48 protein-coding genes and 1 pseudogene are annotated in these 41,960 nt (G+C 66.8%); 22 read left to right on the top strand and 27 right to left on the bottom strand.

Features of this window, described 5'->3' with window-relative positions:
* Positions 1–11 precede the first annotated feature (11 nt).
* Entirely contained in the window at positions 12–464 is a 453-nt protein-coding gene (locus SCH01S_RS10260; RefSeq protein ID WP_046348722.1) for a peptidylprolyl isomerase, read from the bottom strand.
* A 120-nt stretch (positions 465–584) separates the two neighbouring features.
* On the opposite strand from SCH01S_RS10260, the gene mgtE reads away from it, so the two are divergent.
* Together mgtE and SCH01S_RS10270 are read left to right on the top strand one after the other, a co-directional pair.
* Positions 585–1,988 (top strand): magnesium transporter, encoded by a 1,404-nt coding sequence (mgtE, locus tag SCH01S_RS10265; protein ID WP_046348723.1) that lies wholly within the window; start codon positions 585–587, stop codon positions 1,986–1,988.
* 31 nt (positions 1,989–2,019) lie between these two features.
* Positions 2,020–2,406: a DUF1489 family protein gene (locus SCH01S_RS10270; RefSeq protein ID WP_046348724.1), complete on the top strand. Its 387-nt coding sequence runs from the start codon at positions 2,020–2,022 to the stop codon at positions 2,404–2,406.
* A gap of 3 nt (positions 2,407–2,409) precedes the next feature.
* On the opposite strand, the gene SCH01S_RS10275 is transcribed toward SCH01S_RS10270, so the two are convergent.
* The 6 genes from SCH01S_RS10275 to SCH01S_RS10300 form a co-directional block, all read right to left on the bottom strand.
* Positions 2,410–3,051, bottom strand: a complete 642-nt coding sequence (locus SCH01S_RS10275) for a GIN domain-containing protein (RefSeq protein ID WP_046348725.1) — start codon at positions 3,049–3,051, stop codon at positions 2,410–2,412.
* A gap of 32 nt (positions 3,052–3,083) precedes the next feature.
* Positions 3,084–3,800 carry a head GIN domain-containing protein gene (locus tag SCH01S_RS10280; RefSeq protein WP_046348726.1) on the bottom strand — a complete coding sequence of 239 codons (717 nt, stop codon included), beginning with the start codon at positions 3,798–3,800 and terminating at the stop codon, positions 3,084–3,086.
* A 294-nt stretch (positions 3,801–4,094) separates the two neighbouring features.
* The gene (locus SCH01S_RS10285) at positions 4,095–4,637 is read right to left on the bottom strand and encodes a CarD family transcriptional regulator (protein ID WP_046348727.1); all 543 of its coding nucleotides are present in this window, start codon (positions 4,635–4,637) and stop codon (positions 4,095–4,097) included.
* 298 nt (positions 4,638–4,935) lie between these two features.
* Positions 4,936–5,274 carry a ferredoxin FdxA gene (gene fdxA / locus SCH01S_RS10290; RefSeq protein ID WP_046348728.1) on the bottom strand — a complete coding sequence of 113 codons (339 nt, stop codon included), beginning with the start codon at positions 5,272–5,274 and terminating at the stop codon, positions 4,936–4,938.
* A 35-nt stretch (positions 5,275–5,309) separates the two neighbouring features.
* Positions 5,310–5,603 carry an RNA-binding S4 domain-containing protein gene (locus tag SCH01S_RS10295; RefSeq protein WP_046348729.1) on the bottom strand — a complete coding sequence of 98 codons (294 nt, stop codon included), beginning with the start codon at positions 5,601–5,603 and terminating at the stop codon, positions 5,310–5,312.
* A 139-nt stretch (positions 5,604–5,742) separates the two neighbouring features.
* Complete coding sequence (locus SCH01S_RS10300) at positions 5,743–8,238, bottom strand: helicase-related protein (protein ID WP_046348730.1); 2,496 nt, start codon at positions 8,236–8,238, stop codon at positions 5,743–5,745.
* 184 nt (positions 8,239–8,422) lie between these two features.
* On the opposite strand from SCH01S_RS10300, the gene SCH01S_RS10305 reads away from it, so the two are divergent.
* On the top strand, positions 8,423–9,874 hold the full coding sequence (locus tag SCH01S_RS10305) for a M23 family metallopeptidase (RefSeq protein ID WP_052733897.1): 1,452 nt from the start codon (positions 8,423–8,425) through the stop codon (positions 9,872–9,874).
* On the opposite strand, the gene SCH01S_RS10310 is transcribed toward SCH01S_RS10305, so the two are convergent.
* Positions 9,875–10,474, bottom strand: coding sequence for a YdeI/OmpD-associated family protein (locus SCH01S_RS10310; RefSeq protein ID WP_046348732.1), 600 nt, complete (start codon positions 10,472–10,474; stop codon positions 9,875–9,877). It abuts the gene before it with no gap.
* 95 nt (positions 10,475–10,569) lie between these two features.
* On the opposite strand from SCH01S_RS10310, the gene SCH01S_RS10315 reads away from it, so the two are divergent.
* On the top strand, positions 10,570–11,046 hold the full coding sequence (locus SCH01S_RS10315) for a glycine zipper 2TM domain-containing protein (protein ID WP_046348733.1): 477 nt from the start codon (positions 10,570–10,572) through the stop codon (positions 11,044–11,046).
* A gap of 41 nt (positions 11,047–11,087) precedes the next feature.
* Here SCH01S_RS10315 and SCH01S_RS10320 read toward each other — a convergent pair whose 3' ends face one another.
* Together SCH01S_RS10320 and SCH01S_RS17425 are read right to left on the bottom strand one after the other, a co-directional pair.
* Positions 11,088–11,414, bottom strand: coding sequence for a DMT family protein (locus SCH01S_RS10320; protein ID WP_369385546.1), 327 nt, complete (start codon positions 11,412–11,414; stop codon positions 11,088–11,090).
* A pseudogene (locus tag SCH01S_RS17425) lies at positions 11,344–11,496 on the bottom strand (hypothetical protein); the annotation flags it as partial. The gene SCH01S_RS10320 and the pseudogene SCH01S_RS17425, both read right to left, overlap by 71 nt.
* A gap of 93 nt (positions 11,497–11,589) precedes the next feature.
* Here SCH01S_RS17425 and SCH01S_RS10325 point away from each other — a divergent pair.
* Positions 11,590–12,087 (top strand): hypothetical protein, encoded by a 498-nt coding sequence (locus SCH01S_RS10325; RefSeq protein WP_046348735.1) that lies wholly within the window; start codon positions 11,590–11,592, stop codon positions 12,085–12,087.
* 33 nt (positions 12,088–12,120) lie between these two features.
* Here the strand turns inward: SCH01S_RS10325 and SCH01S_RS10330 are convergent, their stop codons facing one another.
* The 7 genes from SCH01S_RS10330 to SCH01S_RS16480 form a co-directional block, all read right to left on the bottom strand.
* Positions 12,121–12,342 carry a hypothetical protein gene (locus tag SCH01S_RS10330; RefSeq protein WP_046348736.1) on the bottom strand — a complete coding sequence of 74 codons (222 nt, stop codon included), beginning with the start codon at positions 12,340–12,342 and terminating at the stop codon, positions 12,121–12,123.
* Positions 12,343–12,378: 36 nt separating this feature from the next.
* Positions 12,379–13,521: a GNAT family N-acetyltransferase gene (locus SCH01S_RS10335; protein ID WP_046348737.1), complete on the bottom strand. Its 1,143-nt coding sequence runs from the start codon at positions 13,519–13,521 to the stop codon at positions 12,379–12,381.
* Between the two features lie 74 nt (positions 13,522–13,595).
* A complete protein-coding gene (pdeM, locus tag SCH01S_RS10340) occupies positions 13,596–14,258 on the bottom strand; it encodes a ligase-associated DNA damage response endonuclease PdeM (RefSeq protein WP_046348738.1) in 663 nt (220 codons plus the stop codon).
* A 47-nt stretch (positions 14,259–14,305) separates the two neighbouring features.
* A complete protein-coding gene (locus SCH01S_RS10345; RefSeq protein WP_046348739.1) occupies positions 14,306–15,715 on the bottom strand; it encodes a M20/M25/M40 family metallo-hydrolase in 1,410 nt (469 codons plus the stop codon).
* Positions 15,716–15,797: 82 nt separating this feature from the next.
* Positions 15,798–16,712 (bottom strand): retropepsin-like aspartic protease, encoded by a 915-nt coding sequence (locus SCH01S_RS10350; RefSeq protein ID WP_046348740.1) that lies wholly within the window; start codon positions 16,710–16,712, stop codon positions 15,798–15,800.
* A gap of 47 nt (positions 16,713–16,759) precedes the next feature.
* Positions 16,760–19,168, bottom strand: coding sequence for a ligase-associated DNA damage response DEXH box helicase (locus tag SCH01S_RS10355; RefSeq protein WP_245612234.1), 2,409 nt, complete (start codon positions 19,166–19,168; stop codon positions 16,760–16,762).
* A 109-nt stretch (positions 19,169–19,277) separates the two neighbouring features.
* The gene (locus tag SCH01S_RS16480) at positions 19,278–19,469 is read right to left on the bottom strand and encodes a hypothetical protein (protein WP_169746386.1); all 192 of its coding nucleotides are present in this window, start codon (positions 19,467–19,469) and stop codon (positions 19,278–19,280) included.
* Positions 19,470–19,549: 80 nt separating this feature from the next.
* Between SCH01S_RS16480 and SCH01S_RS10360 the strand changes: the two genes are divergently transcribed.
* From SCH01S_RS10360 to SCH01S_RS10375, 4 genes are all read left to right on the top strand, one after another.
* Positions 19,550–19,987 carry a hypothetical protein gene (locus SCH01S_RS10360; RefSeq protein WP_046348742.1) on the top strand — a complete coding sequence of 146 codons (438 nt, stop codon included), beginning with the start codon at positions 19,550–19,552 and terminating at the stop codon, positions 19,985–19,987.
* Complete coding sequence (locus SCH01S_RS10365) at positions 19,984–20,982, top strand: ligase-associated DNA damage response exonuclease (protein WP_046348743.1); 999 nt, start codon at positions 19,984–19,986, stop codon at positions 20,980–20,982. The genes SCH01S_RS10360 and SCH01S_RS10365 overlap by 4 nt, the downstream gene beginning before the upstream one ends.
* A 98-nt stretch (positions 20,983–21,080) precedes the next feature.
* Positions 21,081–21,935: a thiamine-phosphate kinase gene (gene thiL / locus SCH01S_RS10370; protein WP_046348744.1), complete on the top strand. Its 855-nt coding sequence runs from the start codon at positions 21,081–21,083 to the stop codon at positions 21,933–21,935.
* 99 nt (positions 21,936–22,034) lie between these two features.
* A complete protein-coding gene (locus tag SCH01S_RS10375) occupies positions 22,035–24,191 on the top strand; it encodes a sodium-translocating pyrophosphatase (protein WP_046348745.1) in 2,157 nt (718 codons plus the stop codon).
* Positions 24,192–24,264: 73 nt separating this feature from the next.
* Here SCH01S_RS10375 and SCH01S_RS15880 read toward each other — a convergent pair whose 3' ends face one another.
* Positions 24,265–24,639: a PilZ domain-containing protein gene (locus tag SCH01S_RS15880; RefSeq protein ID WP_052733898.1), complete on the bottom strand. Its 375-nt coding sequence runs from the start codon at positions 24,637–24,639 to the stop codon at positions 24,265–24,267.
* A 137-nt stretch (positions 24,640–24,776) separates the two neighbouring features.
* Here SCH01S_RS15880 and infA point away from each other — a divergent pair, with 137 nt between their 5' ends.
* The 7 genes from infA (at position 24,777) to SCH01S_RS10415 (ending at position 29,957) form a co-directional block, all read left to right on the top strand.
* Positions 24,777–25,022, top strand: a complete 246-nt coding sequence (infA, locus tag SCH01S_RS10385) for a translation initiation factor IF-1 (protein ID WP_022685627.1) — start codon at positions 24,777–24,779, stop codon at positions 25,020–25,022.
* A 21-nt stretch (positions 25,023–25,043) separates the two neighbouring features.
* Positions 25,044–25,610, top strand: a complete 567-nt coding sequence (locus SCH01S_RS10390; protein WP_046348765.1) for a Maf family protein — start codon at positions 25,044–25,046, stop codon at positions 25,608–25,610.
* Complete coding sequence (locus SCH01S_RS10395; protein ID WP_046348746.1) at positions 25,603–26,553, top strand: Rne/Rng family ribonuclease; 951 nt, start codon at positions 25,603–25,605, stop codon at positions 26,551–26,553. Before SCH01S_RS10390 ends, SCH01S_RS10395 begins: the two co-directional genes overlap by 8 nt.
* 28 nt (positions 26,554–26,581) lie before the next feature.
* Positions 26,582–27,790, top strand: coding sequence for an LL-diaminopimelate aminotransferase (locus tag SCH01S_RS10400; protein WP_046348747.1), 1,209 nt, complete (start codon positions 26,582–26,584; stop codon positions 27,788–27,790).
* 24 nt (positions 27,791–27,814) lie between these two features.
* Positions 27,815–28,588, top strand: a complete 774-nt coding sequence (locus SCH01S_RS10405; RefSeq protein ID WP_046348748.1) for a sulfite exporter TauE/SafE family protein — start codon at positions 27,815–27,817, stop codon at positions 28,586–28,588.
* 96 nt (positions 28,589–28,684) lie between these two features.
* Positions 28,685–29,425 (top strand): class I SAM-dependent methyltransferase, encoded by a 741-nt coding sequence (locus tag SCH01S_RS10410; protein ID WP_046348749.1) that lies wholly within the window; start codon positions 28,685–28,687, stop codon positions 29,423–29,425.
* A gap of 46 nt (positions 29,426–29,471) precedes the next feature.
* Positions 29,472–29,957 carry a DUF2721 domain-containing protein gene (locus SCH01S_RS10415; protein ID WP_046348750.1) on the top strand — a complete coding sequence of 162 codons (486 nt, stop codon included), beginning with the start codon at positions 29,472–29,474 and terminating at the stop codon, positions 29,955–29,957.
* A 290-nt stretch (positions 29,958–30,247) separates the two neighbouring features.
* On the opposite strand, the gene SCH01S_RS16160 is transcribed toward SCH01S_RS10415, so the two are convergent.
* The 4 genes from SCH01S_RS16160 to uvrB form a co-directional block, all read right to left on the bottom strand.
* Positions 30,248–30,748: a hypothetical protein gene (locus SCH01S_RS16160; RefSeq protein WP_046348751.1), complete on the bottom strand. Its 501-nt coding sequence runs from the start codon at positions 30,746–30,748 to the stop codon at positions 30,248–30,250.
* Between the two features lie 139 nt (positions 30,749–30,887).
* Entirely contained in the window at positions 30,888–31,577 is a 690-nt protein-coding gene (locus SCH01S_RS10425; RefSeq protein WP_046348752.1) for a 2OG-Fe(II) oxygenase, read from the bottom strand.
* 62 nt (positions 31,578–31,639) lie between these two features.
* Positions 31,640–31,882 carry a type II toxin-antitoxin system HicB family antitoxin gene (locus SCH01S_RS10430; protein ID WP_046348753.1) on the bottom strand — a complete coding sequence of 81 codons (243 nt, stop codon included), beginning with the start codon at positions 31,880–31,882 and terminating at the stop codon, positions 31,640–31,642.
* 77 nt (positions 31,883–31,959) lie between these two features.
* Positions 31,960–34,146, bottom strand: a complete 2,187-nt coding sequence (gene uvrB, locus SCH01S_RS10435) for an excinuclease ABC subunit UvrB (RefSeq protein ID WP_046348754.1) — start codon at positions 34,144–34,146, stop codon at positions 31,960–31,962.
* A 62-nt stretch (positions 34,147–34,208) separates the two neighbouring features.
* Here uvrB and SCH01S_RS10440 point away from each other — a divergent pair, with 62 nt between their 5' ends.
* Positions 34,209–34,760 carry a DUF3617 domain-containing protein gene (locus SCH01S_RS10440; protein ID WP_169746387.1) on the top strand — a complete coding sequence of 184 codons (552 nt, stop codon included), beginning with the start codon at positions 34,209–34,211 and terminating at the stop codon, positions 34,758–34,760.
* A gap of 9 nt (positions 34,761–34,769) precedes the next feature.
* On the opposite strand, the gene SCH01S_RS10445 is transcribed toward SCH01S_RS10440, so the two are convergent.
* Complete coding sequence (locus SCH01S_RS10445; protein WP_052733900.1) at positions 34,770–35,762, bottom strand: serine hydrolase domain-containing protein; 993 nt, start codon at positions 35,760–35,762, stop codon at positions 34,770–34,772.
* Between the two features lie 143 nt (positions 35,763–35,905).
* Between SCH01S_RS10445 and SCH01S_RS10450 the strand changes: the two genes are divergently transcribed.
* A complete protein-coding gene (locus tag SCH01S_RS10450; RefSeq protein ID WP_046348757.1) occupies positions 35,906–36,253 on the top strand; it encodes a hypothetical protein in 348 nt (115 codons plus the stop codon).
* Between the two features lie 185 nt (positions 36,254–36,438).
* On the opposite strand, the gene mnmA is transcribed toward SCH01S_RS10450, so the two are convergent.
* Positions 36,439–37,548, bottom strand: coding sequence for a tRNA 2-thiouridine(34) synthase MnmA (gene mnmA / locus SCH01S_RS10455; RefSeq protein WP_046348758.1), 1,110 nt, complete (start codon positions 37,546–37,548; stop codon positions 36,439–36,441).
* 142 nt (positions 37,549–37,690) lie between these two features.
* Between mnmA and SCH01S_RS10460 the strand changes: the two genes are divergently transcribed.
* The 4 genes from SCH01S_RS10460 to SCH01S_RS10475 all read left to right on the top strand — a co-directional run bounded on the left by SCH01S_RS10460 (position 37,691) and on the right by SCH01S_RS10475 (position 39,478).
* On the top strand, positions 37,691–37,951 hold the full coding sequence (locus SCH01S_RS10460) for a hypothetical protein (protein WP_157032897.1): 261 nt from the start codon (positions 37,691–37,693) through the stop codon (positions 37,949–37,951).
* A 104-nt stretch (positions 37,952–38,055) separates the two neighbouring features.
* Entirely contained in the window at positions 38,056–38,355 is a 300-nt protein-coding gene (gene sciP / locus SCH01S_RS10465) for a CtrA inhibitor SciP (RefSeq protein WP_046348760.1), read from the top strand.
* A gap of 200 nt (positions 38,356–38,555) precedes the next feature.
* Positions 38,556–38,762 (top strand): 30S ribosomal protein S21, encoded by a 207-nt coding sequence (gene rpsU, locus SCH01S_RS10470; protein ID WP_046348761.1) that lies wholly within the window; start codon positions 38,556–38,558, stop codon positions 38,760–38,762.
* A gap of 131 nt (positions 38,763–38,893) precedes the next feature.
* Positions 38,894–39,478 (top strand): FKBP-type peptidyl-prolyl cis-trans isomerase, encoded by a 585-nt coding sequence (locus SCH01S_RS10475; protein ID WP_046348762.1) that lies wholly within the window; start codon positions 38,894–38,896, stop codon positions 39,476–39,478.
* Between the two features lie 132 nt (positions 39,479–39,610).
* Here the strand turns inward: SCH01S_RS10475 and SCH01S_RS10480 are convergent, their stop codons facing one another.
* From SCH01S_RS10480 to acpS, 3 genes are read right to left on the bottom strand one after another with little or no spacing between them, the layout of a single operon-like run.
* The gene (locus tag SCH01S_RS10480) at positions 39,611–40,630 is read right to left on the bottom strand and encodes an AI-2E family transporter (protein ID WP_046348766.1); all 1,020 of its coding nucleotides are present in this window, start codon (positions 40,628–40,630) and stop codon (positions 39,611–39,613) included.
* A 38-nt stretch (positions 40,631–40,668) separates the two neighbouring features.
* A complete protein-coding gene (gene lepB, locus SCH01S_RS10485) occupies positions 40,669–41,559 on the bottom strand; it encodes a signal peptidase I (protein WP_084689512.1) in 891 nt (296 codons plus the stop codon).
* Positions 41,556–41,957, bottom strand: coding sequence for a holo-ACP synthase (gene acpS / locus SCH01S_RS10490; protein WP_046348763.1), 402 nt, complete (start codon positions 41,955–41,957; stop codon positions 41,556–41,558). The genes lepB and acpS overlap by 4 nt, the downstream gene beginning before the upstream one ends.
* Positions 41,958–41,960 lie beyond the last annotated feature (3 nt).

Here is a 41,960-nt window from a genome sequence, read left to right on the forward strand (position 1 = left end):
GGGAGAGGGATTCAGGAAACCGTCGCCTTCAAAATCTTGCCCGGCTGGCGCGGCGGTTCGCCCTTGGGGAGCTTGTCGACGAACTCCATGCCGCTCTCGACATTGCCCCAGACCGTATATTGGCGATCCAGGAAGGTCGCGTCGTCCAGGCAGATGAAGAACTGCGAGTTCGCGCTGTTCGGGTCATTCGTGCGCGCCATCGAGCAGGCGCCGCGGACGTGCGGTTCGGCGTTGAACTCCTGTTTCAGGTTCGGCTTCTTCGAGCCGCCCGTGCCGGTGCCCGTCGGATCGCCGCCCTGGGCCATGAAGCCGTCGATCACGCGGTGGAACACGACGCCGTCATAGAATCCCTCGTTCGCCAGCTCGGTGATCCGCTCGACATGGCCGGGCGCGAGATCGGGGCGCAGGCGGATGACGACATCGCCGCCGGTATCGAGGGTGAGCGTGAGCGTGTCGCCGGCCATGTCCAAATCTCCTTATGCGTGAACCGGCCCATATAGAGACGGGAGCCGGGCATGGAAGGTTGCGTTTTCAGCATTGCCGGGCCTAAGCCCCGCCCGGGCACGCGAGAAAAGGAGGCGGCGATGAGCGAGACCGAACTCGACCAAACCGCCCGCGAACCCGAAACCCAGCTCGACGAGGATGACCGGCTGAAGCCGGAATTCGTCCGCGCGGTGATCGAGCGGCTCGAGGCCGACGATCCCGAAGGCGCGCGCGCGCTGGTCGAGCCGCTGCACCCGGCCGATATCGCCGACCTGTTTGAGATCGCGCCGGCGGAATGGCGCGCGCCGCTCGCCGCCGCGCTGAAGGACGTGCTCGACGCGGACGTGTTCGCGGAAATGAACGATTATGTCCGCGAGGACCTGATCGACGAGCTCGAACCGTCCCAGGTCGCGGACCTCGCCTCCGAGCTCGATACCGACGACGCGGTCGCGATCATCGAGGACATGGAGCCGGCCGAGCAGCGCGAAGTGCTGCGCGCGATGGAGCCCGACGATCGCGCGGCGATCGAGGAAGCGCTCGGCTATCCGGAGGAATCCGCGGGCCGGCTGATGCAGCGCGAGCTGATCGCGGTGCCCGAGCATTGGTGCGTCGGCGACGTGATCGACTATCTGCGCGGCAATGACGACCTGACCACCGATTTCTGGGAAATCTTCGTCGTCGATGCGGCGCATCATCCGGTCGGCACCTGCCAGCTGAGCTGGATCCTGCGCACGCCGCGCACGATTCCGGTCGCCGACGTGATGAAGCGCGAGCAGACGCTGATCCCGGTCGACATGGACCAGGAGGAAGTGGCGCTCCGCTTCCAGAAATACGCGCTGATCTCCGCCGCGGTGACCGATCAGTCGGGGCGGCTGGTCGGCATGATCACCGTCGACGATATCGTCCACATCATCCAGGAAGAGGCCGGCGAGGATATCCTGCGCCTGTCCGGCGCCGGCGACGGCGACATCAACCAGCCGATCCGGCTGACGATCCGCACCCGCCTGACCTGGCTGGTCGTGAACCTGGGCACGGCGATCCTGGCGGCATCGGTGGTCGGCCTGTTCCAGACGGAGATCGGCCGCTTCGCGCTGCTCGCGGTGCTGATGCCGATCGTGTCGGGCATGGGCGGCAATGCCGGCACGCAGACGCTGGCCGTCGCGGTCCGCGCGCTCGCGACCAACCAGCTGACCGAATCGAACACGCTCCGGATGTTCGGGCGCGAGTTGACCATCGCCAGCGCCAACGGCCTGGCGCTCGGCATCCTGATCGGCACGGCCGTCGGCGCAATCTACGCCTATCCGCTGCTGGGCCTGACGATCGCGCTGGCGATGCTGATCAACAACCTGGTCGCGGGCCTCGCCGGCATCGTCGTGCCGATCACGCTTGACCGGCTGCGGATCGACCCGGCGGTCTCGTCGGCGGTGTTCGTGACGACCGCGACCGACGTGATGGGCTTTTTCAGCTTCCTTGGGCTGGCGACGGTGTTCAACCTCGGCGGTTGAACCGGGGACGGCGGACCCCAATTCTCGGCTCATGCTTCATCTGTCGAAAGTCGCGGTCGGCTGCGCCACGGCCGAGGCGCTGCGCATACGCATCGCCGGCCGGGCCGAGGGCGGGATGGTGCGGGTCAATACGCGCTATCGCCCGACCCGCCATGCCGAGCTGATCGGCGGCTCGCTCTACTGGATCGTCAAGCACCGGCTGGTCGGCCGCCAGGAAATCCTGGGCTTTGCCGAAAGCGAGGACCGCCGCTGCCTGATCGAGCTCGATGCACGGCTGGTGACGGTGCAACCGCATGCGCGCCGCGCCCACCAGGGCTGGCGCTACCTGGAAGCACCGCCACCCGATTTCGGCGGCGGCGATGTCACCGACTTGCCACCAAAGCTGATGGAAGAACTGGCGGGATTAGCGCTGATCTAACCCTTATCTTCCGCAGCTCAGCGGTCCACCGCCGACCTTGCGCACCTCGCACGCGGCGGTGCCGCCGACGGTGATCGCGCCGATTCCGAGCGCATTGACCTTGGCGCTGCGGGCCGCCTGCATCGTGATGGCGCCGGCGCTTTCGCTGGTGAGCGTCAGGTCCAGGACGGCGAGGTCCGGCGCGCGGATCTCGGCCGTGCCGCGCGCGACCGCGGCGCCTTCCTTGGCCCGCCCGGCTGCCTCGATCGTGCCGGAGCCGGCGATCGCCAGGCTGGCGTTATCGGCGTCGATCGCGCGCACCGACAGGCGCCCTGAGCCCTCGACCGTCAGGATTACGCGCGGCGCCTTCATCCGGTCGACCGTCAGGCTGCCCGATCCGATCACGATCGCGGTGTCCAGCGCGGGCGTCGTGACCGCAATCGACGCCGCGCCCGGCTGCTGGCCCGGATAGCCGCCCCAGCCGGACAGGTTCGGGCGGATCAGCATCGTCTGCCCCTCCACCCGGACCGTCACACGCTCGAGCGCTTCTTCGCTGCCGACGGCCTTGGCCGACACTGCCTTGCCGGTCGAGACGGTCACCGCAAACGGCCCCTCGACGCGGATGCGATTGAAGCTGGTGACGCTATAGCCGCGCTCCGCCGCCACTGCGGGCGACGCGACGAGGATCAGCGCAAGGATCAGCCGCAGCGCACGTCTCCCGAGCCCATCTTGCTGACGTGGCAGCGTGGATTGCCGGCGATATCGACATCGCCCGATCCGATGATCGACACGTTCGCCTCGCCGCTGACCGCCGCGCGGACGTCACCCGAGCCGGCGATGCTGATCTTCGCGCGTTCCGATTTCAGCCCGCGCGCGTCGACATTGCCCGAGCCGGCGATCGACACGTCGATGCTCTTTGCCGAACCCGCGACCGAGGTATCGCCGGAACCGGCAACGTCCAGCGACGCGGAATCGGCCTGCAGCGTACCGATCGTCAGGTTGCCCGACCCGGCGACCGAGCCCTCGAACGTCGGCGTCTGGACATTGTCCACCTTCATGTCGCCAGAGCCTGCAATGGAGGCGGCGCGCAGCCGCGGGAGGGTGACGGTTATGACCGTCGGCTCATGATCGGACGACCAATTGAAGCCCCAATGCTTCTCGCGCCCGACGCGCAGCTCGCCGTCGACGACCTTGATCTCCAATTTGTCGAGCACCGCATTCGGGCCGGTCGCAGTCACCGATTCCGCGCCGCCGACCCGCACCACGACATTGTCCGACCCGCGCAGCGACACCCGGTCGAACCCATGCACGTCGAAGCTGCGGCTGCCCGATCCGCTGTCATGGCTTTCCGCATGCACCACGCCGCACCCGGCCAGCAGGGCCGCCGCTGCGGCGACAAACGTCATTCGAGGCATCAATGCTCTCCCAACTGTGTTGGACGCATAATACACTTAGGAGGCCGGCTGTCTAGCCCCATGCGCGGGTTTGTCGTCAGGGGAGGAGCTATCTAGCCCCTCTCCCTCGGGGAGAGGGCGACCCGCGCGCAGCGCGAGCGGGGTGAGGGGGCCAAAGCGAAGCGTAGCGAGCGTGAGAGCCGCAGACCCTCACCCTCCACCGCTTCGCGGCGGGCCAAATCGGACATCCCCCCGCCTAAGAAAAAGGGCGGCGCCCTTCGGCACCGCCCCTTTCATCAGGCCAAGGCCCGATGCTTATTCCGCCGCGGCGTCGGCCTTGGCTTTGTTGTAGATCGCGGCGGCCTTGTTCAGGATTTCGAGCAGCTTCTTCATCGCGCCCGGCTCGTCGATCTGTTCCATCGCAGCAAGCTCGCGGGCGAGGCGGCTGGCAGCCGCTTCGAAGATCTGGCGTTCGGAATAGCTCTGCTCCGGCTGGTCGTCGGCGCGGAACAGGTCGCGCACGACCTCCGCGATCGAGACGAGGTCGCCCGAGTTGATCTTGGCTTCATATTCCTGGGCGCGGCGCGACCACATGGTGCGCTTCACGCGGGGCTTGCCCTTCAGCGTGTCCATCGCCTCGCGCATCGTCTTGTCCGAAGACAATTTGCGCATGCCGACGCTCTCGGCCTTGTTGGTGGGAACGCGGAGCGTCATCCGCTCCTTTTCAAAGCGCAGGACGTAAAGTTCGAGGCTGGCGCCTGCGATTTCCTGCCGCTGGAGTTCCACGACGCGACCCACGCCATGCTTGGGATAGACAACGTAATCGCCAACATCGAAGCTGAGCGCCTTGGCAGCCATGAGTGACCTTTCTGTCTTCTTGGTCCTGACCCGACGCGCGCCCGAGCGTCCACGGGCGTAAAGCGACCTCGTCGGGAGCGGACGGTCAGAGGAGGAGTTGGACCTTTCGTTCAGATGTAAGTGACATCTGTGCCGAGCCAAGCCCGGTACTGATCCATTTAACAGATTTGTCACCACATTGCCAGCGGTGTCAGCGGCGCCCAGCCGGTTTGCGACCAACGGCCGCTGTGCGCGACCATCGTCCCGCGCCAGAAGCGGAGCAATTGTAGAGAGTGAAGCGGCGCGTCCGTTCAGATCGTCAGTCGCCCTGACCCGGCTCCGGCGAGAAATATTTGTCGTACTTGCCTTCCTCGCCCTTGTGCTCGTCGGCGTCGGCGGGGGCGCCGCGGCTGCGGGTGACGTTCGGCCATTGCGCGGAGAAGCTGTTGTTGAGCTCCAGCCATTTCTCGAGGCCGCTTTCGGTATCCGGCAGGATCGCCTCGGCCGGACATTCGGGCTCGCACACGCCGCAATCGATGCATTCGCTGGGATTGATGACCAGCATGTTCTCGCCTTCATAGAAGCAGTCGACCGGGCAGACCTCGACGCAGTCCATATATTTGCAGCGGATGCAGGCGTCGGTGACGACGTAGGTCATTGGTCTCGGGCCCCTAGAAGCAATCGTTCGCCTCGCTATGTCGCGGCGCGGGGCGCGTCAACAGGCGGCGAGAGGTCGCTGTAGCAAAGATGCGCTTCCGAGGCCGGTCCGCGCCTGGCCGGAAGCGCCTCGACCCGGATCACGCGCACGCGTCCGTGCAGCGGAAAGCTCAGCACGTCCCCGACGCGCACGGGGGCATGTGCCCGATCCACGACGCGGCCGCTGATCCGCATATGGCCTGCTTCGGCGACTTCCTGCGCAAAGCTACGCGTCTTCGCGAGCCGCGCGAACCAGAGGAATTTGTCGAGACGCAGGGTTTCAGCCGTCATCGACGCACGCCGGAGGCGGACCCACGCTCGGTTTGGCCTGAGACTGTCGAAGGCCTCCCTTGTCCTTTCAGAGCCTCCAAAAAGAAAGGGAGGGCTTCGACAAGCTCAGCCCAAACCACAACGAGAAGCCGCTTCCACATTACCGCCCCAGCCCTGCCAGCGCCGCGAACGGGCTGTTCGGATTGACGGGCGTGCGTTCCTCCTTGCGGCGTCGCCGGCCCTGCCAGCGCCAGGCGGGAAGGGCGCCGGCTTCGGCGGGCAGCGCACGGAAACCGAGCGACAGCATCAGCCGCGTGAGCGTCGCCGGCTCTAGCCCGATCGAGGTGGCGAGCGACGGATCGGGCACGAACGGGCGCTTGCCCTCGCGCGCCTCATGCGCCGCACGGGCGATCCGTTCGACCATGTCGATCCGCACCTGCTGACGGCCGATGCGGCGAAAGCCCGGCTGCGATGGTCCGCCGGGCAGAACCACGGCACCGGCGGGCGGAAGCGCCGGCATCGGCGCGCGCGTGCGCACCGCAAGCAGGACGGTGCGCCAGCGCAGCGGTTCCGGCTTCAGCAGCGCCGGCGCGAAGATGTCGAGCGCGCCGATTGTGAGCCCAAGCTTGCGCGCCTGGCCCCGATCCTCGCGCGTAAGATGGACCAGAACCGACTCCACCGCGCGCCGGTCGATGAAGCCGCCCGCCTCGACCAGCGGCGCGAGCAGTGCGCGCAGCGCGGGCGAGGTCGCGGGATCGGCGGCGGCTGCCGTCAGGCGCTCCAGCGGGTCGAGCAATTTCTCGGTGCGCTGCTCCAACCAGCGGTGCAAGCGGGCGAAGATGATATCGCGGCTGCTCTGGTCGAGCGCGGCGGCGGCGCGCTCAAGCGCCAGTCTGGGGCGCAGCAGCTCGCGGGTGGGTTCGAAGCGAGCGATCTCGCGGCCGTTCCACTGGATCGCGGGCGGTTTGCCGGCTTCGGTCGTAAGCGCGAACGCTGCGTCCTCGCTGGCCGTAAGCGCGCGGGCACGGGCCGTGCGCTCGCCCGCGAGGCGCCGATCTGCCGCGGCGATCAGGCGGCGCGCGTCGGCATGGCTGGCGCTCGCGTCCGGCGTGAAGGCAAAGCCGTCCAGCCGGCCGATATGCTCGTCGTCGACCGTGACCGTCCCGTCCTCGGCGATGGCGACGGGCAGCTGGTCGAGCCCCGCCCCGATCTCGCGCAACAGCACCGATGTGCGGCGGTCGACGAAGCGCTGGGTCAGCGCGGCGTGCAGCGCATCGGAGAGTTTTTCCTCGATCGCGCGGGTCCGCTCGGCCCAGTGTGTCGGGTTTTCCAGCCAGTCGGCGCGGTGCGCGATGTACGACCAGCTACGGATCGAGGCGATGCGGTCGGCGATCGTGTCGACGTCGCCGCCGGTCCGGTCCAGCCGCGCGATCTCCTCCGCGAACCAGGTGTGGGGGACGTGACCGTTCCCTTCGGAAAGATGCTGATAGACGCGACCGACGAAGCGCGCATGATGATCCGCGCCGGTCTTGCGGAAATCGGGAAGGCCGCACGCCGCCCAGAGCCGCTTCACCGCCTGCGGACTCCGCGTGCGGGCGCGCACCCAATCCTCGTCGGCAAGCCGCCTGAGCACGGCGAGGTCGATCGCCTGCGGGGCCGGGCGCAGGACTGGGCTGTCGGGCTTTTCCTCCAGCGACGCGATGAGCGCGTCGAGGCTCGCCATGTCCGGATCGCCGTCGCGCCAATAAAGGAAGTCAAGCGGCGCGAATTGGTGGTTCTCGATCGCCTCGATTTCTTCGGGCGCGAAGGCGCCGGGGCCGTCCAGGTGCAGCGAGCCGAATGTGCCGTCGCGCTGGTGCCGTCCGGCACGGCCGGCGATCTGCGCCATCTCGGCGACCGTCAGCCGTCGCGTGCGCCGCCCGTCGAACTTCTGCAGCGACGCGAACGCGACATGCGCCACGTCCATGTTAAGCCCCATGCCGATCGCGTCGGTGGCGACCAGGTAATCGACCTCGCCGGCCTGGAACATCGCGACCTGGGCGTTGCGGGTGCGGGGGGAAAGCGCCCCCATCACCACCGCTGCGCCGCCGCGCAAGCGCCGCAGCGTCTCGGCGACCGCATAGACTTCCTCGGCGGAGAAGGCGACGATCGCCGATCGCTTGGGCAGGCGCGACAGCTTCTTCGCGCCGGCAAAGCTCAGCGTCGAAAAGCGCGGACGGTTGACGATCTCGGTCTTGGGCAGCAGCGCCCTGATCATCGGTCGCAGCGCTTCGGAGCCGAGGATCAGCGTCTCCTCGCGACCGCGGGCGCGCAGCAGCCGGTCGGTGAAGACATGGCCGCGCTCCGGGTCCGCCCCCAATTGCGCCTCATCCAGCGCAACGAAGGCGACATCCCGGTCGAGCGGCATCGATTCCGCAGTGCATAGGAACCAGCGCGCGTGCGGCGGCACGATCTTTTCCTCGCCGGTGATCAGCGCGACCTGGTTCTCGCCCTTGATCGCGACCACCCGGTCATAGACTTCGCGCGCCAGCAGCCGCAGCGGAAAGCCGATCATCCCGCTCGAATGCGCGCACATCCGCTCGACCGCGAGGTGCGTCTTGCCGGTGTTGGTCGGCCCCAGCACCGCTGCCACGGGCGAAGACGCGAAACTGGACATCGATCGTATCTTGGTTGTTCCCGAGGCAATCACAAGGCGATGTGCGACTGAACGCGTCAAGGGTGCGTTTCGCCGCAGTAACGGCTTTTGCGCCAGCAACTTAGGTTGACGTTAACCTCGATTGTCCACAGTCCTCCCACCTCGCCGCTTCATTCTCGCGGCGTCCATGCCGGGGGGCAGCGTTTTGTATCAGCACGGCGATCAAGGATTCAGCCTCGGCGGCGGCAGCGCGGCCGTCGCGCTCGCGCCCGATTTCGGCCGCCGCGGCCTTGCCGGCGGACGCTTCGCCGATCTCGATCTGGTCGTCGATCTGGGGGCGCGCATCGGCTCGAAAGAGTGGTGGCGCGGTCTCGGAACGCTGGCGGCGCTCTGCGCGGCGGCGCTGACCCTTTCTCCCGGCCTGAACCGCCCGCTTCCCGGCGCCGTGCCGGCAGCCTCGACCGCCGACCAGTGGGACCAGGTGCGCGCCCAATCCATTTCGCCGCTTGCGTACGGCGCGGACAGCGGCCGGCACATGGCGGCCACCGATCTGGTCCGGCCGCTGGCGGAAGCACCCGAACGGCCGATGCTCGAGCTCACCGCCGCGATCGGCGAAGGCGACAGCTTCGCACGCGTGCTCGAACGCGCCGGCGTGGCCGATGCCGAAGCCGAGCAGGTCGCCGACATGATCGCGTCAGCGACGCCGCTCGACGACATCGCCGCCGGCACGCGGCTCGACATCCGCCTCGGCCGCCGTGCCAACAAGCACATCGCCCGGCCGCTCGACGCGCTTGCCCTGCGCGCGCGGTTCGACCTTCGGCTCGAACTGAAGCGCGTCGGCGGGGTGCTGCAGCTGACCCGGGTGCCGATCCGCGTCGACTATACGCCGCTGCGCGTCACCGGCGAGGTCGGCGACAGCCTGTACCGCGCTGCCCGCGCCGCCGGCGCCCCGGCCCGCGCGGTCGAAACCTATCTGCGGGCGATCGGCAGCAAGATGTCGGTCGGCGGGATCGGCTCCGATGCGCATTTCGACCTGATCGTCGAGCAGCGCCGTGCCGAGACCGGCGAGGTCGAGACCGGAAAATTGCTCTATGCCGGCCTGACGCAAGGCCGCCGCAAGCTGCAATTGCTGGAATGGACCGCGGACGGCCGCACCGAATGGTTCGATGCGGCGGGCGTCGGCGAAAAGCGGGCGGGACTGACGCGCCCCGTCACCGGCCATCTGACGTCCAGCTTCGGCATGCGCTTCCACCCGCTGCTCGGCTATAGCCGCCTGCACAAGGGCATGGACATTGGCGCCCCCACCGGCACGCCGATCTATGCGGTCACGGACGGCGTCGTGACATTCGCTGGCCGCCATGGCGGGCACGGCAATTTCGTCCAGCTGAAGCACGGCGGCAACATGGGCACCGGCTATGCGCATATGAGCCGCATCGCGGTGCGCCCCGGCCAGCATGTGCGGCAGGGCCAAGTGATCGGCTATGTCGGCTCGACCGGCCTGTCGACCGGTCCGCACCTGCACTTCGAGGTTTATCGCGGCGGCCAGGCGATCAATCCGAAATCGGTCAGCTTCGTCAGCACCTCGCTGCTGAGCGGGCAGGAACTCCGCGCCTTCCGGTCGAAACTCGCAGGACTGCTCGCGACGCCGGTCAGCTGATCAGCAAGTTTCGTACTTCCAGTTCCGCCGTTTCCCCTCGGCCATCCACTCGACGGCCTGGCCGATGCGTTTCATGCGGGTCTCGGGCCGCTTCGCCTCGGCGATCCATTCGAGATATTCGCGCTTCTGGCCCGGGGGAAAGCCGTCATAGGTCGCCTGCGCGGCCGGATTGGCGCCGAGCGCCACGCCCAGATCGCCGGGCATGTCGAGCGGCGGCTTGGGATGCTTCGGCGGGCGCGGCGCCTTGCTGCCCGAGTCGATCAGCGCCGCCGCTTTCCGGATGAGCGCGTCCAGAGCCGCATCGTCCGGCAAATCGGTCACGCTGGTGAGGCGGCCGAATTGCCCCATCGCCGATGCGGCTTCGGGCGTGCCGGTCACGTCGGTCGAGCGCCAGAAGCCGAAGGTTGCGTGTTCCTTGAATGCCGCCATTTGGCAGAGGATCTGCCCCTTGTAGCTGAACGAGGGCATGTTCCAGCGAAGCGTCTCCTCGGCGTCGGGACACGCGCGATGAACGGCCGCGCGGAGATGGCTGAGAATCGGCTGCGCAAAAGCGGCCGCCATGTCGACATATGCGTCTACGCGTGGGTCGGTCGTCGCCATGTCAGTCCCTCCGCGCATCAGGATTGCGCGATCCTCAGCCGCACGCAACCGGAACGCATCCGATCCGTTCAGGCGGCGACAAATGGAGGAAGGACATGCGGAAACTGCTTCTCGGATTGGTGATCGCGGCAGTGATGCCGACTGTGGCAGCCGACCCCGCTGCCGCACAGAATCGGCGGGAGATTCGGCGCGAATACCGGCAGGACCTCCGCGAGGCGCGTCGTGAACGGCGCCAGGCACTCAGGGATTGGCGTCAGTCGCGGCGCTACGACTGGAACCGGCTCGAGGCCGGCCAGCGCTACTATTACCCCGACCGCTATTATCGCGACGGCCGCTATTATCGCGAACGGGCGCTCAGCCGGAACGATCGCATCTATCGCGGCCGCGACGGCCGTTACTATTGCCGCCGCTCCGACGGCACCACGGGCCTGATCATCGGCGGCGCAGTCGGCGCGCTTCTCGGCAACGCGATCGACGGCGGCCGGTCGAGCCTGCTCGGCACGCTGATCGGCGGCGCGGCGGGCGCAGCGCTGGGCCGCGAAGTCGAACGCGGCCAGGTGCGCTGCCGCTAAGCTCTCTTTCGTCCCCTCCCCGAGCGGGAGGGGACGACGGATCATTTTCCCACGAACACGAACGCCACCGCGCCCATAAGGCAGATGAAGGCGCCCAGATGCCGCCAGTGCAGCGGCTCATGCAGATACAGCACCATGAATCCCGCGAACACGATCAACGTGATCGCCTCCTGTGCGATCTTCAGCTGGCCGCCGGTCCAGCCATGCGCATAGCCGATGCGATTGGCGGGCACCGCCAGGCAATATTCGATCAGCGCGATGCCCCAGCTGATCAGGATCACGATCGGCAGCGGCTTGTCCATGCCGCCCTTCAAATGCCAGTACCAGGCAGTGGTCATGAACATGTTGGAGGCGAACAGCAGCAGCAGGGTCGGCATTCGTGGCTTCCAGACCGGTGAGCACGGTCTCGCCACCCTGGGACAGGTTATGAACGGACGCCAGCCCGTTCATCGGGACTCCGAAGGAACCGCTGATCCAAGAACGCTTGACCGCAGCGTCACTCAAGCCTACTGTATTGCCTACATAATACACTAGGAGGTCCCGATGTCCGTCCGCCTCGCCCTACTGCTGCCGATCGCGCTGCTCGCCGCCTGCGAACGCAAGGGGCATGACGCCACGGTCGAGATCCAATCCGGCAACGGATCGACCCAGATCGCCGCCGAGCCCGGCAAGGAAGGCCGGCTGAAGATCGACACGCCGGGCGTGAAGGCGGACATCCAGGTGCCGTTCCTCGGCGCGCTGACCGACAAGATGGATATCGACGGCGTCAGGCTCTACCCAGGCAGCAAGATCGCCGGCGTGCATATCAATGCCGACGACTCCAAGGACGAAGGCCAGTTCGACATGCGCTTCGCGGCACCCGCCGGGCGCGACAAGGTCGCGGACTGGTTCCGCGAGCAATTCGAGGCCAACGGCTTCAAGATGACCGCGCAGGGGAGCCGTTTTGCCGGCACGAATGACGAAGGCAAGCCGGTCACGCTCGATTTGCGCGACGGGGCGAACGGCACGACGGAAGGCGAGATCAGGATCGCCGGCAAGTAACTGGCGGGCGCCTTTGCGCGCCCGCACTCGTGCCTAAAAGATACCGCCGCCCAGCATCAGCCGGATCACCGCCACGATCAGCACCGCCAGGTTCAGGTTGCGTCCCGCAGTTCCGCGCGACAGCACGCCGAAGAACAGGCCGAGCAATCCCCAGGGGATTACCAGCCAGTTGAGCGCGCCGATAAGCGGCAGGGCGGCCAGCAGCACCCACGGGATAGCGAGCACGCCGATCACTAGCGAGATCAAGTTGAACATGGCCCCATTATGGGGCCGGTGTGTTGCTAGAGCAAGTCAGCTCCGCTTGAACGGCGCCATCTCGCCCAGGAACTCGATTTCCCGTGCGACCGCGACGCGCTCCCGCTCCAGATAGTCGGCGATCGCGGCGCGGAAGCCGCGGTCCGGGATATAGTGCGCCGAGAAGGTCGGCACCGGCACATAGCCGCGGGCGAGCTTGTGCGAGCCTTGCGCGCCGGCCTCGACTGTCTTCAGCCCGCGCTCGATCGCCGCGTCGATCGCCTGGTAATAACACAGCTCGAAATGGAGGAACGGCACCTCCTCGACCGCGCCCCAATAGCGGCCGTAGAGCGTGTCGGCCCCGATCAGGTTCAGCGCGCCCGCGATTGGCCGGTGGTTTCTGTACGCGAGCATCAGCAGCACCTTGTCGGCAATGCGCTCGCCGAGCAGCGAGAAGAAGGCGCGGGTGAGATAGGGCCGCCCCCATTTGCGCGATCCGGTGTCCTGATAGAAGGTCCAGAACGCATCCCACGCGGCTTCCGTCAGGTCGCTGCCGGTCAGGTGGCGGATCTCCAGCCCCTGCACGGCCTCGTCGCGCTCACGCCGGATCGTCTTGCGCTTGCGTGACGAAAGCGCGGCCAGGAAATCGTCGAATGATCCATAACCGTGATTCTGCCAGTGGAATTGGCTGTCGGTGCGGATCAGCCATCCGGCGGCCTCGAACAGCGGGACCTGGTCCTGCGCGACGAAGGTGGCATGCGCGGAGGAGAGATTGTTCTGCACCGTCACGGCCTCGATCGCGGCGATCAGGTGCGACGCGGCGCTCTGGTCGCGGATCAGCAGCCGCGGCCCCGGCACGGGCGAGAAGGGCACCGCGATCTGGAGCTTCGGGTAATAGCGCCCTCCCGCCCGGCTGTACGCGTCGGCCCAGGCATGATCGAAGACATATTCGCCCTGGCTGTGACTCTTCGCATAGGCCGGCGCGACCGCGGTGAGGCGGCCATCGGCGCCATCGACCGCGATCGGCAGCGGCTGCCAGCCGGCGCGGGCGGTGGCGCTTCCGGACTCCTCCAGAATCGCCAGGAAGGCATGGCTGACGAACGGGTTGGCGCTGCCCGCGCAGGCATCCCATTGGCCGGGATCGAAGGACGCAACGCCGTTCCCGATCCGCGCGACGATTTCCTGGGAGGAGTCGGCCATTGCCGCTCAATTAGGGTGCTGGGCGGAGTCTTGGAAGTTCCGCTCCTCGAAACCTTCCGATTTGACGCCGCGATTCAAGCGACCAATGGGAATCGCAGCAGCCGGTCGGAGAGGGGAACCAGCGCTTCGGCGCGCGGGCCGACGGCGCGCACGATTTCCGGATGATGCGCGTCGAGCCCGCCGGTGAGCGCGCCGAACGCGGGCAGGATCAGCTTGGTCGCAGTAACGACGAAGCAGCGCCGCGCAACATTGCGGCCCCGCCGATTGATCCGCAACTTCGGATGAAAATGCCCCGACAGCTCCGGCCGCGCCTCCGCGGCTTCGGCTTCGTGCCGCAGCACCAGCCCGTCCACCTCCGCCTCGACCAAGATCGTCCCGCCGCAATGATCGACCAGGCCGGCATCGTGGTTGCCGGTGATCCAGACCCAGCGCAGCCGATGCGTCAGTTCCGTCAGCATGCGCCGGGCTTCGTCCGGCAGCCGCGCGCAGCCGTCGCGGTCGTGGAAGCTGTCGCCGAGGCACCAGAGTTCCTCCGCTCCGGTGCGGCGCACCAAAGCAGTCAGGTCTGTCAGCGTAGCGTGTGAATCATAGGGCGGCAGCATCTGTCCGCCCGCCGCGAACCAGCTCGCCTTTTCGAGGTGCAGGTCGGCGACGATCAGAGCCTTGCGCGCCGGCCAGAACAATGCGCCCTCGGCAAGCGCGGCCAGCTCATGCGCGGCGAACGAAAAGGGAACCATGCGAGCCGCTTAGGCCGGGCCGAAGCGACTCGCAATGATTCGCCTGCTCAGACCGCGTTCGCGTACAGCTTGACGAGATCGAACAGATAATCGCGGCCTTCGTAGAGCGAACGCACGCGAATATGCTCGTTGAGTCCGTGCGCGCCGTTCCCTTCCGCTTCGCCGAAGATGCCGGGCACGCCGTAGACCGGGATGCCGATCGCTTCGAGGAAGATGCCGTCGGTCGCGCCCGTGGACATGGTGGGCAGCAGCGGCACGCCGGGGAAATACTTTTGCGCGAGCTTCTCCGCGGGGCCCAGGATCTTCGGATCGAGAGGCGGCGGCACCGCGTGCGGGCGCACCGGCGGCACCAGCGTCAGGTTGACCTTGGGACTGTTGATCGCCTTGGCGAGCGCAGCCTGGGTCTGCTCGACCGTTTCGGTCGGGAAGATGCGGCAATTGATGTTGGCGCCCGCGCGCTGCGGCAGCGCATTGTTCGCGTGCCCGCCGTCCAGCAGCGTCGCGACGCAGGTCGTGCGCAGCATCGAATGGAAAGTCGGGTCCTTCGACACGATCGCGTTCGCAGCGGCGTCGTTCGGATTCGCGACCAGCGCCGTCATCGCCTGGCCCATTTCGCCGCCCATCAGCTTCGCGGTGCCGGCGAAGAAAGCCTTGGTGGTGTCGGTGAACTCGACCGGGAATTCGAGGCCCTGCACGGCCTTCAGCGCGTCGGCGAGCTCGTAGATCGCATTGTCCGGCACCGGCCGCGAGCTGTGGCCGCCCGGATTCGTGGTCTCGATCCGATAATTCTGCGCGGCTTTCTCGCCGACCTGCAGCGACAGAAACTCGCGCTTGCCTTGGGCATCGAGCCGGCCGCCGCCGCCTTCGTTCAGCGCGAACTCGGCTGCAATCAGCTCGGGGCGGTTCTTCGCCAGCCACTCGGCGCCGTTGAACGCGTAGGTCGTTTCTTCGCCACACGTCAGCGCCATCTTGATCGTGCGCTTCGGCTTGAACCCGTCCTTCTTGAAGCGGATCAACGAGTCCGTCCAGATCGAGGCCATCGACTTGTCGTCCGCTGCTCCGCGGGCATAGAAAAAGCCGTTCTCCTCGATCAGCTTGAACGGGTCGCGGGTCCAGTCCTCGCGCTTCGCCTCGACTACGTCCAGATGGGCGAGCAGCAGCATCGGCTTGGCCTTCGCATCGCTGCCTTTCAGCACCGCGACCAGGCCGCCGTCTTTCGGGTGCTCAGGGGTCGAGAAGAGCGTGATGTCCTGGTCGGTATATCCTGCCGCTTTCAGCCGCGCCGCCATCTTTTCGGCGGCCGCCGTGCAGCTGCCGACCGAGAGCGTCGTGTTGGTCTCGACAAGCTCCTGATACAATTCGCGGAACTGGGCCTGGTCCGGCCGAAGCGTCTGCGCGGCCAGCGGCTGCGCCAGCAACGCGGCGGCGCACGCGGCGCCGATCAGATATTTGTGCATTTCCCCTCCCGTTGCCCGGCGCGCGCCGGGACGTGCCTTGTTCTTCAGGCGATCGGAAAAGAAAAGAGGTGGAGGACGAACGTCAGCGCGATGCGACCAGCGTCCGGCTGTCGAGCGACGAACTGTCGGGCAGGATGAAGCGGACCTGCTTGTTCGCGAAATCGACCGACACCCGATCGAACAGCCGCAAGGCATCCATGCCCAGCAGCAGCGCCGGCTTGTTGGCAAGACCGAAGCGCTTGAACGGCTCGGCGTCGGCAAAGGCGACGGGCACATTGTTCATGTCGACGCCGCCGATCTGGATCTTGTCGATCTGCGCAAATTGGGCCGGCAGCGTCCCCCCCGTCACGCTGGTGACGGTGACCGGCACCAACGTCGGCAACTTCTTGTGCTGGGCAAGCTTCTTCAGCAGCGCGAGGTTGCCGATGCTGGTCTGTGCGCCGGTGTCGACGATGACCTGGATGCGCTCACCCATCAGCCTCGAATTGACCAGGATCAGCTGGCCGTAACGGTTGCGCGCGGTGACGACGATCGTGTCCGGATCGGTATCCTCGACATGGCGCGCGGCCGTGACCTTCATTTCGTTCTTTTTGAAATCCAGCGTGACGCGCCGGCTCTGCAGGCTGTCGAGGCCCAGCATGCCCGATGCCCCGATATGCGCCTGATCGAGCGCCGGCGCCTCGATCTCCTTCACACGGGTGCCGGACAGTTCGAGCGAGGGGACGATCACGGTGTTGACCTGGCCCGATCCCGTCACGGTGATCAGCTTCAGCACCGGCCCAGCGGCGAGGTTCAGCCGATCGGCGAGTTGGCGCGAAATGACGGTCCGCTCCGCACCGGTGTCGATGACGAACGGCATCGGCTCCGACGTCCCGATCTTCACCGGCACCGTCATGCGATCGGAACGGTCGGTGCCGAGCGCGACAGACGTGTTTTCGGCCGGCAACGTCTCCGGGACGGCGGGCGTTGAAGCCAGTGCCAGCAGCATCGCGAACATGATGAACCACTCCTTGTTGGGAAGGCTCTGCCTGTTTCAGGTGCGAGTCAATCGGTCGACATCGCTTCGGCGACGAGCGCTTCGGCTTCGATCAACAGCAAGTCGTCGACCGTGCCTTGCGCGACCCGCTCGCGGCCGATCAGCACCAGGACCGGCACCGCCAGCGGGCTGACCCGCGGTAGATCCACGTGCAGCATCGTGTCGTTCGCGCGGTCGAGCAGGTTCGCGAGGCGGCCGACATCGGTCATCTTCGCACGCGCATCGTCCCAGGCGGCACGCAGCAGCAGGTGGTCGGGCTCGTACCGGCGGAGCACGTCATAGATCAGGTCGGTCGAGAAGCTGACCTGCTTGCCCGTCTTGCGCTTGCCCGGATGCTGGCGCTCGACTAGCCCGCCGATCACCGCCACTTCCCGGAACGCCCGTTTCAACAACGAGGATTGCTGCACCCAATCGACGAATTCGTGCTCCAATATGTCGGGCGAAAACAGCGGGCGCGGATCGGTGACGGGCTCGAGGCTGTAGGTTGCGATCGCATAGTCGCTGGCGACGAAGCCCAGAGGTTTCAGCCCCATTGTCTCCATCCGCCGTGTGACCAGCATGCCCAGCGACTGGTGCGCGTTCCAGCCTTCGAAGCTGTACACGACCATGTAATGCCGCCCTTCGCGCGGGAAGGTCTCCACCAGCAATTGATCGGGACCGGGCAAGGCAGAGCGCCGCGCCTGCATCGCGAGCCATTCGCGTACATCGTCGGGAAAACGCGGCCATTCGTCGGGCGCCGCAAGGAACGCGCGGACCCGGTTCGCCAGGTGCGTGGATATCGGCATGCGCGCGCCGCCATAGGTCGGGATCCGCGCCGGCTTGGACGTCGCGCGCACGACGATGTCTTCGGTGTCGATTCGCTCCACCTCCAGCACGAGGCCCGCGAAGAAGAAGGTGTCGCGCGGGCTGAGCGTGGCCGCGAAGCTTTCCTCGACCTTGCCTACCGTGCGTCCGTTGCGGAAGCGGACGTTCAGCATCGTCGCTTCGACGATGATGCCGGCGTTCAGGCGATGCTGAAGCACGAACTTCGGATGGCTGACGCGCCAGCGCCCGTCGGGGTCGCGGGCCAGCCGCTTGAAGCGGTCATAGGCCTTCAGCGCATAACCGCCCGATTCGATATAGCCGAGCACCTGATGGAACAGCGCGTCCGACAGCGCCGAATAGGGCAAGGCGGCGCGCACCTCGTCCAGCAATTCCGCTTCCTCGAAAGGCGCCGCGCAGGCGCAGGCCATGATGTGCTGGGCGAGCACATCGAGCGCGCCGGGGCGGAAGATGTCGGTGTCGAGCTCGCCATCGGTCACGGCGTCCAGCGCAGCGCGAGCCTCGAGATATTCGAACCGATTGCCGGGCACGAGGATCGCTTCGGACGATTCGTCCAGCCGGTGATTGGCGCGGCCGACCCGCTGCACCAGCCGCGACGCGCCCTTCGGAGCGCCCATCTGGATCACGCAATCGACATCGCCCCAGTCCACGCCCAGGTCGAGCGACGCGGTGGCGACGAGCGCGCGAAGCCGCCCCTCGGCCATCGCCAGCTCGACCTTGCGCCGCGCTTCCCGGCTGAGGCTGCCGTGGTGGATTCCGATCGGCAGCTTGAGCTCGTTGACCGTCCAGAGATCCTGGAAGATCAGTTCGGCGAGAGAGCGGGTGTTGCAGAAAACGATCGTCGTCCGGTGCGTCTCGATTTCCGCCATCACCTGTGGGGCGGCATAGCGGCCGGAGTGGCCGGCCCAGGGAATGCGATCTTCCGGAATCAGGATCGAGATGTTGGGCTCGGCGCCCTGCTCGCCACGAACCAGCGTGACGGCGTCGATGTCGCCGTCGGGCGCCAGCCAAGCGCGATAGCCGTCCGGATCGGCCACCGTCGCCGACAGCGCCACGCGGCGAAGCTGTGACGCGATCCGTTGCAGCCGCGCCATCGATAAGGCCAGCAGGTCGCCGCGCTTGCCGGTCGCGAACGCGTGCACCTCGTCGACGACGATCGTCTTCAGGTTCGCGAACAGCGTGAAGCTGTCCGGATAGGAGAGCAGCAGGCTCAGCGACTCAGGCGTGGTGAGCAGCATTTGCGGCGGCCGCACCCGCTGCCGCGCCTTGCGGTCGGACGGCGTATCGCCGCTCCGCGTCTCGACGCGAATATCGAGGCCCATCTCCTCGATCGGCGTCAGCAGGTTGCGCTGCACGTCGACGGCGAGCGCCTTCAAGGGCGAGACGTAGAGGGTGTGCAGCGTATCGGTCGGCTCTTCGATCAGTTCGACCAGGCTCGGCAGGAAGCCTGCCAGCGTCTTTCCCGAGCCGGTCGGCGCGACCAGCAACGCATGCTCTCCGCGCCTGGCGGCGTCGAGCATTTCGAGCTGATGCCGGCGCGGCGCCCAGCCCTTAGCGGCAAACCAGTCGGTCAGAGGCGTTGGGAGAGAGTTCAAAAAGTCCTCGTCACCCCGGACTTGATCCGGGGTCCACCTTCTTCCTCTCCGAGCCATGAAAAAGGCAAGGCGGATGCCGGATCGAGTCCGGCATGACGGCCGGGAAGCCTTACCGCTCCACCCGATCCTCGCGCGCATGCTCTGCTGCGTCTTCCCTCTCGTAGAGCTGGTGAGTCCCGCGTTCGGTACGGGCCATGTCCGCAGGGGTGTCGCGCTTGCGATTGCGCACGATGCTGGAGACGAGAACGACGATGAACGCGATCACGCCAAGCAGCAGTAAGATCATCGAAACCCTGTTCACGTCTCGCTCCTCATCGCCGTGCGGTTCGTCAACGAAGCGGAACGGTTTGCGATCCGGAGCGGTTGCGCTAGCGAATAGCCATGAGCAGATTCCTCCCCCGCGCGATCGGTTTCGCGATCCTCTCCGTGCTGCTGATGGCGGTTGGCAGCGTCATCGTCCTGATCGTCCTCGTCGGTGCGCCGACCGCGGGCGGAGTCGCCGCGTTCCAGCATGAGGCCGCCAGCCGCGCGGAATCGGTCGACCTGATCGTCGGCACGCTCGTGATGCTGCTCACCGGCTGGCTGGCCGGCCGGCCGTTCGCGGGGCGGGACGCGATCTTTGCGGCCGGGCTGATGGCGGTCGTGTACATCGTGATCGATCTCGCGATCGTCTTCCTGTTCGGCGATCCGGCCCAGATCGCGGTCGGCACGACAGGCCGATCCTATGCGTTCAAGATCGTTGCCGCGCTGATCGGAGGCTGGCTCGCCAGTCGAACGCCGGCCTTCGAGCCGGAGCCGGTGCCGCTCGACGAGGAATGATGCCGCTCGGCGCCTGGATCGAGCCGCACCCCGAGGGCATCTATGTGCCCGCCGCCGACGTCTGGATCGATCCGTCGCAGCCGAAGCCGCGCGCGCTCGTCACGCACGGCCATAGCGACCATGCCCGCGGCGGCCATGGCGCCGTGTGGGCGACCCCGGAAACGCTGGCGATCATGGACGCGCGCTATGGCGCCCAGGCCGCGCATCCGGTGCGTTATGGCGAGAGCATGCGGATGGGCGACGTCGAGGTTTCGTTCGTGCCGGCCGGTCATGTGCTCGGCTCCGCGCAGATCGTGCTGGAGCATAGGGGCGAGCGCGTCGTGGTCTCGGGCGATTACAAGCGCCGGTCGGACCCGACCTGCGCGCCTTTCGAGCCGCAGGCCTGCGACATCTTCATCACCGAGGCGACCTTCGGCCTGCCGGTGTTCGTCCATCCGGAAACCGGCGACGAGATCGACAAATTGTTGGCAGCGCTGCGCGCCAACCCCGATCGGTGCGTGCTGGTCGGCGCCTATGCGCTGGGCAAGGCGCAGCGTGTGATCGCCGAGCTTCGGCAGCGCGGCCATGACGACCCGATCTATCTTCACGGTGCGATGCAGCGGCTCTGCGAGCTTTATGTCGAGCATGGCGTGGCGCTCGGCGATCTTCGCCTCGCGACAGGCGTCCCGAAGGCGGAGATCGCCGGCCATATCGTCCTGGCGCCCCCAGGCGCGCTCAACGATCGCTGGAGCCGGCGCCTGCCCGATCCGATCACCGCAATGGCCTCCGGCTGGATGCGCATCCGCCAGCGCGCCGTGCAGCGCAACGTCGAGCTGCCGCTGATCCTCAGCGACCACGCCGATTGGGACGAGCTGACCTCGACCATCCTCGAGATCGCACCGCAGGAAGTGTGGGTGACGCACGGTCGCGAGGACGCGCTGATCCACTGGTGCATGACCCGCCAGATCAAGGCGCGCGCGCTCGACCTCCGCGGCTATGAGGACGAGGACGATTGACTCCCGTCTCCGTTCGCTTCGAGCGAAGTCGAGAAGCGCTGGTGCGGAGCTGCCGTTTCTCGACTACGCTCGAAACGAACGGATTTGGTGGACGGCTCGTGGGTGAAACTGAGTTTCTTTTCGCGCTCCGGGCCCTCGCCGTCGATCCGGGGGCGCGGGGCTTCCTCGACGATGCGGCGGTGATGGGGGATCTGGTCCTGACCCACGACATGATTGTCGAGGGCGTGCACTTCCTCCCCGACGATCCGCCCGAGGACGTCGCCTGGAAGCTGGTGGCGGTGAATCTGTCCGACCTCGCCGCCAAGGGTGCGGAGCCGGTGGGATGCCTGCTCGGCTACACGCTCGGCTCCGCGGACTGGAACGCCCGCTTCATTGTGGGACTGCAGGACGTTCTCGCGACCTATGCGATGCCGCTGCTGGGCGGCGATACGGTGCGCGCGAACGGCACGCGCAGCTTCGGCCTGACGGCGATCGGCCGCGCTGACCGCGCGCCGTCGCGCACCGGCGCGGAGGCGGGCGATGCGCTCTACCTCACCGGCACGATCGGCCGTGCGGGCGTCGGCCTGAACCTCCTCCGCTCGGGCCAGACCGGCCCCGAGGTCGAAGCCTATCGCCGTCCCCGGCCCCGCCTCGCCGAAGGGCGCGCGCTTGCACCCTTGGTCCATGCGATGATGGACGTCTCCGACGGCCTGCTGATCGACGCGAAGCGCATGGCGGACGCCAGCGGCCTCGCCGTGACGATCGATCTCGCTGCCGTTCCCGCCGCCGGCAATACTCTCGAAGCGGCGACGGCGGGCGACGATTACGAACTCCTCGTTGCCGCCGCACCGGACACGGCGCTTCCGGTCCCCGCCGTCCGGATCGGCCAGTTCGCGCCGGGACAAGGCCTTAGGCTGGTCGAGGCCGGATCACCGGTGCCGTTGCCGCCCTCGCTGGGCTGGCTGCACGCCTGATCTGTTTCACTTGCCCTCCCCAGAATCCCGCTTCATACCTCCGCCCCGGATGAGCGGCCGGGGACAAGAGAGCCGCAGACAAAAGGGGAAAGGGTTCTGATGAACGTAGTTCTGATCGCCATCGCCTGCGGCCTTCTGGCGGTGGTCTATGGCTTCGTGACGAGCGCGCAGGTGCTCAAGCAATCCGCCGGCAACGAGCGCATGCAGGAAATCGCCGGCGCCATCCAGGAAGGTGCGCAGGCCTATCTCGGCCGCCAATACACGACGATCGCGATCGTAGGCGTCGTGGTGGCGGTGCTGGTCGCAGTCTTTCTCGGCCTGACCTCCGCGATCGGCTTCGTCGTCGGCTCGCTGCTGTCCGGCGCGGCCGGCTATATCGGCATGAACATCTCGGTGCGCGCCAACGTCCGCACGGCGGAGGCCGCGCGCGGCTCGCTGCAGGGCGGCCTGACCGTCGCGTTCCGCTCGGGCGCGATCACCGGCATGCTCGTGGCGGGCCTCGGCCTGCTCGCGATCTCTGCCTTTTTCTACGTGCTGACCAATCTGCGCGGCTATGCGCCGGATGACCGCACCGTCATCAATGCGCTGGTCGCGCTGTCCTTCGGCGCATCGCTGATCTCGATCTTTGCGCGTCTGGGCGGCGGCATCTTCACCAAGGCCGCGGACGTCGGCGCCGACCTCGTCGGCAAGGTCGAGGCCGGCATTCCCGAGGACGATCCCCGCAACCCAGCCGTCATCGCCGATAACGTCGGCGACAATGTCGGTGACTGCGCCGGCATGGCCGCCGACCTGTTCGAAACCTATGTCGTGACCCTGGGCGTGACGATGGTCTCGATCGCGCTCCTGATCCAGGCGAGCTCGGCCGAGCTGATGCAGCTGATGTCGCTGCCGCTGGTGATCGGCGGCGTCTGCATCATCGCATCGATCATCGGCACCTACATGGTCCGCCTCGGCGCCAAGCAGTCGATCATGGGCGCGCTCTACAAGGGCTTCTGGACGACGGCGATCCTGTCCGTCCCGCTGCTGTACTTCGCGACCAAATACACGCTCGGCGGCGACATGAATGCGCCGATCGGCGCGGCCGGCCAGTTCACCGAAGGGCCGGATCCGTTCGCGACCACGGCTGCGGTCAAGAGCTTCAACGGCATGGACCTGTTCTGGTGCATGATGATCGGCCTGGTGGTGACCGCCGCGATCGTCTGGATCACCGAATATTACACCGGCACCAATTACCGCCCGGTCAAGTCGATCGCGAAAGCATCGGAAACCGGCCACGGCACCAACGTGATCCAGGGCCTCGCCGTCTCATTGGAAGCGACGGCGCTGCCGACGCTGGTGATCGTGGTCGGCATCATCCTGGCCTATCAGCTGACCGGCAATGTGATCGGCATCGCCTTCGCGGCGACGTCGATGCTCGCGCTGGCCGGCATGGTGGTTGCGCTCGACGCCTATGGTCCGGTCACCGACAATGCCGGCGGCATTGCCGAGATGGCGGGGCTGGAGGGCGACGTCCGCAACCGCACCGACGCGCTCGACGCGGTCGGCAACACCACCAAGGCCGTCACGAAGGGCTATGCGATCGGCTCGGCGGGCCTTGCCGCGCTGGTGCTGTTCGGCGCCTACACGACCGACCTGAAAGAGTTCTTCCCGGACCTGACGGTCGATTTCTCGCTGTCCAACCCGTACGTGATCGTCGGCCTGCTGCTGGGGGCGCTGCTCCCCTATCTGTTCGGCGCGATGGGCATGACCGCGGTCGGCAGAGCTGCCGGCGCGGTGGTGGAGGAAGTGCGTGGCCAGTTCCGCGACAACAAGGGCATCATGGAAGGCACCAGCCGTCCGAACTACGCCCGCACCGTCGATCTGGTCACCAAGGCCGCGATCAAGGAAATGATCATCCCCAGCCTGTTGCCGGTGCTGGCGCCGCTGGTCGTGTTCTTCTTCATCACCGGTGTCGCCGGGCGCGAGCAGGGCTTCGCGGCGCTGGGCGCATTGCTGCTCGGCGTGATCGTCTCCGGCCTGTTCGTCGCCATTTCGATGACCTCGGGCGGCGGCGCCTGGGACAATGCGAAGAAGTACATCGAAGACGGCAATTACGGCGGCAAGGGCTCCGAAGCCCACAAGGCCGCGGTGACCGGCGACACGGTCGGCGATCCCTACAAGGACACCGCCGGCCCGGCCGTGAACCCGATGATCAAGATCACCAACATCGTGGCACTGCTGCTGCTCGCGGCACTGGCGAGCCACGCCGCCGGCTGATCATCGACTGGACTGAAGGCGAGCCCGTCCGGAGCGATCCGGGCGGGCTTCTTCTATTCCGGATCGGCCCGGATCAGCGCGCGGCCGCGCGGCCAGGGACCACCACCAGCTTTGCGAGTTCGGCCGCGTTGGCGCGCGTGCCGACCGATTTGACGGCCCGCTCCGGCTTGATCGGGCGATCGAAGCGAACGCCATACCAGTGGCTCCGGCGCCACACGATGCTCGCCTTCACACGGCCGATGCCCCGCATTTCGATGAACACTGTTTCGCCCCGCTTCATCGGCGTGACCGGGGCATCGTCCAGTTCGATCTTCAGGCCCTCCGCGGATAGGTCGCGGACACGCCCGGCATGCTGCTGGCCGGATTCGGAGCCGATCGTCGCCCGGATCATGAAGTTCTGGCGTCGCGACGCGCGCCTGGTGTCGTTCACGGCGATGGGCTTGATCATCGTCAGCTCCTTTGCCGCAAGCCTAGCCGCCAATGGTTTCCGTGGCGTTATCCTCCCCGCCGCGCTTCGCTTCCCTTTTTCCGCCCCGTTCGTTATGGCGGCGCGATTTTTCGAAACCCCGAACCAAAGGCAGCTGCTTGGCCAAGGAAGAACTTCTGGAAATGCGGGGGCAAGTCGTCGAACTGCTCCCGAACGCAATGTTCCGCGTGCGGCTCGAGAATGATCACGAGATCCTCGGCCACACCGCCGGCAAGATGCGCAAGAATCGCATCCGCGTGCTGGTCGGCGACGAAGTGCTCGTCGAACTGACGCCCTATGATCTGACCAAGGGCCGGATCACCTATCGCTTCATGCCCGGCCGCGGCGGCCCCGGGCCGTCCTGATTCGTGCCGGGCGACGCGCCCGTGCCGCTGATCTTGGCATCCGCGAGCCCCAGACGGCTCGATTTGCTGGCCCGCATCGGTGTCGCGCCTGACCGGATATGTCCCGCCGACATCGACGAGACGCCGCTGAAAGGTGAACTCCCCGCCCGCCATGCCGAACGGCTGGCGGCCGAGAAAGCGGCGGCGGTGGCCGAAGCCGGCGCGCTCACCCTGGCGGCAGATACCGTGGTCGCGGCCGGCCGGCGCATCCTGCCCAAGGCGGAGGACGAAGCGGTGGCGCGCCGATGCCTCGAGCTCTTGTCCGGTCGCCGCCACCGGGTGCACAGCGCAGTGACCTTGATCGATGCCGAGGGACACGCACGGCATCGCCTCTCGACCACCATCGTCACGTTCAAGCGGCTGACCCGCGAAGAGATCGACGCCTATCTCGCGACCGGCGAATGGCATGGCAAGGCGGGCGGCTACGCAATCCAGGGCCGCGCGGAAGCGTTCGTCCGTTTCCTGTCCGGCAGTCATTCCGGCGTTGTCGGGCTGCCCCTGTTCGAGACCCGCGCGCTGCTGGTCGCCGCCGGCTATCCGCTTGGCTGAATGGCTCTACGAAGCCGGGATCGGCGAGGCGCGCGCTGCGCTGGTCGAGAATGGCGCGATCACGGAGGTGCGGATCGATCGCACCGATGGCCGGCCCCGAGCCGGCGACATCCTCACCGCAAGACTGACGCGCAAGGCAGGGCTGGCCGGGCGCGGCGAAGTCGAGTTGGACGGCGGCACGGTCGCGCTGCTCGCGCCGATTCCGACAGGGCTCACGGAGGGCTCGACCGTCATGATCGAGATCGTGCGCGAGGCGATCCCGGAACGCGGCAATCCCAAGCTTCCGCTCGCGCGCCCCGCCGACGGCCCGCCGCGACCCGCTCCGGCCCTGCTGGATGCAATCGGCGCCGGCGGCGTTCCGGTCCGCACACTACTCCCGCATGGCCCCGATCTGCTGGAAGCGGCAGGCTGGTCGGAGGTGCTGGAGCAGGCCGAAACCGGTCTCGTGCCCTTTCCCGGCGGGCTGCTGCGCATCGCGCTCACTCCGGCAATGACAGTGATCGATGTGGACGGTGAGCTCGCGCCGGCCGAGCTCGCCGTCCGTGGCGCCGCCGCGGCGGGAAAGGCGATCCGCCTATTCGATATCGGCGGCTCGATCGGTCTCGACCTGCCGACATTGCCCGACAAGCGGGCACGGCAGGCTGCAGCGGAGGCGATCGAGGCCGCCCTGCCGCAGCCATTCGAGCGGACTGCGGTCAACGGCTTCGGCTTTCTCCAGATCGTTCGCCGTCGGGTGCGGCCGTCGCTCCTGGAGCTAATCCAGTCCGATCCCGTCCAGGCGGCCGCGCTCGCGCTGCTCCGCCGCCTCGAACGCGAGCCGCTGCCCGGTCCTGATCACGTGCTCGCACCTGCTCCGGTCGCACGGCTGATTAATCGCCGCGACGACTGGACCGCCGAATTGGCGCGGCGCCGAGGCCGGGCGATCCGCATCGAGCCTTCCTGATCAGCCGCCCAAAGGATAAAGGCGGGGCATGGACACCGATTTCTACCGCATCAAGCGGCTTCCGCCCTATGTCATCGCCGAAGTGAATGCGATGCGCGCGGCAGCACGCGCCGCGGGCGAGGACATCATCGACCTTGGCATGGGCAACCCGGACCTGCCGCCGCCGCCGCATGTGATCGAAAAGCTCTGCGAAGTCGCGAAGAAGCCGGATGCGCACGGCTATTCGGCGTCGAAGGGCATTCCGGGCCTGCGCCGCGCCCAGGCCGGCTATTACGCCCGCCGCTTCGGTGTCGAGCTCGATCCCGAACGCGAAGTGGTGGTGACGCTCGGCTCCAAGGAAGGGCTCGCCAATCTCGCCCAGGCGATCACTGCGCCGGGCGACGTGGTGCTGGCGCCCAACCCGTCCTATCCGATCCACACCTTCGGCTTCATCATCGCGGGAGCCACGATCCGTTCGGTCCCGACCACGCCCGACGAGCGCTATTTCGAGAGCCTGGAGCGCGCGGTGAAATTCACCGTCCCCAAGCCATCCGTGCTGGTGATGGGCTATCCGTCCAATCCCACCGCCGAAGTCGTCGACCTCGCCTTCTACGAACGCGTCGTCGCCTTCGCGAAGGAGCATGAGCTCTGGATCCTGTCGGACCTCGCTTATTCCGAAATCTATTTCGACGATTGCCCGACGCCCTCAATCCTGCAGGTCCCGGGCGCCAAGGACGTGGCGGTCGAGTTCACGTCGATGTCCAAAACCTATTCGATGGCGGGCTGGCGAATGGGCTTCGCGGTCGGCAATCCCACCCTGATCGCGGCGCTGACGCGCGTGAAGTCGTACCTCGACTATGGCGCGTTCACGCCGATTCAGGCGGCTGCGGTTGCGGCGATCAACGGGCCGCAGGACATCGTCGACGCCAATCGCCGGCTCTACAAGCACAGGCGCGATGTGCTGGTCGAAAGCTTCGGCCGCGCCGGCTGGGAAATCCCCGCGCCCCGCGCCTCGATGTTCGCCTGGGCGCCGCTGCCACCCGCTCTCGCCCATTTAGGCAGCCTTGAGTTCTCCAAACAATTGCTCACCCATGCCGGCGTCGCCGTCGCGCCCGGCGTGGGCTATGGCGAGGAAGGGGAGGGGTTCGTCCGGATCGCCATGGTGGAAAATGAACAACGCATCCGCCAGGCGGCGCGCAACGTGAAGCGGTACCTTGCCAGCATGGGCGTCAACACGCCCGCGCAGACCTCCGCCTGAGCGCCGCTGACGCCGCGCCCGCGCATGATCGAACCGCTCTATTCGATCGCGGGCGTGCTGGTCGGGCTACTCGTCGGGATGACCGGAGTCGGCGGCGGATCGCTGATGACGCCGATCCTGGTGCTCATATTCCGCTTCCACCCCGCGACCGCGGTCGGCACCGACCTGCTCTATGCGTCGGCCACCAAGCTGGCCGGAACCGGCGTCCATGGCTGGCGCGGCACGGTCGACTGGCGCGTCGTGCGACGGCTCGCGACGGGCAGCGTGCCGGCGACGCTGATCACACTCGGCGGCCTGAGCATCGCCAGGATGCGGGCGGAGGATATCGGCCGCGTCATCACCGACGTGCTGGGTGTAGCGCTGATCCTTACCGGGATTGCCACCTTGTACCGCAAACGCATCGTCGAAGCGCTGAGCGGCACATTCTCCGGCTATGACGAGCGCCGGATCATGTGGCTGACGATCGGCCTGGGTGTGGCGCTCGGCACGCTCGTCACGCTGACCTCGGTCGGCGCCGGCGCGCTTGGCATGACCGCGCTGCTGGTCCTCTACCCGCGCGCGCCCGCGGCGCGGCTCGTCGGATCGGATATCGCCCATGCCGTGCCGCTGACTCTGATCGCGGGGCTCGGCCATATGGCGATGGGCTCGGTCAATCTCGGGCTGCTGCTGTCGCTGCTGATCGGCTCGATCCCCGGCATTGTTGTCGGCAGCCTGATGGCCAGCCGACTGCCGGACCGCGTGCTGACCCCGATCCTGGCGGTCACGCTGGCCCTGGTCGGCGCCAAGCTGGTTCTTTAGGGTCTCGACCAACCGCCAAGCCGCATCGACGGGGGGGCTTGAGCCGAAACGAAAACAGGCAGAATGTCCGCGCTCCACTCTTCGGGGGACGAACTCATGCGCCTGTCTCTTCTCCTCGCCTCGATCGCGCTTTGCGCCGCCTCGGCTGCCGGTGCGAAGCCTGCCGACTATCAGCCCGCGGTCGATTTCAGCGGACGCCCGGCGGACGCGCGCGCGCTGGACGCAAGCCGCCACCCGGCCGAAGTGCTCGACTTCATGGGCCTGAAAAAGGGCATGCACGCGCTCGATGTGCTGACCGGCGCCGGCTATTATGCCGAGATCATGGCGCAGGCAGTCGGGCCGCAGGGCAGCGTCGTCGCCTATGAACCGCAAGGTTTCGCCGACCGCGCCAAGGACAAGCTCGACCCGCTGCTCGCGCGCGAATCCAATGTGAAGCTGGTCACCGACTTTCGGGCCGCGATGGCGCCGGACAGCTATGATTTCGCGATGATCCACCTGAATTATCACGACTTCTACTGGGAAAGCGAAAAATACCAGGTGCCGCGCGTCGACCCGAACCAGGTGCTCGCCACGCTCTACAAGGCGATGAAGCCGGGCGGGATCGTGGCGGTCGTCGACCATGTCGGCCCGGCGGGCGACACCCGCGCGATCGTCGACAAATTGCACCGGATCGATCCGGAGACGGTCAAGGCCGATTTCCAGCGCGCCGGCTTCGTGCTCGACGGGCAGAGCGACATGCTCCGCGTCAGCGCCGACGACCACACCAAGAACGTGTTCGACCCGGCCGTGCGCGGCAAGACGGATCGGTTCGTGTTCCGGTTCAAGAAGCCGAGCTAGCGCGCCGGCTTGACGTGCCAGCGGGCGAGGCGGCAATCCCTCGCCCGTGCACGACCTCCCCGCCATCTCGACCATCGCGCAGACGATCCAGCTCGCGATCGCGCCGGTTTTCCTGCTGGCCGGGATCGGATCGATCCTGAATGTGCTCGCCGGACGGCTCGCGCGCGTCGTCGATCGCTCGCGCGTGCTGGAAGAGCTGCACGCGAACAGCGAAGGCGAAGAGCATCAGCGCTATGTGCGCGAGCTCCGGATCGTCGATCGGCGGATGCGGCTGGCGAACACCGCGATCGCGCTGATCGTCGCCAGCGCGATCGTCGTCTGCGGCCTCGTCGCGCTGCTGTTCATCACGCAGCTGGCCGGGCTCGCCTTTCGGGTCGCCGTCGCCGTTGCGTTCGTGCTCGGGATGGCACTGCTCGTCGCCGGGCTGGTGTTGTTCCTGATCGAAATCAACCTGGCGCTCAGCTACCTCTATGTCCGTGAGGAGCTGCTGGAGCGCGAGGAGCGAAGCTGGCTTCGCAATCACCTTAAATGAAAAAGGTTGCCGGGCCTGTTCGACCCGGCAACCCCTTACATGGTCAGCGGCCGGAAGGCCGCCCGGAAGCCTATAGGCTGCAGCCCTTCAGGCGCGCAGCTCCCGAACGGACTTGACCGACCTCTCTGCTGAACCATGAGACATCGGATCACCTCCTTTCGCTGTTAAAGCCAATGTGCACCGGTTGGTGCACATCCGGAATGTGAATCGGGCCGACTCGGCGATCAAGTCTTGAAAAGAAAAATTATTTGCGCGAATCTGGTTGGGTTGCGCTGCTTCGGGGCGAAGCGTCAGCGGCAATCCTCGACCACGCGCGACACTTCCGGCCAGGCCGGCACGATCGCCGCCTGCCCGCCCGCCAGCAGCATGAACCGCCCGCGGCTGAACGCCATCTGGTCCAGCAGCGGATCGCGCGCAGCGATGTCCGCTTCCAGGCGCGTCCCGTTGCTCGCGACGGCGCGCGTGGCATCGCCATAGGTTGTGCGGATCGTCAGCGGCCCGGCGGCATCGGTCGTCCAGACGATCGCGACGCGTCCGGCCGCGCGTTCGCATCGGAGCACCAGCAGCGGCGGCTGGCCAGGTTGCGCAAACACCGCTTCAGTGCCGGTGTGCCGATAGCTCCAGTCTCCGGGGGTCAGCGGCCAGTCCCGCCACGCGTCGCCTTGCGGCAGCGGAGACGGCGTCGGCGTGGGTGTCGGAGCGGGAGGCGGCGGTACAGGCTTCGGCGCGGGGCGGCTGGGCGCCACGCACCCAGACAGCATCAGAAGTGATAGGCCGATCGCTCGCCGCATGCGCTCTCCTGCCCTCGCCAGCATGGGTCATGCGCATGGCGGCAGCCGCCGCAACATGCAACCCGGCCGCGCGGCGTAACGAGCGGCCCAGCCGACGAGCGCATGGCGAAGCCTCCCACGATCGCAGCAGGGAGCGACTTCAGCTCGCGTCGTGAAAGATGATCCCCAGCGTGAAGCGCAATCCGCCACGCACCCGGCTGACGCCGTGCCGCATCTGCACGCGATAGTCGCCGCGGCTGCCGCGGACCGGCCGCTCGCGCACCGGGAACACGACCGCGTCGCCTTGGCGCAGCGGCACGACCTCCGCGCGCGACTGCATCCGTGGCCGCTGCTCGGTCAGCACGAACTCGCCACCTTCGAAGTCCCGCGCTGGCTCCGACAGCAGCACCGCCACCTGCAACGGGAAGACGTGTTCGCCATACACGTCCTGGTGCAAGGCGTTCCAGTCGCCGGCTTCGTAGCGCAGGATCAACGGCGTCGGCCGAACCTGCCCTGCCGCATGGCATTCCTCCAGAAATGCGCCGTGCGTGCCCGGAAAGAGCCGCCCGGACCCCAACCGCCCCGCCCACCGGTTCGCGATCGCGGCGAGCGGCGGATAAAGCTGCTCGCGAAGGCCAGTGATCGGCTCCGGCAGCGGATAGGAGAAATACCGATACTCCCCCTGCCCGAACCCATGCCGCGCCATGTGGACGTGAGATCGGAAACGGGACGGATCGCTCCAAAGCGTCGCGATCTGCTCGCATATGTCCTCATCGAGGAGGTGCGGCAGCACCGCAGAGCCGCAAACGTCCAATCGAGATTCGGCAGTGGCCCAATCAATGTCAGTCATCGGCCGTCAGTGGCGCAACGCTGGACCGCATTCACTCCGCGACTTGCGTTCAAATCCGACAGTCAGGCAGCAGCGTAGATGGCTGGCCGATAGCGCGGCTCGGGGATGGGGAAACTCTTCTCGCGCGCCACCTGCAGCCAGCCCTCGATCGCGTCGCGCACATGTGCCAGCGCTTCCTCGCGCGTGACCCCATGGGCCGAACACGGCGGCAGATCGGGCACGTCCGCGATCCAGCAGCTATCCTCGTCCGACCAGAACAGGTTGATATGGCAATGCGGCTCGCCCACCGACTGTGTGTAAGCCATAGGTCTCGACGAGTTCAAGAAACTCGCGAATCTGGTACCGATTAGCCTCCTCACCGGTGCGATCGATTGCGGCATCGCTACCGCCGGCCGCCGAACTTCCGCTGGGTCTTGCCGTAGCGCATCTTGCGGGTGCCGGGTTTGCCCTCGTTGCTGCGGCCCATCATCGGTGCCTTGTGCTCCTCCGTGGGCAGGCCGAGTTCCTGTTGTTCGAGCTGGCGGATTTCGTCGCGGATGCGCGCGGCTTCTTCGAACTCGAGGTTCGCGGCGGCGTCGCGCATCTTCTTTTCCAGATCCTCGATGTAGGCGCGCAGATTGTGGCCGACCATGTGCGGCCGGTCCTCGTCGATTTCGACCAGCACGCTGTCCTTGGTCGCGACGTTCTGGATGATGTCGCCGACATTGCGCTTGATCGTGGTCGGCGTGATGCCGTGTTCGCGGTTGAACGCTTCTTGCTTCTCGCGGCGGCGCGAGGTCTCGCGCATCGCCCGTTCCATCGAGCCGGTGATCGTATCGGCGTAGAGGATCACCCGTCCATCGACGTTGCGGGCGGCGCGGCCGATCGTCTGGATCAGCGAGGTTTCGGAGCGCAGGAAGCCTTCCTTGTCGGCGTCAAGGATCGCGACCAGCCCGCATTCCGGGATGTCGAGCCCCTCGCGGAGCAGGTTGATGCCGACCAGCACGTCGAACACGCCGAGCCGCAGATCGCGGATCAGCTCGATGCGCTCCAGCGTCTCCGTGTCGGAGTGCATGTAGCGGACCTTCAGCCCCGCCTCGTGCAGATACTCGGTCAAATCTTCGGCCATGCGCTTGGTGAGGGTGGTGACCAGTGTGCGATAGCCATTCTTCGCGGTGATCCGGCATTCGTTGACGAGGTCGTCGACTTGATCCTCGATCGGCCGCACCTCGACCGGCGGGTCGATCAAACCGGTCGGACGGATCACCTGTTCGGAAAAGACGCCGCCGGTCTGCTCCATTTCCCAGCCGCCCGGCGTCGCCGAGACATAGACGGTCTGCGGCCGCATCACGTCCCATTCGTTGAAGCGCAGCGGGCGGTTGTCGATCGCTGATGGCAGGCGGAAGCCGTACTCCGCGAGCGTGAGCTTCCGCCGATGATCGCCCCGGCTCATGCCGTTGACCTGCCCGATCGTCACGTGGCTTTCGTCGACGAACAGCAGCGCGTTCTCGGGCAGATACTCGAACAGCGTCGGCGGCGGTTCGCCCGGCAGGCGGCCGGTCAGGAAGCGCGAGTAATTCTCGATGCCCGCGCACGATCCGGTCGCGGCGATCATCTCCAGATCGAAATTGGTGCGCTGCTCCAGCCGCTGCGCTTCGAGAAGCCGGCCTTCGGCGACCAGCTCCTTCAACCGCTCGGCGAGTTCGTGGCGGATCGCCTCGGTCGCCTGCTTCAGCGTCGGGCCCGGCGTTACATAGTGGCTGTTCGCATAGACGCGGACGTAGTCGAGGCTCGCCGCCTTTTTGCCGGTCAGCGGATCGAACTCGACGATCTCCTCTATCTCGTCGCCGAAGAAGCTGACGCGCCAGGCGCTGTCCTCATAATGGGACGGGAAAATCTCCAGATTGTCGCCGCGCACCCGGAAATTGCCGCGCGCGAAGGCCGCATCGTTGCGCTTGTACTGGAGCGCGACGAGCTTTCGGATGATCTCCGACTGATCGACGATCTGGCCCTTTTTCAGATCGAAGATCATCGCCGAATAGGTCTCGACCGAGCCGATGCCATAGAGGCACGAGACCGAGGCGACGATCAGCACGTCGTCGCGCTCGAGGAGCGCGCGGGTGGCCGAGTGGCGCATTCGGTCGATGGCCTCGTTCACCGAGCTTTCCTTCTCGATGTAGGTGTCGGACCGGGGGACATAGGCTTCCGGTTGGTAATAGTCGTAATAGCTGACGAAATATTCGACGGCGTTGTCGGGGAAGAAGTTCTTGAACTCCCCGTAGAGCTGCGCGGCGAGAATCTTGTTGGGCGCCAGCACCAGCGCCGGGCGCTGCAGCGTCTCGACGACCTTCGCCATCGTGAAGGTCTTGCCGGAGCCGGTAACGCCCAGCAGCACCTGGTCGCGCTCGCCCTGCAACGCCGCCTCGGTCAGCTCGGCGATCGCGCCCGGCTGGTCGCCGGCGGGTTCGTAATCGGAGACGAGCTTGAATCGCTTGCCGCCTTCCGACTTGGTCGGCCGGTTGGGCTTGTGCGGGACGAAGGAGTCGCCGGTCTCGGGTTCGGCCAGCGAGGTGCGGATTTGAATCGCCATCGCGTCAGGATATGGTCCCGCGATGCCGCCGTCGCAACGACGGGCGCCGAGAGGGGGAAGACATGAGGGTAACGATCGCGCTCGCGCTGCTGGTGCTCGCTGCGTGCAACAAGCAGCCGGACCTGAAGCTCAAGAACGCGACCGCGGAGGAGGTCGCGGCCAAGGCGAAGGCGGCGGGCGCGGGAGAGATGCGTCCGGACCCGGGCCAGTGGCAGGTCATGACCAGCATGAAGCTGCTGGACGTCGCGGGCGTTCCGGAAGCGGCTGCCGCGCAGATGAAGCGGGCGATGGCACGCACCACCACCAACATGCAGTGCCTGACCCCGGAGGACGTGCAGAAACCGAACCTCTTCGCCGGCCCCGAAAACAGCCGCTGCAAATATGACGACTTCAACATGAAGGGCGGCAAGATCAAGGCGACGATGCACTGCCCCGGCCAGGCGGGCGGCGAGATGGCGATGACGCTGGACGGGGCCTACACGCCCAAATCCTACCGGGTGCTGGCGACGATGGACATGCAGATGCCGAACGCGAGCCAGAAGATGAAGATGACGATGGAATCGATCGGCACGCGCATCGGCGAGTGCCCCGCCAAGGCCGCCGCCGTCCGCTGAGAACCGGCCTCAGCCGGCCGGCAACGCCGCCTGCGCGATCCGTTCGTACAGCGGGGTCACCGATTCCAGCCGGTCTTCGCGCGTATTGCCGAGCCGGACGAGCACGACCGAATGACCGCCCTTCGCGCCGGTGAACACGAACTGGCCAAGGTGCCCGCGCATCGACACGAGGCCGTTCGGCGACAGCCAGACGTGACCACCATAATGCGGGTTGGTCGGCGCCGGCGTCTTCAGGAAAGCGAGCCAGTCGGGCGCGACGATCTGCGTTCCGTCCGGTCCCTTGCCGTCGACCAGCAGCCGGCCCATCCGCCCCCAATCGTCGAGGCTCATGTGAATGAGCGAGCCGCCGACCTGCGTGCCCGATCCGTCGAACTCCAGGAACGCGCTCGTCACGCCCGCCGGACGGAACAGCCGCTGCTCGGCGAAGTCGCGATAGGCGCGGGCGCGAACGCGCGGATCGCGGCTGTCGGTCAGCGCCCGCGTGACGATCTCGGCCAGGATGATGCTGGTCAGCGAATCATAGTTGAAGTGGGTGCCGGGCCTGAACGCCAGCGGCCGCGCGATCGCCCGCGCCGCCATGTCCTGCGTGCCGCCCACGAACAGCACCTGGTTGGTGTCGCTGCTCTCGATCGGCTGCCCGACCTCGATGTGCCTGAGGCCGGACGACATATGCAGCAGCTGCCTGAGCGTGATGTTGCGCCGTGCATCGTCCCGCCATTCCGCGACCGGCGCCGGCGCATCCAGCTGCAGCTTGCCGTCCGCGACCAGCTCGCCGACCAGCAGCGCGGTCACGCTTTTCGCCATCGACCAGCTGATGAACCGGTTCGCATCCGAATAGCCAGCCGCATAGCGCTTCGCGACCGGCCGCCCGTCGACCAGCAGCAGCACCGCGCGCGTATCGCCCTGGTCCGGCGCGAACAGCGGCGCGATCGGATCGCGCGTGGCGGCCGAGCCGGGGATGGCGAGCGCGAGGGCGGAGGCGAGAAGGGCGGTCTTCTTCATGCCACAGCCTAACAAAATCCCGTCGGCCGAAAACCCCCTCCACGGTTCGGGCTGAGCTTGTCGAAGCCCTCTCTTTCTGTTCACTTGGACGAAGAAGAAGGGAGGGCTTCGACAAGCTCAGCCCAAACCGATGGGGGGAGCAGATGAGCTTCAGCAAGCGAGCCATGTTCTGGACGGCATCCCTTATTCTCGCAGCCCTCCTCCTCGCCGCCGCGCTCTACGCCCGCGCGATGCGGCCGCAGCTGGAGCTCGGCACCGGCTATGCCGCCCGGGTCGCCTGCGCCTGCCGCTACATCGGCAATCGGCCGTTGCAGCAGTGCTATAAGGATTTCGAGCCCGGCATGGAGATGATCCGCCTCTCCGAAAACGCGGCCGACAAGAGCGTCACCGCCAGCGTCCCCCTCCTCGCCCACCGCACCGCCCGCTTCGACCCGCTGCTCGGCTGCCAGCCGGAGCCGTTCAAGGGCCGCGACTATGTCATCCGGCGGTGACATGGACGATCTGGACAACATGGACGACATTCACATGGAATCGGGAAAATTTCCGATCCCCGCGCGTGAGACGCAGACCTGTTCCTACACATGGTCAAAGAGCCGTCGAGCCGTGACTCGACGGTCGAGAGCGTAGCCAAGGGCATCGGGTGTAGGACAGGCTGAAATTGTGCGTTCCCGCGGCATCACGCCGCAACCGCCAGCTCCGCCGCTTCCGTTGCTTCGATCCAGCCGCCCCCCAGCACGCGGTCGCCGGCGTAGAGCACGGCGGCCTGGCCGGGGCTGACGCCGTATTCCCCCTGGGGGAAGAGGATGCGGTCGCCGTCCAGTGCTGCGGGGACCGGCTTAGCGAGGGAGCGCACCTTGGCGGTGAGGGATCCCGTATAGCTGCCGCCGATCCAGTTGATGTCCGACAGGCGCGCGGCGCCGACGGCGAGCGCGCGCTTCGGCCCGACGATCACGCGCTGTTCGGCGGCGTCGAGGCGGATCACGTAGAGCGGTTCGGGCTGGCCGCCGAGTTCGAGGCCCTTCCTCTGGCCGACCGTGAAGTGGATCAGCCCCTTGTGGCGGCCGAGCACGCGGCCGGTGAGGTCGACGATCTCGCCTTCCGTCTCCGCCTCGGGCCGCAGCTTCCTGACCAGCCGGGCATAATCGCCGTCGGGCACGAAGCAGATATCCTGGCTGTCCGGCTTGGCAGCGACGCCCAGTCCCAGTTCCGCGGCAATCGCCCGCACTTCCGGCTTCGGCATGCCGCCGAGCGGAAAGCGCAGGAAATCGAGCTGCTCGCGCGTGGTCGCGAATAGGAAATAGCTCTGGTCGCGCGCCGGATCGGCGGCGCGGTGCAGCTCCGGCCCCTCCGGCCCCAAGACCCGGCGGACATAATGGCCGGTCGCAAGCGCATCGGCGCCGAGTTCGCGGGCGAGGCGGAACAGGTCCGTGAACTTCACGCCCATGTTGCAGCGCACGCAGGGGATCGGCGTGCGGCCGGCCAGATATTCGTCGGCGAACTGGTCGATCACGCTCGTCCGGAACGCGCTTTCGTGATCGAACACATAATGCGCGATTCCGAGCTTGTCGCAGACCGCGCGGGCATCGCGGATGTCCTGCCCCGCGCAGCAGCTGCCGGTCCGTCCGACCGCGGCACCGTGATCGTAGAGCTGGAGTGTCACGCCGATCGTCTCCGCGCCCGAACGAGCGGCGAGCGCGGCCACGACCGACGAATCGACGCCGCCGGACATGGCGACGACGATTCGCTTGCCCTTCAGATCGGGCCCGAGCTGGAAATCGGCCTGCATTGCGCGGCCATATAGGGGCGGCGGGGCGCTGCGTCACGAGCGGCAACGTCTTGCCCTCGTGTGGCAAAAATACCGCACCGGCCTTTACCGGCGGTTCAACTCCTGCCGCTAGACAGGGTGCAAGATATTCCGGGGGAAGGCTTTGTACCACGATCGACATCTGGCGGACTGGACGCGCAGCACCCAGCCCGTGCGGCCCAGTTTCGCGACGCTGGTCGCGGTGGCCGTCGCCCGCCAGGCCGCCAGCCCGACCGCCCAGGTCATCGCCGGCGCTGAAGCCGGGCCGATTTCGGCCGTATCCCTGGTCGAGCTGTTCGGTGAACGCCGCCGCAAGGGAAGCGTCGCCGGGGCCAGCTTCAACTCTGGTGTCGCGGCACTGCTAACGCCGGAGAAACGAACATAAGGTGGATATTTACCGATCGCGTTCAGAGTTCCTGAACCAGGAATCCATAGACCGCTCGTCGCGTACCGAGGCTCCCCAAAGAGCCGTTGTTGCTTGAGGAAAGAATGATCGAGAACCAGAAAATCCGCCCCGCCCAGGTGATTGGCCCGCTCGGCGAATCGCTGACGCTGGACACGCTGCCGCCCCCCAACACCAGCCGCTGGGTGGTGCGCCGCAAGGCGGAGGTGGTCGCCGCGGTCAATGGCGGATTGCTGAGCGTCGACGAGGTCTGCGAGCGTTACAATCTGACGGTCGAGGAATTCGCCGCCTGGCAGCGCGCGGTCGATCGTTCGGGCATGCCAGGGCTGCGCGTGACGCGCATCCAGCATTACAAGTCGCTGTACGAGCGCCAGCAGAAATACTGACGCGCATCCCTGACGGGATCGAGAAGCCCCGCCCTGAACCGGCGGGGCTTTTTGCTTGTCGACTCACAGGATCGCGTGTAGAGGCGGCGCAACGGCGCAGGCCCTGTCTGCGACGAACCATTAGCTATTGGTTGGCGTTTCGAGGGGCTGGTGCACCGGCCCGAAGCGCCGCAGCAAGAAGAACGGAGACTGACGGCCTTATGCAAATTCTCGTCCGCGACAACAATGTCGACCAGGCGCTGCGCGCGCTCAAGAAGAAGCTGCAGCGCGAGGGCGTCTACCGCGAGATGAAGCTGCGCCGTCACTATGAGAAGCCGTCGGAAAAGCGCGCCCGCGAGCGCGCCGCCGCGATCCGTCGCGCGCGCAAGCTCGAGCGCAAGCGCGCCGAGCGCGACGGGGTGAAGTAAGCCTCTTCCGCGTCACTCCCGCGAAAGCGGGAGTCCCGCTTCCTTTCGTCTCCATCAGAAGAAAAGCGGGATTCCCGCTTTCGCGGGAATGACGTAACGGGGGCGGACGACCTTTTCTCGGGAGCCCGCCGATGTCCGTGACCGCCGTGCCGATCCAGCCGACCCCGCGCCGCATGATCGGCGTGCTGTGGGCGGGCCTTGCCGTGTTGGTGATCGCCGCGATCGCGTTCGCCTGGCTCGGCACCTCTGCCGCTGTCGCGCAGACCGGCACGAACGAGCAGTTCCTCGCCTGGAACGCGCGCCAGCCGGGCGTGCAGACGACCGCTTCCGGCCTGCAGTACAAGGTGCTGAAGGAAGGCACCGGCGCGCACCCGACGGACACCGATGTCGCGCTGATCAAGTACAAGGGCACGCTTCGCGACGGCACGGTGTTCGACCAGAACGAGCGCGCTCCGCTGCCGGTCGCGCAGGTCGTGCCCGGCTTTTCCGAAGGCCTGAAGCTGATGCAGAAGGGCGGCAAGTATCGCCTCTGGATCAAGCCTGAGCTCGGCTATGGCGACCGCGACACCGGCGGCGCGATCCCGCCCAATTCGGTCCTCGTGTTCGACGTCGACCTGCTCGAGTTCATCCCGATGGCGGTGCTGCAGCAGATGCAGATGCAGCAGATGATGGGCGGCCAGGGCGGCGGAGCCCCGGGAGCGCCGGCGGGGCGGTAACGCCAACCCTCTCCCCGCGGGAGAGGGTCGACTCGCGCGGGAGCGCGAGCGGGGTGAGGGCGATCGAAGGCCTTCGCCCTCACCCTCCCAAGCCTGCGGCTTGGGCCCCTCCCTCTCCCGGTGGGAGAGGGGCTAAGCAGCCGCTGCCGCCTTTTCCTCTTCCCGCTCCGATCCGCGCTCCAGCGCGACCTTGATCATGGCGGTGATCGAATCGGCGAGCAGCAGGCCCATGAAGCCGAGCAGGGTGCCGAGCAGGATCTGTGCCCCCAGCGTGATCGCGGGCGGCATGTCGACCGTTCTCCGCGCGACATAGGGCAGCATCACATAGCCGTCGAAATTCTGGACGGCGAAATAGGTGCCGATCGCCCAGAGGCCGGTGTCCGGACCGGCGCTGAAACCGACCGCGACCATCAGCACGCCACTGACGAACGCGCCGATGTTGGGGATGAAGGCAAGCAGGCCGGTCAGGATGCCGAGCAGCAGCGCCATCGGCACATGGCCCAGGCTGAGCGCGATCCAGGTCAGCACGCCTTCGAAGAACATGCCGGCGAGACGGCCGGCCATCAGCCGCCGCAGCGTGTGCGCCATCCGCTCGATCGTGATTTGGGTCTGCGCGCGGTTGCGGCTGGGCACCAGCCAGGCAAGGCCGCGCTGATACAGCCGCGGTTCCAGCGCGATGAACAGCCCGAAGGCGACCACCAGCAGCACGCTGGACAGCACGCCGAACACGGTTCCGACATAGCCGGTCAGCTTGCCGACCGAGCCGACCAGCTGACGCCCGAAGCTCATCAGGTCGGCCTGTGCGGGCATGAAGCCCATGCCCGACAGCCAGTGCACGAAGCGCGTTCCCTGCGCCTGCAGCGTGACCTGAAGCTGCGACCATTGTGCCGAGATCTGGACGCCGGTCATGTAAAAGACGCCGAGCACAAACGCGATTGCGCCGAGCAGAACGATCGCGATCCGCAGCCCGCGCGGGATTGCCAGCACGCGCCCGAGCAGCCGCGCGCCGCCGTCCAGCATCGCCGCGAAGACCAGGCCGGCAAAGAGCAGCATGATCGGCTGGATCAGCAATACGATCAGGCCGATGCCAATCGCGAGGCCGAACCAGACGGTCGCCCGCTTCAGTTCCGCGCGAACGAGCGGATCGCGCATTTCATTGGGAGCGGCGGCCGTGACGGGCGCCGGCTCCGTCACTTGCTATCGGCCTCTTGCGGATGGAGCGAGGTGCCGGCGCGGCCGGGGCGCAACGCCTCGATCCAACTGATCGGGTTGTACCATTCGGCGGAGCCGTCCAGCGAGAAGGTGATGAACTCGGCGCGGCCGCCGATATTCTCCCACGGCACTGGCCCCCCCAGGCCGCCTTCGATCAGCGGCACGCGGCTGTCGGCCGAGCGATCGCGGTTGTCGCCCATCAGGAAGACCTGGTTGGGCGGGATCGTCAGCGGCGGGAAATCGTCTGCGCGGCTCGCGCCCAGCTCGATCGTGTCGTAGCTGCGGCCGTTCGGCAGGGTTTCGTGCACGATCGGCAGCTCGCAATAGGGCTTGTTGTCGGGCCCGGTGACCAGCCGGCCGGGGAATTGCAGGTCGCTGCACGGCGCGTTCTCGTCGACCGGGATCAGCCTGGGCGTCGGCTGGCTGCGCTTGATCGGCACGCCGTTGATGATGACGGTGCCGTTCCGCATCTCCAGCCGGTCGCCCGGCAGGCCGATCACGCGCTTGATATAATCCTGCTTCTCGCCCGGCGGGGAGACGATCACCACGTCGCCGCGCTCCGGCAGGCGACCGAACAGGCGGCCGTGAATATAGGGCAGCAGATGGAAGGTCGGCGACACGAACGACCAGCCATAGGGATATTTGGTGACGACCAGCCGATCGCCGACCAACAGCCCCGGCATCATCGATTCGGACGGGATGTAGAAGGGCTTGGCGATGAAGCTGTGAAAGCCGAGCACGGCCAGGATCAGCCAGAAAATGCCCTTGGCCTCGGCCGCCCAGTCGGTGCCTTTCTTCTTCGTCGCGGGAGGAGTCGCCGGCGCTGCGCTCTCGACCTTGTCGCCTTCGTTCACGTCAATCCCTCTCACAACGGCACCGCCTCGATGATGACGAACGCCTGTGCCCAGGGATGATCGTCGGTCAATGTCAAATGTATCTGGGCCTTGTGGCCAGCGGGCACAAGCGCGTCGAGCGCCGCCTTCGCGCCGCCTTCCAGCCTCAATGTCGGCCGGCCGGACGGCGCATTGACGACGCCGATGTCCTTCATGAACACGCCGCGCTTGAATCCGGTCCCGACGGCCTTGGAGAATGCTTCCTTGGCGGCAAAGCGCTTGGCGTAGGTGCCCGCGCGGGTGAACGGCCGCCGCGCGGCCTTGGCGCGCTCGATATCGGTGAACACGCGCCGCTCGAAGCGCTCGCCGAACCGGTCGAGCGAGGACTGGATGCGCTCGATCGAGCAGAGATCGGAGCCGAGGCCGATGATCAAAAA

The organism is Sphingomonas changbaiensis NBRC 104936 (assembly GCF_000974765.1).
Taxonomy (GTDB): domain Bacteria; phylum Pseudomonadota; class Alphaproteobacteria; order Sphingomonadales; family Sphingomonadaceae; genus Sphingomonas_B; species Sphingomonas_B changbaiensis.

Bases quoted from the DNA above. Each gene is read 5' to 3' on its own strand.
- SCH01S_RS10260 (WP_046348722.1), bottom strand. From the start codon at position 464: ATGGCCGGCGACACGCTCACGCTCACCCTCGATACCGGCGGCGATGTC.
- mgtE (WP_046348723.1), top strand. From the start codon at position 585: ATGAGCGAGACCGAACTCGACCAAACCGCCCGCGAACCCGAAACCCAG.
- SCH01S_RS10270 (WP_046348724.1), top strand. From the start codon at position 2,020: ATGCTTCATCTGTCGAAAGTCGCGGTCGGCTGCGCCACGGCCGAGGCG.
- SCH01S_RS10280 (WP_046348726.1), bottom strand. From the start codon at position 3,800: ATGCCTCGAATGACGTTTGTCGCCGCAGCGGCGGCCCTGCTGGCCGGG.
- SCH01S_RS10285 (WP_046348727.1), bottom strand. From the start codon at position 4,637: ATGGCTGCCAAGGCGCTCAGCTTCGATGTTGGCGATTACGTTGTCTAT.
- fdxA (WP_046348728.1), bottom strand. From the start codon at position 5,274: ATGACCTACGTCGTCACCGACGCCTGCATCCGCTGCAAATATATGGAC.
- SCH01S_RS10295 (WP_046348729.1), bottom strand. From the start codon at position 5,603: ATGACGGCTGAAACCCTGCGTCTCGACAAATTCCTCTGGTTCGCGCGG.
- SCH01S_RS10300 (WP_046348730.1), bottom strand. From the start codon at position 8,238: ATGTCCAGTTTCGCGTCTTCGCCCGTGGCAGCGGTGCTGGGGCCGACC.
- SCH01S_RS10310 (WP_046348732.1), bottom strand. From the start codon at position 10,474: ATGGCGACGACCGACCCACGCGTAGACGCATATGTCGACATGGCGGCC.
- SCH01S_RS10315 (WP_046348733.1), top strand. From the start codon at position 10,570: ATGCGGAAACTGCTTCTCGGATTGGTGATCGCGGCAGTGATGCCGACT.
- SCH01S_RS10325 (WP_046348735.1), top strand. From the start codon at position 11,590: ATGTCCGTCCGCCTCGCCCTACTGCTGCCGATCGCGCTGCTCGCCGCC.
- SCH01S_RS10330 (WP_046348736.1), bottom strand. From the start codon at position 12,342: ATGTTCAACTTGATCTCGCTAGTGATCGGCGTGCTCGCTATCCCGTGG.
- SCH01S_RS10335 (WP_046348737.1), bottom strand. From the start codon at position 13,521: ATGGCCGACTCCTCCCAGGAAATCGTCGCGCGGATCGGGAACGGCGTT.
- pdeM (WP_046348738.1), bottom strand. From the start codon at position 14,258: ATGGTTCCCTTTTCGTTCGCCGCGCATGAGCTGGCCGCGCTTGCCGAG.
- SCH01S_RS10345 (WP_046348739.1), bottom strand. From the start codon at position 15,715: ATGCACAAATATCTGATCGGCGCCGCGTGCGCCGCCGCGTTGCTGGCG.
- SCH01S_RS10350 (WP_046348740.1), bottom strand. From the start codon at position 16,712: ATGTTCGCGATGCTGCTGGCACTGGCTTCAACGCCCGCCGTCCCGGAG.
- SCH01S_RS10360 (WP_046348742.1), top strand. From the start codon at position 19,550: ATGAGCAGATTCCTCCCCCGCGCGATCGGTTTCGCGATCCTCTCCGTG.
- SCH01S_RS10365 (WP_046348743.1), top strand. From the start codon at position 19,984: ATGATGCCGCTCGGCGCCTGGATCGAGCCGCACCCCGAGGGCATCTAT.
- SCH01S_RS10375 (WP_046348745.1), top strand. From the start codon at position 22,035: ATGAACGTAGTTCTGATCGCCATCGCCTGCGGCCTTCTGGCGGTGGTC.
- SCH01S_RS15880 (WP_052733898.1), bottom strand. From the start codon at position 24,639: ATGATCAAGCCCATCGCCGTGAACGACACCAGGCGCGCGTCGCGACGC.
- SCH01S_RS10400 (WP_046348747.1), top strand. From the start codon at position 26,582: ATGGACACCGATTTCTACCGCATCAAGCGGCTTCCGCCCTATGTCATC.
- SCH01S_RS10405 (WP_046348748.1), top strand. From the start codon at position 27,815: ATGATCGAACCGCTCTATTCGATCGCGGGCGTGCTGGTCGGGCTACTC.
- SCH01S_RS10410 (WP_046348749.1), top strand. From the start codon at position 28,685: ATGCGCCTGTCTCTTCTCCTCGCCTCGATCGCGCTTTGCGCCGCCTCG.
- SCH01S_RS16160 (WP_046348751.1), bottom strand. From the start codon at position 30,748: ATGCGGCGAGCGATCGGCCTATCACTTCTGATGCTGTCTGGGTGCGTG.
- SCH01S_RS10425 (WP_046348752.1), bottom strand. From the start codon at position 31,577: ATGACTGACATTGATTGGGCCACTGCCGAATCTCGATTGGACGTTTGC.
- SCH01S_RS10430 (WP_046348753.1), bottom strand. From the start codon at position 31,882: ATGGCTTACACACAGTCGGTGGGCGAGCCGCATTGCCATATCAACCTG.
- uvrB (WP_046348754.1), bottom strand. From the start codon at position 34,146: ATGGCGATTCAAATCCGCACCTCGCTGGCCGAACCCGAGACCGGCGAC.
- SCH01S_RS10440 (WP_169746387.1), top strand. From the start codon at position 34,209: ATGAGGGTAACGATCGCGCTCGCGCTGCTGGTGCTCGCTGCGTGCAAC.
- SCH01S_RS10445 (WP_052733900.1), bottom strand. From the start codon at position 35,762: ATGAAGAAGACCGCCCTTCTCGCCTCCGCCCTCGCGCTCGCCATCCCC.
- SCH01S_RS10450 (WP_046348757.1), top strand. From the start codon at position 35,906: ATGAGCTTCAGCAAGCGAGCCATGTTCTGGACGGCATCCCTTATTCTC.
- mnmA (WP_046348758.1), bottom strand. From the start codon at position 37,548: ATGCAGGCCGATTTCCAGCTCGGGCCCGATCTGAAGGGCAAGCGAATC.
- sciP (WP_046348760.1), top strand. From the start codon at position 38,056: ATGATCGAGAACCAGAAAATCCGCCCCGCCCAGGTGATTGGCCCGCTC.
- rpsU (WP_046348761.1), top strand. From the start codon at position 38,556: ATGCAAATTCTCGTCCGCGACAACAATGTCGACCAGGCGCTGCGCGCG.
- SCH01S_RS10475 (WP_046348762.1), top strand. From the start codon at position 38,894: ATGTCCGTGACCGCCGTGCCGATCCAGCCGACCCCGCGCCGCATGATC.
- SCH01S_RS10480 (WP_046348766.1), bottom strand. From the start codon at position 40,630: ATGCGCGATCCGCTCGTTCGCGCGGAACTGAAGCGGGCGACCGTCTGG.